Origin of the sequence: Pararhizobium sp. DWP1-1-3 (assembly GCF_049896125.1) — a bacterium.
Taxonomy (GTDB): domain Bacteria; phylum Pseudomonadota; class Alphaproteobacteria; order Rhizobiales; family Rhizobiaceae; genus Pararhizobium.
Genome location: NZ_JAFCTR010000002.1, coordinates 614110 through 669181, shown reverse-complemented (window position 1 = coordinate 669181; position 55072 = coordinate 614110). Strand labels below are relative to the sequence as shown.

Here is a 55072-nt window from a genome sequence, read left to right as displayed (position 1 = left end):
CCTCGGTCACGACCCCAGCGGGAAAGTCCACGTCATCCGAAAGGCTCTGGACAGGTATGGACATATCCCCGTCTTCCAGCGCGACCGAACGCTAACGGCTTGGGCCGGTGCCGATTGTGTCGAAAGCGAAACGCGCTCAGTCCGCATTGTCAAACATCGCCCATTCGCTGGTTCGGTGGGGGCGTTTCATGGGCGTTAGCGCAAGCCAACGCTCTGGATGCCGGGGCATGATAAACGCGCTCCTTGGTGAGGCTGGCGATCCCGTCGCTGGCTTCCCGCCAAGAACACCCTCGCAGTGCCGAGCTTTAGGTCTACCTCATATGTGTGTTTCGCTCGCCTGTCGGCCTATCGGTGTCTTTTGTCATCAGGGGTGGCGGCAGGGGTTGTCAGCTTCCTGAGCGGCACCGTGGGTATTGTGCAGTCGTCCAATTGTTCCACCGCGTTATACCGACGGATGATCTCCCTCAGTTCCTCACCGGGCTCCTCCTCATCGATCGGTATTGCCTTTCCTTCCCAACCACAGTCTGCGCAGGTCGGCCGCTCCCAGACCACTTCCGGCATCTCAAGGTTATGGCCTTCTTCTGGGTTGAGATTGGGGGAGCCACAGTCTGGGCAAGCCTCGGGCACCTCCCGCATCCACAAGATCAACAATGAGCTTGCCAGACCTATGATGTGTCCTGTGGTCGAGAGACAGGCTTCGGCATCTCGCCAAGTCGCAGACTTCGCGTGGGTCAGCCATGCCGCGAAATCCCAAGCTTCCTTCGACAAGGTCTTGAAGAGGCGGCGACGGTCTTTCTGGTCTCTTCCAGAGAGAAGAGTGTCGTAGATAAGCTCCGACCACCCCTTGAAATCGGCCCTCTTTGGCGTCTCCTTGCCGTCCTCGGGCGTGAACCAGTCCTGCGCTATGGCAATGAACGCGAGGAGGGTTTCGCGGCTGCGCATTCCCACAGCTTGATAGCCGGATATGTTTGTCGCCTGAGACAAAGCCAAGGTGGCGGCCTCGAGTTCGCTGAAGACAGTGCCGAACGGGAGAACTTTCCGATCACTAGGGTGTTGCTTTAGGTTCCTTGGTATCCTGAGACACAGGCCCATATGAAAGGTCACAGCATAATCGAGATTGGGAAACTGCTCCTGTGAGTAAAGGTTCGTTGGGTTCGTTATGACCCACCATCTGTCTTTGTCGGTGTGGACATCCCAGACATCATGGACGTGGTCCAGAAGATGCTCGGAGTAAATCTTCTGAATAAACGTGATTTCCAGATCAGGAGCTTGACCGTGGAAATAGTCGGAAACGGTCTCACGCTCCTCTTTAGTCTCGCTCAACATGCTCAGTCACTTTCCTCACTAGATCACGACAACATACACGATTTAGTTGAGGTGCGGCCGCTCTGCAATCCCCGAGGCGGGCGACAACTGGCGGGTCTTCCTCCACGCCTCAGTCAACACTAACAAAGGGTCCGCTCAACGAAATACCCCAGCGCCGCGTGAAGAATACCCTTGCCCAGTGCCGGATCTATGGGACCGACCGTGAGCGGCCCTTTGGCGATCTGAACCTCGATAACTGTCGTCGTCACCTCAACGAGGCCTACGACAAGCTCGGCGGAAATTACGCGGAGTTCACCCAGCCTTTCCACATCTTCCGTCACACTTATGCATCACTGCTGGCAATGCGGGGAATCGACGCGAAGAGGATTATGGACTGGATGGACAATACGAACATGTCGGTCACGCAGCGTGACATGGAGCTGTCACTCTCGGCCCCTGGATGATGTCGCTGCTGCTCTGGGGCCAGAGACGCCGAAGGTGCGGTTCGTCGGTTAGGTCTTTTGCCGAAACAGCGGTATCATGGGATCTGGCATTCGCCATCTGAAGAGCAACGGCCCCATTGCCCCCAACCCGAACTGGGATTGAGCGGGTCCGCAGTGCGCCGATAGCAGATGTCTTCTCCACTACTACCTGCACCAGAGAAAGTCTGGGAAAAACCTTTTGTCATTCTTCCTGGGCCCCAGACCGTCGTATTTGCCTCACAGTTTCCGGCACGACCTTGAGTAATCTGGGCTTGAGGTAAGACATCCCATCCGTTCATTACCACGGTAATGTCTGCAAGGGCGGCCCCGTGGAGGCTCAGGAACAGCGGTACCACGCCAAGTGTCTTGAGTAGACTTCTCATAATCACCCCTCCTTCATCAATAAGTGAAAGCTAATACACAATTGACAAAAATGCAAAACCTAAGATAGTTATTTCTGACAAAACAATTTCGCGCTGCACAACGGTTCTTCAGTGGATCGAGGTGATGAAACAATGGAGGACTAAGCGAATGTATAAAGGAATCCTAACGGCCACAGTGGCGATTGTCGCGCTCCTTCCCAATATGACTTCCGCTTTGGCGGATACCACCGTGCGATTTTGTATCGGAGAACTCGTAAACAAGTGCCCGGTACAGGTACAAGCGTTCTACACCTGCGGCACGAGCTACGAACAGGCGGCTGCCGACATTTGCACGGTCTACATCGATGGTACCAAAAAGGTTTCCCCGTTTAGACTGGTTAAACAGGGTACTCACGAAGGCAACCAGTGCGGCTATGGTTGGGCGCAAGTGACCTGCCTTGATTAACTCGACCAACTGTGATTTGCGAAAGCGCGTGAAAACTCTTGAAGGGCACAGGTATCTTATTTTTCGATTGGCTCGGACGGCGGGACTTGAACCCGCATGACCAAAGCCGCGACATTTGAAGTGCGGTCCTTCACGAAACCTCGGCATACCGCTAGGGGCACGTTACGGGCACCGGGAGCGGTCAAATCTACGAGTTCGATGCTCGGGACTACCACCGTGCAGTCCCGGCGACCGGCGATGGCTGGCGGTTCTTCTTCCGCGCTTCGGTCAACAAGCTGACTAAGGGTCCGCTGAACGAAATCCCCAAGCACGTTCAGGTGTATCTGCCCCACGAAGACCTGGGGTGGTGAATCTACTCGGCCAACACGTAGGTTACAAAGGAAGCGCAGACACCAAGCATGAATATTGCCTCGCGCTCCTCCACATCCGCTACCGCTGCTTCTTTCTTGGCGTGTCTTATCCCCGGCTCCTGTGAGGTGTAGTCGTAAAGCCGGTTGACGGCGATCTTGAAAGCGCCATTCATCGGTCGCCGCCCGTCCATTACCCCTACCGCCTTTGCGAAATTTGTCTCACCAGTGCTCGCTAAGGCTACTGATTCAACAGCGCTCATGCTTTCCCTTACGCTATTGGCATAATTTCCGCTTGATAGTTCTGCTGCCGCATCAAGGAGATGCTGCCTAGCTGCGGGCATTTGCGCCGTGTCGGTGGTACGGATAGCGTTCACCATGGCTGCCGCTTCTTCCGCAGATGCCACAGGCATAATTGTGTCGCCGCTAACCACCCGATACGCTGCACGTGTTCGGACCAGTACGTTAGAAACAGCTTGGCTTAATGACGGGCTCTGGAATGCTCTTAGCATCCACTGCACAAAGCCTAAGCAAACGTCATACTTCGTGACTTCGTGGAAGTAAGCTTTCCAATGGGCCTCCACTTTGTCAGGGCGCCCGTCAAACTCATCGATCATGCGGTGTTCGACTCTGACCCAGTGTCTTTCCACGACCCGAAGGAAAGGGACGTTTAGCTCGTATTGGAAGTTGGTAATATTGCGCTTTATCTGGCTGTGGAAAACGGCCCAAAGCTCAGCCCTGACTGATGCTGGTAGTTCACCTAGATGAAGCTGTGACGGCAGAGGTTCGTGTCCTTCCGCTTGCGAGAAACTGAGGCCCTGTCTGCGTTTGTACTCTGCATCATCCATAACCCACGACAGCATTTCTTCGTCCAAATATCAACATGTTCGGGCGTTGCATCCACTTCTTTGCATGGAGACTTAATGACAATCCACACCGCTGACTTCCAACGACAGGTCGAACTCGAAATCGACATGAGCAACCTTGGCGCAGCACGGTTAGCCTCCAGAATGAGCAAGGAGATCGAGCAGGATCGCGGTGGTGAAACCAAAGCGGTCACTTGGCTCATCAAGCGGGACATCAATGCGGTGTCCGAGGCGCTGCGGATGTTTATCGGTCGACCTGGGTCCCGAGGTCACACCCGGGTCAGCTGCAAAGAGAGGAGGGCAATCTCGGACGTATCAGTAGCAAGTGGTTCGTATGGTCGGCCCCATCGGCGTACTTGTGCAAGTTACGGGCCGGTTCTGGGTAGCGTTGCGGTTATAGTTATCAGCCGCCTTTTGGAGGCCGTTGCCGACATCGCGCAGTGCCGCTCGATTATCGTACCGGGTTGTCAACTCGCGTTGCTTCTCTTGATGCAAACAGGCATCCATTTCCGCGCTGTTCGGAGTCGCGCCTTGATCAATGCACCGCTGGATAAGCTTCTGAGCAAGTTGCTTGATTTCGGTATAGCTCATCTCTGATGGCAGTTTGGTTTCGCAACCTACCAGGCCGATCACCGCCACGCCAATAATCGCAATTCTCATTCCAGCTTTCCGGGAAAGTTGCATCTCAGTCGGCCTTTAAACCTTGCGCCTTGTTATCCGTCAATCCCCCCTTCTGCCGGAACGGACGCCTACATCCGGGTGGTTACTATCCGGGAGCCTTGGTACGTGGGTGCAGACGTCAGCGAGTGTCTTGATATGGACCTCCACGCTGGGACCAGCCAATGGCTCACCGGGCTCTTACCTGAAGAGAAGCGACGGTCGGGGCGTAAGGAACTCCCTGAGCTGTTCTCAGGTAGTCGCGCTCCCTCACTGAACCTTGTGTCTGATAGCGGGCTCTACAAACTGGTCATGCGCTCCGACAAGCCCGAGGCCAAGGAGTTCCAGAACTGGGTGACCAAGGTCGTCCTCCCCGCCATCCGCAACGACGGTGGCTACATCCACGTCGAGGAACATGTGGTTTCCGGGGCGATGACCGAGGATGAACTGGTGTCAGAGAAGGGTTTATCCACAGCAACATAATCGCTCCACTGCAGGAGTAATTTGTCAACCACAGGATTGAAACGTGTTGATTGCACTTGGTTGTTATTGACGGAAATCTCTCCACTGAAGGATAGATTACTCAGATGTACCTTTTAAATGTATTTTGTATTTGAAATTTCGGCGAATTTAGCTTTTCTTTTCAGGGTCATAACAAACTGGAGAGTGAACCATGACCATCAAAGCCGCCACACGAAGGAAATTCCGCCCGTTTCAAGACGTGGCCACTCCACCGGGATACGATACCGCGTTCTCATATTTCTCCTTACGACTACCTGAGGCATTCGATCTTCTCTATGATCCAGTCCTTGATGTGGAAGCCGACCTTGGTAAACTTACGCTGCGGACCCTGCTCAAAGGGAAGGAAATTAAGATTGTGCCAGCCCCCAGCGCCTTAAGGGAGCGTGGCATCCGCCAGACATTGGCATTCCCGCTGTTGATCATGGCCAGATACTACCTCTAGCTGGGTAAAGATGCTGGGAGACGCTTGAGCTTAGGGAGGCGTGGATCCGACGTGATCAATCCCCGCAAAGATTACGCCCCCCACAACTAGGCTTTGACGTCATATTTCGGGAGCTTGAGAATTTCACGATATAGCGCCTTCATCGTGTTCTCGCCGTAGTCAGAACTTGCGCTGCCATCTTCGTGACCTTGTATGGCGTCCATGTACCGAGGCGCAATATCGACATCTCGTGCGACCGTCTTGAAGCGGTGCCGCCACGCATGATTGGGCTGCACACGTGCATCAGTGACCTTTGCAACATCCCTGACCCAGTCGCTCACCTTACCCCGAACGCTTGCTGCTTGAGTGTGTCCCGGCTTTCGTTTGCGGTCGTTCGGAATGTAGAACAGGGGGCCCTCGGGCCTCGATTGGACGAGTTCTATCAATCCCAGTTCAACAAGATGCGGATGGATCGGCACCATCCGATACACCCCTGTCTTGGTCGAGCCCGCTTCTGGCGTGATTTTGAGGAACGGAATGTCGTACTCCTCTGAAAAATCCTCCCGCCTCAACTGTGTGATTTCCCCGCCTCTTGCTCCAGTATAGGCGCAAATCCAAGGAACCCAGCGACAAGCCAACTTGTTAAGCTCTGACATCTGACCGAGAGAGGATGGATCGCCTAAGGCAAACGTTAAAATGGTCGTCGCCTCTTGGTCTGTGAAGCCCTTGGATCTCTCTTTGATAGCCTTCGGGACAGAGATTTTAACGTTTGCTGTGGGGTCACTTTTGATACGAGATTTCGCGAGGCCAACTCGGAAGACAATACGGATAGCGGCTAGGTATTTACCGTTGACCGTCTTAGCAGACAGGCCCCGCTCATGGCGAAGCATGTCGCAATACTCCGATATGTTTAAACCCGTGATTGCCTCTGCGTCCTCATGCCCAAGGTGCCTTTTGAAGTCTTCGATCTTCTGCAGGAAGTCCGCTGGCGTTCCCAAAGCGCCTTTGTCAGCGAGGTGATCGCGCTCCCACAGCTTGAACAAATCTGTGAGCGTTACGGCTTTCGCTTTTGCACCCCATGGTTTCAAAGGGGGAAATCGATTGGCATTCGGGTCCGGAGTGTAGTCGCCTTCGGCTTTCTTGGATTGCTGCTCGGCTGCGAGGAGGAGCGTTTGATGTACCTGCCGGATAAGGCGCTGACGGCTCGCTTCATCGGTTACGGTGTCCTCGCTCAGAAGAAGCTCATCCACGCTCGAACCGTACCATTGCTCGAAATTTCCGCCAGCTGCTACTCGTTCAGCCAGCGCAGTAATCTCCCGCCACGTTTGCGGACTGCCGGGTTCTTCGTCAAACTGTTCGACAATTTTCCGATAGACCTTGCCGCTCAAAGCAACGATTTGCTTTTGAGTTAAAGGCTCTAGCTTGTTCCTGAGAGCTTTCCAGCGTTTCGTGACTTGTTGCTCCTTTGCGGAGAACAGCTCTTTGGCGGCAACTGGATCCTTGGTTCCCAGCGAGATTTTTATCTCACGTTTACCAACGACACCGACCAAATCGGCCGGGACGCGCATACGGAAATAGTAGACACCAGTCTTTGGGTGCTTGAACGGACGGGGCATGTGTAAAACCAATGTGGCCACCTCTGTGTACCACCGAGGCGTTCTCAAGGCCCTGGTAACAGCCATCTATTTGTAAATCAAACAGTGAAAATGGTGCTGCTAGAGAGATTTGAACTCTCGGCCTCTCCCTTACCAAGGGAGTGCTCTACCCCTGAGCTATAGCAGCATCGTGCGGTCGGATCAGTGTTTGTCCGGCGCGAGCGAGGGCCTATTGCCATAGCTTGTTGCGGAGCGCAAGCCGCAAATCGAAGTTTTCATCGGATGGCGCACGCGAAAAACCTGGCACCCTTCCGGAGCGCTTGGTTTTGCGGTATCTGAGCGGTCATGCAAGATAACAAAGATAAGACACGCAAAGATGCTGTAACCCCTGCTGCGGTTGGCAAGCTCGAACCGGGCCATCTCGAGCCGGGGCATCTCGAACCGGGGCACGAGGCCGAGCGGCAGGCCGAGGCGCGCCGCGAGCGGGCGGCGAAGACGCTGCGCGACAATCTTTTGCGGCGCAAGCAACAGGGACGGGCGCGGCGTGCCGGTGCCGCCGATGAAACATCTGGCCTGCCTGCCGCAAAAACGGACGAATCTGCGGAATAAACTGCGCCAACACCATCGACCGGATCCGGGGGCGGGTCACGATGGTCGGCAATGTCATTCCCGCAAGCTTGATGCCTCGGCTGATCGGATGAAATATCGGGACGAGCCCAGTCACTATCCATGTTGTTGCTGCATCCACGTGGATGCGCATTCGGCATCGGTTCAATTTGCTTCTCATTTCACGGCGCATCCTTTATGGAGGCGCCAATCTCTTAAAGTTCGGACTATCAGGAAAGGCGGGCGGCGCCCGTAAGGTACCCTATGGATCGCATCAGAATTATTGGCGGCAACGAGTTGCGCGGCATCATCCCGATTTCCGGCGCCAAGAATGCAGCGCTGCCGCTCATGATCGCGTCGCTTTTGACCGATGACACGCTGACGCTCGAAAACGTACCGCATCTGGCCGATGTCGAGCAGCTGATCCGCATCCTGGGCAATCATGGCGCCGACATTTCCGTCAATGGCCGCCGCGAGCGCCAGGGCGAAGGATATTCGCGTACCATTCATTTTACCTCGCGCAACATCGTCGATACGACCGCGCCTTACGAGCTGGTCTCGAAGATGCGCGCCAGCTTCTGGGTCATCGCGCCGCTTCTCGCCCGCGAAGGCAAGGCCCGCGTTTCGCTGCCGGGCGGCTGCGCCATCGGCACGCGGCCGGTCGATCTGTTCATCGAGGGCCTGACGGCGCTCGGCGCCAATATCGAGATCGATAGCGGCTATATCAATGCGACGGCGCCGAAGGGCGGCCTGGTCGGCGCGCGTTATGTCTTTCCGAAGGTTTCGGTTGGCGCCACCCATGTGATGATGATGGCGGCGACGCTCGCCAACGGCACGTCGGTGATCGGCAATGCCGCGCGCGAGCCGGAAGTCGTCGATCTCGCCAATTGCCTCAATGCCATGGGCGCCAAGGTTAGCGGTGCCGGCACCTCGACGATCACCATCGAAGGCGTCACGTCCCTTTCAGGCGCACGCCACCGCGTCCTGCCCGACCGGATCGAGACCGGCACCTATGCCATGGCCGTTGCCATGACCGGCGGCGACGTCGTGCTCGAAGGCACCAATGCCAAGCTGCTTGATACGGCGATCGAAGCCATCCGTCGCGCCGGCGCCGAAATCACCGAAACCGAAAGCGGCCTTCGCGTCGTGCGCAACGGCGGCGGCATCAAGCCGGTGGATGTGGTGACGGATCCTTTCCCAGGCTTCCCGACCGACCTGCAGGCACAGTTCATGGGCCTGATGACCAAGGCATCCGGCACGTCGCACATCACCGAGACGATCTTTGAAAACCGCTTCATGCACGTGCAGGAATTGGCCCGCCTCGGCGCCAAGATCACGCTGTCTGGCCAGACGGCAAAGATCGAGGGCGTCGAGCGCCTGAAGGGTGCACCGGTCATGGCAACCGACCTGCGCGCCTCCGTATCGCTGGTGATCGCCGGTCTGGTGGCGGAAGGCGAGACGATGGTGTCGCGCGTCTATCACCTCGATCGCGGTTTCGAGCGCCTGGAAGAAAAGCTCAACAATTGCGGCGCCCAGGTGGAACGCGTCAGCGACTGATCCAGCGCGTCGCATCCGGCCGGTAGTTGCGGATTCGATGCCGGCGTCCTATGTCCTGTGTGATGATGAGGGCAGCCACCGGCTGCGCAGGCAAGGGATGAATGGCATGGATGCTTTGAAGCTGATGGGGCTGGACCCTGAAGATCTGGAGATCGTGTCCGCCCATGTGCAGGACGCGGTCTTCAAGGTTTCCGGACTGGATTACGCACCGCGCTTGCAACAGCTGTCGCTGGTGATCAACCGCTTCGTCTGGGAAACCGCCGAAGGCCGCGGCAAGTCTTTCGAGCGCCGCCGCAGCCTGCTCGCCTTCAAGCGCGTAACCGCCGTCCGCTCGATCGGTTTCGACCGCAAGGACGACGAGACAGTGCTGTCGCTGCTGGCCATCCAGTTTGAACCGAACGGCGAAGGCCCGGATGGAACTGTCGAGTTCATCCTGTCCGGCGAAGCCTCGATCATGCTCGATGTGGAATGTATCGAGGTTCAGCTTGCAGATACCGGCGGCGCATGGGAAACCGGTTTCAAGCCGCGCCATCCCGCCGGCGCCTGATATCCTGATCGCGCTGGCCTCGAAAGGCCGTGCATCTCCGCCGACCACCCATAAGGACGTTTTCATTGGCTCTCCGTCTCGACTATCTGACCCCCGGCTTCGAAGCCGAGTTTGCAGCCTTTCTGACGACCAAGCGGGAAGTGTCCGAAGACGTCAATGCGGTGGTCAAGACGATCATCGACGATGTGCGCCTGCGCGGTGACGCGGCGCTTGCCGAATATACCAAGAAGTTCGACGGGCTCGATTTCGCCGTGACCGGCATGGCCGTGACGGCCGGCGAGATCGACGCGGCGATCAATGCCGTGCCGTCCGAGGTGCTGGGCGCGCTCAAGGTCGCTGCAGTGCGCATCGAGGCGCATCACACCCGCCAGCGGCCGAAGGACGATATCTACGAGGATTCGATGGGCGTCGGTCTCGGCTCGCGCTGGACGGCGATCGATGCCGTCGGTCTCTATGTGCCGGGTGGCACGGCGAGCTATCCTAGCTCGGTACTGATGAACGCGCTGCCGGCCAAGGTTGCCGGCGTCGAGCGCATCGTCATGGTGGTTCCAGCCAATGGCGGCGTCATCAATCCGGCGGTTCTGGCCGCCGCGCGCATGGCCGGCGTCGAGGAAATCTACCGCATCGGCGGCGCCCAGGCGATCGCGGCCCTTGCCTATGGCACGGCGTCGATCGCGCCGGTTGCCAAGATCATGGGGCCGGGCAATGCCTATGTCGCCGCCGCCAAGCGCCAGGTCTTCGGCACCGTTGGCATCGACATGATCGCGGGGCCTTCGGAGGTGTTGGTCATCGCCGATCGCGACAACGATCCGGACTGGATCGCCGCCGATCTCCTCGCCCAGGCCGAGCACGATGTCGGCGCGCAGTCGATCCTGATTACCGACGACGCGGCCTTTGCCGCTGCGGTCGAGGCCGCAGTCGAGCGTCAGCTGCGCACGCTTCCCCGGGCGGAAACGGCCAGCGCCAGCTGGCGCGATTTTGGCGCTATTATCCTGGTGCCTGATTTTGACGTGGCGGTGCCGCTCGCCAACCGCATCGCCGCCGAGCATCTGGAGCTCGCTCTTGCCGATGCCGATGCGATGATCCCGAAGATCCGCAATGCCGGCGCCATTTTCGTCGGCCGCCACACGCCGGAAGTGATCGGCGATTATGTCGGCGGCTCCAACCATGTGCTGCCGACGGCACGCTCGGCGCGGTTCTCGTCGGGCCTCGGCGTGCTCGACTATATGAAACGCACCTCGATCCTGCGCCTCGGCGCCGACCAGCTGCGCGATCTCGGACCGGCGGCCATCGCGCTTGCCAGGTCCGAAGGCCTTGAAGCCCATGCGCGCTCGGTTGCAATCCGCCTCAATCTCGGGGGCGAGGGATGACATCCAGCCACCGTCTCTGCGATGTCGTGCTGGATGAGACCATCGGCCGCTCGACACCCGATGTCGAGCACGAACGGGCGGTGGCGATCTTCGATCTGATCGAGGAGAATTTTTTCGAGCCCGCCGGCCACATCGGCGGCCCCTACCGGCTCAAGCTGTCGCTGGTCGATTCCAAGCTTGTCTTTGCCATCACCACCGAGACCGATGCCGGGGTTGCCACCCATATCCTGTCGCTGACGCCGTTCCGGCGGATCGTTAAGGATTACTTCCTGATCTGCGAAAGCTACTACGAGGCCATCCGTTTCTCGACCCCAAGCCAGATCGAGGCGATCGACATGGGGCGGCGCGGCATTCACAATGAGGGCTCGCAGACCCTGATGGACAGGCTGTCGGGTAAGATTAAGCTCGATTTCGATACGGCGCGGCGTCTGTTCACGCTGGTGTGCGTGCTCTACTGGCGGGGATGACGGTGACGGTCGCTGCTTCCCCCAACGAACCGCAGCGGAGCGCGAAATCGCCGGGGTCGGTGCTGTTCATGTGCGGGATGAACGCGATCCGTTCGCCGATGGCGGAGGTTCTGGCAAGGGCGATGCTGCCACCGGGCACCTATGTCGCTTCGGCCGGTGTCCGGCCAGGCGAGCGCGACCCTTTCGTCGATGTGGTGCTGGAAGAGATCGGTCTGACCGCCGGGCGGCATCAGCCGCATACGCTGGATGAACTGGAAGACGATTATTTCGACCTGATCGTCACGCTGGCGCCAGAGGCGCATCATGCGGCGCTGGAACTGACGCGGTCGATGGCGATCGACGTGGTCTACTGGCCGACACCTGACCCGACAGTCGCGACCGGCACGCGCGAACAGATCGTTTCGGCCTATCGCGAGGTCAGAAATCACATTGCCAGTCTGCTCAAGCATCGTTTGCTTGGACAAATGCCGGACAAGATGGCATAGGGCACATGCAAAACCGGAAAATGAGCTCGCTGCTGTTCACAAAACAGCGGCGATTGTGTAGTTTCCGCCAAATTTTTAAAAGGTGCGAGAAGCGCCTCTATCGAAGCACAGAAAGAAATACCCTACATGGCGAAAGAAGAAGTCCTCGAATTCCCGGGCGTCGTTACCGAATTGCTGCCCAATGCAACGTTCCGCGTCCAGCTCGAAAATCAGCATGAAATCATTGCCCATACGGCTGGCCGCATGCGCAAGAACCGCATCCGCGTTCTCGCCGGCGACAAGGTGCTTGTCGAAATGACGCCCTACGACCTGACCAAGGGCCGTATCACCTACCGCTTCAAGTAAGCGCGGCGGCGTGCGCGCCGCAAACTCGAGATCGATGGCGCTGTTGCGATGGCATTGACACATAAGCTGATCCTGGCCTCCGGTTCGCCGCGGCGCGTCGAACTGCTCGCACAGGCGGGTATCGAGCCTGCGCGCCTGATGCCGATGGATCTCGACGAGACGCCGAAGCGCACCGAGCATCCGCGCTCGCTCGCTTGGCGGCTGTCTGCCGAAAAGGCGAGAGCGGCACTGGCCGCCATCAAGGGCGAACACGGCTGGGAGGGAAGCTATATCCTTGCCGCCGATACCGTCGTTTCCGTCGGCCGCCGCATTCTGCCCAAGCCTGAACTGGTCAGCGAAGCTTCAAGCGCGCTGCATCTTCTGTCCGGCCGCAGCCACCGCGTCTATACCGGTATCTGCCTGATCACGCCGGACAAGACGGTGCGCCAGAAGGTCATCGACACCAAGGTCCGGTTCAAGCGTCTTTCCAGTCACGACATCGACAGCTATCTTGCTTCGGGCCAGTGGCGCGGCAAGGCGGGTGCCTACGGCATCCAGGGCATCGCCGGCAGCTTTGTCGTCAAACTGGTGGGTTCCTACACCAATGTCGTCGGCTTGCCGCTCTATGAGACCGTCAGCCTGCTTTCAGGCGAGGGTTACGACGTGCATGACAGCTGGATGAAGGGCTAAAAGGCCATGAGCTCAGACGAAACCAAGAGCGCCTCCAACGTGGCGCCGCTGCGCAAGACAGTGACCTGCCCCGAGTGCAAACGCCCGTCGCACCGCGAACATTACCCTTTCTGTTCGGACCGTTGCCGCAATGTCGATCTCAACAGATGGCTGACCGGTTCCTACGCGATTCCGGTGGCAGATGATGAATCGAAAGCCGACGGTGAGGACTGAGACCGGCTAAATTTTGCGGGATATCCGTTGTTTTTCAGGTATTTGCACCAAATGACATTTTCCTGTCGAAAAAACGTCATTTGGTGCTGGACACCGCCGAACAAGATGTTATAACCCCGCTCGCTTCCGGGGCGCAACCAACGCCCCACGGTTCCCAAAGCGGAACCATCGCCGCAAGGCAAGGATGCCCGGATAGCTCAGTTGGTAGAGCAGCGGATTGAAAATCCGCGTGTCGGTGGTTCAAATCCGCCTCCGGGCACCATTAATTTGGTCTTCAAAACTACTTTTTATCATGCAGCCGTACGAACGGCGTATTGCATGGCGATCTGGGTTCAGTCCATGCGTTGCCTGCCGGACATCGCGGCTACGATCCGCGCATGGCCGCGAAAATCCGGCCAAGTGGCGGGCAGCGTGCTCCATATTTGGTGGTGTTTTTGTCATATCTGCCGGTGGACCTGACTATTGCGGACGGGATCAGAGCGTAATCCGCTGGCCATGGTGTATCCGGCGTTTCGTCGGCGTGACGACTGCTATAAAATTATGATTTGAAAACAATAGTTTATACTGCGATTGGCGCCGTGCGAATGCAAAGGACGCGGGGGAACGCGGACAGATGTGACGCTGACGGCTTGCGTAAGCGTGGCTTGAATTACACTTGCCTCATTCATGCCGTATTCATTTTTGGAGCGCTCTAAAGTCAGAAGCCGCTTGGGCTTTATGGAGCAGAAAATGCAGAGAATGAAAATCGCCGTTGCCGCCGCAGCGGTTTTGTTGACGGCCAGTGTCTCCTATGCGGAAGATCTCGTCTTCACGCTGAAGAACGGCACGAAATCGGTACTCAACAATTTCCATGCTTCGCCTGTTGGCGTCGATAAGTGGGAAGATGATATCTTTGGTCGTCAGGCGCTTGGCCCGGGCGAAACCATGGAAATCACCATTGGCGACGGACGCGACGTCTGCAAGTACGACATGCGGTTCGAATTCCAGGGCGATGATCTCGACGTCACGACCGACACGCAGGATCTCTGCGAGCTGGGCGAATACACGATCGAGGAATAAGAGTTCCGAAGCCACCATCTACCCCGTCACCACACGCGGTGGCGGGGTGTGCGTTTCGTCACCGGTTTGGAAGCGGCACGGTGCCTGTAAACCGCGGACGGACCGGCGCTATCCGGCCAATAGCCGGTTTCTCCAGGCCCTCGCCGTTCGGCGGCGCTGTGGTCTTTTCCGCAGCCATGATGCCTGTTGGTATTCCCGTGCGGTCTGCTCTCAACAGCCTCCTCATTGTTCACATGCGGAAACTTGCCATTGGCAGTCAGAGATTTCGCTCTGCAGGCGACTGAGCGGTTTCCCGCCGCGAGAGCTTCCCCTTGATCGTAGCCATCCCCGGTTCACGGGAAGAAGCCCGATTCTGTGTGATTTCGGTGACGGGCAATCAGCATGTTGTGGGTGCATCGGCGGAGTGGCTGGGCTGCCTTTGAAATGTCCTAATAACAGGTGAACAGTTGAGTGTCTGTCATCTGCAACCGATCCTGGCTTGTCTTGCGTTCAATTCCCCATGTGGGATCGCTGCATTCGATGACTGTTGTAAATCTATCGGCTGAATGGCCGCGTGCGGAATGCGGCCCCGGTTTGAGAAGGAAAAATGATGAACAAAACCCTCGCTTTGGCGCTCACCACCGCGACCCTGGCTCTGACGGGCACACTTGCCGCACAGGCTGCCGATCTGGCAAACGGCGCGCCGGCTCCAAGCTATGAAGAGAGCGATGTGCGCGGCGGTGTGAAGATCGGCTATCTCGAATGCGAGGTCGGCGGTGGCGCCGGTTACGTTCTTGGCTCGGCCAAGGAAATTGATTGCACCTTCCATTCCTCGGTCGGGAACGAACGCACAGATCACTATACCGGCGCCGTCAGAAAGATGGGCGTTGACCTCGGCTTCACGACGCGCAGCAAACTCGTCTGGGCGGTGCTGGCACCGACGGCAGGTTACCATCGCGGATCGCTCAGCGGTCTTTATCAGGGCGCAAGTGTTGAAGCCACGGTCGGTGCCGGCGTCGGTGCAAACATCCTGGTCGGCGGCACCTCCGGCTCCATCCACCTGCAGACGATCAGCGTGACCGGCCAGCTCGGCCTCAATCTGGCTGCGGGCGGCACGTCGGTGACGCTGACAGCCGTCAACTGAATCGTCCAGCCTTTCCCCTTCGCGTGCCGGAGGGGAAAGGCGACAAGCCGTTTTCATCGACTCGCCGCGTCCGTTTAATCCGCCAGTTCGGGATTGTCCGTGCGAAGGCTTTTGGGCCGGAGCAAGCGGATGGCCTTGCCGGCCGGACTGCTCTGCAGCTGCAGGACGCGTGTAAAGAAGCGGTTACCGGAAGCCACCCTGCCGATATTCACGATAGCCGCATTGCCCAGTTCCTGCTCCATGAAAGTCAGAACCTGCTGGTAGGCATCGCGATCCAGCGTGTCGAGCGCCTCGTCAATGATGATCCAGCCCGGTTTGTGCAGTCCAAGCCGCGCAATGGCCAGCAGCCTGATCTCGACTTCGTTCAGCTTCAACCTTGTTCGCATGTCCTGATCAAAGCTGTTTTGCAACTTGCTCAGACCGACCCTGGACAAAACCGACACCAAGTCGGCCTTGTTGAACCGCCCTGGATTTTCAGGATAACTGAGGACTTCTTCCAGCGTTCCCGGCGGGAAATAGGGCGTGCGCGGCACAAAGGCGATGTCCACGCCTTCGGGTAGGGCAATCCGCCCATGTCCCCAGGGCCAAAGACCGGCCAGAGACCGGAAGAACGGCGCCTTTTCCACATCCGATTCGCTGGTCACCAGAACGCGGTCGCCCGTCCGGATTTCCACATGCTGATCGGCGAGCTTGATGCAACCGGACGGCAGGGCGATTTCCAGCCGGTCGATGGTCAGGCGGTCGCCCTCAGCCTTGGCAAATTCGATGCGCTTGTCGTTTTCGTGCCGTTCGTCGGTCATCAGGATCGCAGACCGGAAGGCGGCAACGCGTAGCAGCGTCGCGCGCCAGTCGGCGATGCTGTCGATATTGTCGACAAACCAGCGCAACGACGTATTCACCTGATTGAAGGCGCCCACGGCCATCATCAGGCCGCCGAAACTCAGGTCGCCGTTGAAATAGACCGGGGCTGCGATGACGATGGGGGCAACGACCGTCAGCCAGCCATAGCCGGAGGTGACCCATGTCAGCCGAGTCAGAGCCATCATCAGCTTGTTGCTGATTTCCAGAACCGAGGCGAGATCGCGCTGCAGGCGGCGCTTTTCATTGCCTTCGCCGGAAGACAGGGAAACCGCCTCTATATGTTCATTGACCCGCATCAGCGAGAAGCGCAGGGCGGCCTCGCGCGCATAGTGGTCGCCGTTGATCTTGACGAGGGGGCGGCCGACGAACCAGCTCACGGCAGCAGCGGTTCCGGCATAAAGAAAGGCTGCCCAGACCATGTAGCCGGGAATGTTGAGATCGTAGCCGCCGACATGAAAGATGAAACCGGCCGACAGCGACCATAGAACGCCGACGAAACTGGCAAGCAGAATACCCGACTGGAACAGCCCAATAGTGAGTCCTGCCGTCAGGTCGGCGAGATGGCGGGCATCCTCATGCACGCGCTGGTCGGGATTGATGCCGATGGAACCGGCATTGGCAAGGCGAAAGGCCCGCGCGGGCTTCATCCACTCGCCGATCAGATCGAGCGTCAGGCCTTCCCTCAGTTTGATTCGGATCCATTGATTAAGCCAGGTTTGCAGCACATTGAGGACCAAAAGCGTGCCGGCGATCTGGCCGAAAGTTATGAACTGCCTGAGAAACGCCGCGAGATCGCGCCGCTCCAGCGTGTCGTAGAACGGCTTGTACCATCGGTTCAGCAGGATCTGTCCGGCCGCAGTCGCCAATATGATGATGATGATCCCGATCGCGAGCCACGTGATGGTTTTTCGGACCGGCGAGGCGACAAAAGCCCGCTGCATCATGCGGAGCTGATCAAAAAAAGGCTGCTCGTCGTCTGTCTCTACGGGCTGGTTACTCTTACCATTCATGTCATGCGGCATCGGCGCGAATCTCTTCACCACGGTCTTCACCTCCGAAGTATAGCGCGTCCGAAGCGCTACCCCTAAGAAAGATTAGCAGGGGAGCATGGAGCGAGGCAGTCCAACGGGTTCAACTGGCGGCCATCATCGCAAATTGGCGGCGAGATTGCTGTTCACGTTTGGCGGAGCTTGCCGTGCACGAAAGCCTTGGCTTTGGCAACGGACGTGGAAAGCGGGTCGCCGGAGGCCAAGCGCGCGGCAATCGCACTGGCCAGCATGCAGCCGGTGCCGCGCATCGTGGCGGCAAGGCGAGGGGAGGCGAAGGATTGATCGGCATGGCCGACCCGAAACAGAATGTCGGTGGATTCCACCCCATCGCCGTGCCCGCCCTTGACCAAAACCGCCCTTGCCCCTGCCGTCAAAAGGCTGCGGGCCTGACTGGAAACGCTGCCCGGCGATGCTGCCAGCACCGAAAGCTCCGGCAGATTGGGCGTGACAAGCGTGCACGAAGAAACCAGTTCGAGCAGGGGAACCGTCGCGTCCGGGGCCAACAGGGCGCGGCCGGACGTCGAGACCAGAACGGGATCGAGCACCACGGGGATGCCGGGATGATCTGCAAGTACCGCTGCAACGGCGAAAATCGTCGCCGATGTCGCCAGCATGCCGATCTTGATCGCCGCAATCGGATTGGCGGACAGCGCCGCGCGCATCTGCTGCGCCACACGGTCCGGTGCCACGGGATCGGCATGTTCGACGCCAAGATGTGTCTGGACGGTGACGGCGGTGATCGCCACCGAAGCCTTGACGCCGAAGGCCGCCAGCGTCTCGATATCGCGGACGATCCCGGCACCGCCGGAGGAATCCGAACCTGCAACGGCAAGCACGTGCGGCATGAGGTTCATCGTGCTGCGCTCATCGGAAGCCCGCCGTACGCTCGATCCATTCCCGCACGCGTGCTTCCGGATCGATATTGAGGGTTATATCGGTGACGACGGCAGCGCTATCGGCGCCATGGGCAAGGACGCTACCGATCCGGTCGATATTCAGACCGCCGATTGCCACCAGCGGCAGCGAGCCGATGCGCGTCTTCCACTCGCGCAGCTTTTCCAGCCCCTGCGGCGCCCATTTCATCTCCTTCAGGATGGTCGGCCAGACCGGCCCGAGCGCCACGTAATCGGGCTTAGCAGCAAGCGCGATGGCAAGCTCCGCCTCGTCATGGGTCGAAAGCCCGAGCTTGAGCCCGGCGGCGCGGATGGCGGCAATATCTGCGGTGACCAGATCTTCCTGGCCGAGATGGACGAAATCGCAGCCTTCCGCGATTGCCATTTGCCAGTAGTCGTTGACGATCAGCTGGCAATCATGCGCCGCGCAGATCGCTTTTGCGCGGCGAATGGCAGTGCGCAGTTTGGCATCGGTGCTGTCCTTCATCCGCAACTGCACCAGCTTGACGCCGATCGGTACAAGACGCTCGATCCACTCGGCGCTATCGACGATCAGGTAGAAGGGATCGAGCTTCATGAAAACACCGCCTTGCCGATGACCGGCGTGGATGGCACCGCCATGTCGCGCGGTTCGAGCATTCCGGCCTGAAATGCCGTGCGACCCGCCTCTATGGCGCCGGTGAAAGCTGCGGCCATGGCGGCCGGGTCACCTGCGCCTGCAACGGCGGTATTCAGCAGAACGGCATCAAAGCCGAGTTCCATGACGGTGGCGGCATGCGATGGCCGCCCGATCCCGGCATCGATGATCAACGGAACATCCGGAAAACTTGCCCGCATGCTGCGCAACGCCGGCAGATTGACCGGACCCATGGCCGAGCCGATGGGGGCACACCAGGGCATCAGCACCTCACAGCCCGCTTCGAGCAGCCGTTCCGCCACGACGAGATCATCGGTGGTGTAGGGGAAGACTTTGAAACCTTCGCCGTTCAGGATGCGCGCCGCCTCGACAAGTGCAAAGACGTCCGGCTGCAGGGTGTCGTGGTTGCCGATCACCTCGATCTTGATCCAGTCGGTAGCAAAGACTTCACGCGCCATCTTCGCGGTCAGCACCGCTTCCGAGACGGTGTGGCAGCCGGCGGTATTGGGCAGGACCCGGACGCCCAGCGCACGGATCAGTTCGAAGAACGCGCCGCCGGTGCGGCTGCCTGCGGTCTCCCGGCGCAGCGACACGGTGACGATATCGGTTTTCGAGGTGCGGACCGCATCGGCCAGGATAGCGGGCGAGGGATAGCGCGCCGTGCCGAGCAGCAGCCGCGAGGAAACGGAGGTTCCGTAGAGTGTCAGCATCATCAGCCTCCCTGCATCGGCGACAGAATCTCGACGCGGTCGCGATCGCACAGTACAAAATCGCGCCGCTCTTCGCGGTGCACCAGCTCGCCATTGACGGCCGTTGCCAGCCAGTCGCCTTCGTATTCGAGCGAGGTCAGAAGCTCGGACAGAACGGAAATGTCGGTTTGATGATCCTCACCGTTGATTGTCAGTTTCATCGGCTTGCTCCAATCGGGTTTTCATATCTGCGAGGGTTCACAAGAATCGGATCAAAAGAGTTGGCCGGTCTTGCGGCGTTCGTTTTCGAAGAGGAGACGATGTGCGCCGCAACGTCCTGCGCGACGGATGGGGCCAGCAGAAACCCATGCCGGTACATTCCGTTTATGCGAATGATGCCGCCATCAGCCGAAAACCGCGGCAGATTGTCGGGATAGCTCGGGCGAACCCCGGCGCCGGTTTCGACCACGCGCGCCTCGCCGAAGGCCGGGTGAAGCGCATAGGCAGCGTTGAGCAGCTCCATCAGCGAGCGGGCGCTGATCGGGCCGCGATCATCGCTTTCGATCATCGTCGCGCCAACCATGAAGCGGCCGTCGCCGCGCGGCACGATATAGAGCGGAATGCGTGGATGCAGCAGGCGGACGGGGCGTAAGAGCGTCACGTCCGGCGTCTCCAGCATCAGCATTTCCCCCCGCACGCCGCGCAGGTCCACCGTCTGACCGATGCTGCTTGCCCCGGTGCAATCGACGATATGGTCGAACCCGGCTCCCGGAAAATCCGGGGCAGCGCCGAAATGGAAGACCACGCCCATTGCCGCCAGCCTGCCGGAAAGGCCGGTTATCGCGCGCCTGGGATCGAGATGGGCTTCGTTACGGAAGAAAAGCGCCTTGCGAAACCGGCCGGCGAGGTCCGGCTCCAAAGCCCCGGTCTCCTCGCCGTCCAGCCAGCCAAAGTTTGATGTCCGGGCTGCGAAACGGTTGAGCTCCGCAGTATCGCGCGGCGGCGCGACGACCAGCGTGCCCTTGCGGACAACGTGGCCGGGCAGTGCCGCTTCCCACCAGTCAGCCGATTTGCGCCCCAGCGTCAACACCGTTTCAGGCGCGCTTTCGCGCTCGCACCAGGGCGCCAGCATGCCGCCGGCAAACCAGGAGGCGCCGCCGCCAGGCCGCGATGACGTCTCCGTCACCTCGACCGCGATGCCTTTCCCCGCAAGTTCATGAGCAACCGTGAGGCCGGCAACGCCGGCCCCCCTGATCAGGACGCGCATGGTCACTCTCCGGCTGGCGGAATGGTGCCGTCCGGGCCGAGCGGCATATAGAGCGAGCCGCCCGCCTGGAACTTTGCCGCCATTGCCTCTAGCCCTTCCTTCTGCGCCTCGGCGCGGATGTCGTGGGAAATCCGCATCGAGCAGAATTTCGGCCCGCACATCGAGCAGAAATGCGCGACTTTATGGGCTTCCTTCGGCAGGGTCTCGTCATGGAAGGAGCGCGCCGTTTCCGGATCGAGCGACAGGTTGAACTGGTCTTCCCAGCGAAACTCGAAGCGGGCCCGCGACAAGGCGTCGTCGCGCAGCTGGGCGGCCGGGTGCCCCTTGGCAAGGTCGGCAGCATGGGCGGCGATCTTGTAGGTGATGACACCGACCTTGACGTCATTGCGGTCGGGCAGGCCGAGATGCTCCTTCGGCGTGACATAGCAGAGCATCGCCGTGCCGAACCAGCCGATCATCGCAGCGCCGATGCCCGACGTGATGTGGTCGTAGCCGGGGGCGATGTCGGTCGTCAGCGGCCCAAGCGTGTAGAAAGGTGCCTCGCCGCAGACTTCCAGCTGCTTGTCCATGTTTTCCTTGATCTTGTGCATCGGCACATGGCCGGGGCCTTCGATCATCACCTGGCAATCCTTGGCCCAGGCAATTTGCGTGAGTTCGCCGAGCGTTTCGAGTTCGGCAAACTGCGCGGCGTCATTGGCATCGGCGATCGAGCCGGGTCGCAGGCCGTCCCCCAGAGAGAAGGTCACGTCATAGGCGCGCGCAATGTCGCAGATTTCGTCGAAATGCTCGTAGAGGAAGCTTTCCTTGTGGTGATGAAGACACCACTTGGCCATGATCGAGCCGCCGCGCGAAACGATGCCGGTGACGCGGTTGACGGTGAGCGGGATATAGGCGAGCCGCACGCCGGCATGGATGGTGAAATAGTCGACGCCCTGCTCGGCCTGCTCGATCAGCGTATCGCGATAGACCTCCCAGTTCAGGTCCTCGGCAATGCCATTGACCTTTTCCAGCGCCTGATAGAGCGGCACGGTGCCAATCGGAACCGGCGAATTGCGGATGATCCACTCGCGGATATTGTGGATGTTGCGGCCGGTCGATAGGTCCATGACGGTATCGGCGCCCCAGCGCGTCGCCCAGACCATTTTTTCGACTTCCTCGGCCATCGACGAGGTGACGGCGGAATTGCCGATATTGGCATTGATCTTCACCAGAAAATTCCGGCCGATGATCATCGGCTCGGATTCCGGGTGGTTGATATTGGCCGGGATGACGGCTCGCCCACGGGCAATTTCCTGGCGGACGAATTCCGGCGTCACGTGATCGGGAATGCTGGCGCCGAAATTCTCGCCGTCGCGCACCAGCGCTCCGTTCGGCGGTTTGCGGCCGAGGTTTTCGCGGATGGCGATATATTCCATTTCCGGCGTGATGATGCCGGCACGGGCATAGGCGATTTGGGTCACAGCCTTGCCGTTCTTGGCGCGCAGGGGCTGGTTGCGGTGGGGAAATTCCGGCGTCAGCCGTTCGCCGGTGGCAAAGCCGTTGTCTTCGGGTTTGACGTGGCGGCCGTCATAGGTCTCGACATCGCCACGCGCGGTAGCCCAGGCCTGGCGCTGCCGGGACAGACCGGCGTCGATCGAGACGATGTGCGCCGGATCCGTGTAGGGGCCGGAGGGATCGTAAACGGTGACGGGCGGTTCGCCCGAGGTGGGATGCACGGAAATTTCGCGCATCGGCACGCGGATATCCGGGTAGAGTTCGCCCGGAATATGCACCTTGCGGGAGGCTGGCAACGGGCCCGTGGTAACTGTGGGTGTGATGTTTTTTGCGGCAATAGTCATGGTTGAGGCTCCAAAGTTGGAGACCCAGTCATCAGAGCCGGAATGATGAAAAGACGCCGACGCGAATCCGCAAACGGAATCCGAGTCTCAACAGCGCTTGCACCGTCCCTACGCCAGTATGAACTGGATCAGGTTCAACGGGTCACTGCGCTGCTTGAGGGCGGCAAAGCCACCGATCATGCCAGCAGAATCTCAGCCCCTTGTCGGGACCCCCCTGGTGAATGCGCCGATCTAGCCACAGTTTTGGACGGAGCGTCAAGGGCCGTTTGGCGCAGCACCCGGCGTGCGGCTCTCGTTGAGCGCCGGAAGACTGTGAAGATATCCAATGATTACAATCGCGCCCTCGACAGCGCCGCCCCGGCAAATTATCTATAAAACATGACCTCAGCGAGCGAAGACACGATTGCCAGCCGCATCAGCCGCATCCTTGCCGACAGGATCGTCACCGGGCAATTGGACCCGGGCACGAAGCTGCGCCAGGACCATATTGCCGAGGAGTTCGGAACCAGCCACGTGCCGGTGCGCGAGGCCTTCCGCCGGCTGGAAGCGCAGGGGCTTGCGGTCAGCGAACCGCGCCGGGGCGTGCGGGTTGCGTCCTTCGATCTGAAGGAAGTGCGCGAAGTGGCGCAAATGCGGGCAGCCCTTGAGGTTCTGGCCCTTCGGCATGCGGCGCCGCATCTGACGGCTGCCATTCTGGATCAAGCCGAAGAGGCCACCGTTGCGGGCGACAATTCCCATGATGTCCGCTCCTGGGAGGAGGCAAACCGCCGTTTTCACACGCTGATTCTGACTCCCTGCGGCATGCCGCGCCTCTTGGCCGCCATCAGCGATCTGCATGCGGCCAGTGCCCGTTTCCTGTTCGCCAGCTGGCGAACCGAATGGGAAGTGCGCACCGATCACGATCACCGCGCCATCCTGACATTTCTGCGTCAGGGCAATATCGAAAACGCCGCGCCTGTGCTTGAGCGGCACGTACAATGGATCGGCCAAAAACCCGTCCGCAACGCTTCCGGCGCAACCCGTGACGCTTTTGCCATCGTCGGCTGACGATTTTTTCACAGCTTATTTTCCCTGATTTTGCTCGCTCCCGGCGCGTGCCGCAGCATTACCACAGCACGTATTACGTGAATTTATCCGTTTTGCATCAAAAAGGCGGTTGCGGTTTTCTGTCCTTCGATAAATTATAGATAATTATTATTTTTAATCTATCGAATGGGTACCAGATGCTGAGAGATGAAAAACACGCTGATTTCCCTGTTGAAAAGAGCGTTATAGGCGAGATTTCTTATGGGGAAGATCCCCAAATAGCTCGCTTTTCTCCCGATGACGCAAAAATTATCTATAATTTTCCATTCAACGATTTGCTCTTTCAGGCGCACTCGGTTCACCGCGAAAATTTCGATCCCAACGCTGTGCAAATCAGCCGTTTGTTGTCGATCAAAACCGGTGGATGCGCCGAGGATTGCGGCTATTGCAGCCAGTCGGCACGCTCTCCGACGGGGCTGAAAGCCTCCAGGCTGATGATGGTCGAGAAGGTGCTCATTGAAGCGCGCAAGGCAAAGGCCGAAGGGGCCAGCCGCTATTGCATGGGGGCCGCCTGGCGCAGCCCCAAGGACCGCGACATGGACACGCTGGTGGACATGGTGGCAGGGGTCAAGGCGCTCGGTCTGGAAACCTGCATGACGCTCGGCATGCTATCGCCGCAGCAGGCAGGCACGCTGGCCGAAGCCGGGCTCGATTATTACAACCATAACATCGATACGTCGGAAGAATTCTATCCGCAGATCATCACCACGCGCACCTTCGCCGACAGGCTGGAGACGCTCGCCAATGTCCGCGATGCCGGCATGAAGGTCTGCGCCGGCGGTATTCTCGGCATGGGCGAAACGACCGATGATCGCATCTCCATGCTGGTGACACTCGCCAACCTGCCGGAACCGCCCGAAAGCGTGCCGATCAACATGCTGATCCCGATCCCCGGCTCGCGGCTTGCCAATGCCGAGCCGGTCGATCCGATCGAATTCGTCAGGACCATCGCGCTTGCCCGCATCCTGATGCCGCGCGCGCATGTGCGCCTCTCGGCCGGGCGCACGCAAATGAGCGACGAGATGCAGGCGCTCTGTTTCTTCGCCGGCGCCAATTCGATCTTTGCCGGCGACACGCTGCTGACAGCCGAAAACCCGGGCGAGGACCATGACGCCGCCTTGTTCCGCCGCCTTGGCCTGAAGCCGATGGACCTGGGACTTTCGCAATGATGACTCAAGGTCTTGCCCGCTACGAAACCACGCTGGCGGGCCTGGAGCGCAAGGGCAGGCGGCGCATTCTGGTTGACCGGGCCGGGGCCGATTTCAGTTCGAACGATTATCTGGCGCTGGCCGGATCGGCGCGGCTGGCGGCGGCGATTGCGTCAGCCCTTGATTGCGGCGTGCCGGCCGGTGCCGGCGGCTCGCGGCTGCTGCGCGGCAATCACCCGGAGCATGAGGCACTGGAGGCGGAGGCGGCGGCCTTTTTCGGAGCCGAGCGTGCGCTCTATTTCGGCAGCGGCTATGCCGCGAACACAGCGCTTTTCTCGACCCTGCCACAGCGGGGCGATCTCGTCGTCTATGATGCGCTGGTGCATGCCAGTGCGCATGAGGGCATTCAGGCGGGCAAGGCGCAGGCAGTGGCCGCCGCCCACAACGATGCCTCATCCTTCGCACAGGCGATCGAACATTGGCGCAGCCACGGCGGAACTGGCCATCCCTGGATTGCCGTAGAAAGTCTCTATTCGATGGACGGCGATCGCGCACCGCTGGCGGAGCTTGCAGCCCTTGCCGAAAAGCACGCCGGTTTCCTGGTGATCGACGAGGCGCATGCGACCGGTGTTTTCGGTCAAGATGGCCGCGGTTTTGCCGCTGATCTCGAAAACCGCGCCAATGTCATCGTGCTGCACACATGCGGCAAGGCGCTCGGCGTTTCCGGCGCGCTGCTGGGCGCCAGTGCTGTGCTGTGCGACTACCTCGTCAACCGGGCGCGGGGTTTCATCTATTCGACCGCGCCATCGCCGCTGATGGCGGCAGCGGTTCGCCAATCCCTTCACATGCTGGTGGACGAGCCGCAGCGCCGTGCAGATTTCGACGCATTGTGCAGCTTCGCCAATGCCGAGTTGAACGCAAAACTCGGCCTCGCAGGCAGCAGATCGCAGATCCTGCCGGTGCTGATCGGCGATAACGGCCGGGCTGTGCGGATTGCCGCGCGGATGCGAGCAGAAGGCTTCGATATCCGCGCCATCCGCCCGCCGACGGTGCCGGAAGGCACCGCAAGGCTGCGGATCGCCATTACGCTGAATGTTGATCAACCGACGATAGCCCGCATGTTCACCCGGCTGGCGGCCATTATCGCGGAGGAGAACCCATGATGCGCTTCGTGGTAACGGGCACCGATACCGGCATCGGCAAGACGGTGTTTTCGGCGGCACTGGCGGCGGCACTTGGCGGTTATTATTGGAAACCGGTGCAATCGGGACTGGACGAGGAAACCGACAGCCAGGTCGTCCACCGGCTGGGCCGTCTGCCGCCGGATCGTATCGTTCCAGAGGCCTACCGCTTGCGGACACCGGCTTCGCCGCATCTCGCCGCCCGGCTTGATCACGTCGAGATCGAACCCGAGCGGTTGATGCCGCCGGTAACTGATGCACCGCTGGTCATCGAGGGTGCTGGCGGTTTGCTGGTGCCGCTCACCGAAACGGCGGTGTTCGCCGATGTCTTTGCGCGCTGGCAAATCCCCGTCATTCTTTGCGCCCGCACCGGGCTCGGCACCATCAACCACACATTGCTGTCGCTCGAAGCTTTGCGCCACCGTTCTATTCCGGTCTTCGGCGTCGCCTTCATCGGCGATGAACAGACAGAAACCCAGCGGATCATCGCCGCGATGGGGCAGGTGCGCATTCTCGGCCGCTTGCCGCGGATCGATCCGTTGACGCCCGAAAGCCTGGGTCAGGCCTTCCAGAAAAACTTTCCTCTTTCCTCGTTCGAAGAGAAGACAGCATGACCTCACCTGTCTGGCACCCCTTCACCCAGCATGCGCTGGAACCCACTCTGAAGCGCATCGTTCAAACCGACGGCGCCTGCCTGATCGATGACAGCGGATCGCGCATCCTCGATGCCATCTCCTCCTGGTGGGTGATCACGCATGGCCACCGCCATCCGGCGATCATGGCGGCCATCCAGGCCGCATGCGCATGCTACGACCAGATCATTTTTGCCGAATACACCCATGAACCGGCGGAAGAACTGGCGCGGGGCCTGCTGCGGATCGCCCCGCCGGGGCTTGCGCATGTGTTTTATTCCGACAGCGGATCGACCTGCGTCGAGGTCGCGCTGAAAATGGCCCTCGGTTTCTTCCACAATTTGGGCAGCCCGCGCCGCCGCATCTGCGTTCTGGAACACGGCTATCACGGCGATACGATCGGCACGATGTCGGCGGGGGAACGCGGCGTCTTCAACGCGGCTTACGAGCCGATGCTGTTCGGCGTCGATCGCCTGCCGTTTCCGGCGCTCGGCCATGAGCAGGAGACGCTCGATGCCTTCGAGCGCTTCTGTGCAACGGGAGACGTGGCCGCGCTGCTGATCGAGCCGCTCATTCTCGGGGCTGGCGGCATGCTGACCTATTCCGCCTCGGTTTTGGCCGAGCTGAAACGGATCGCCGAACGGCATGGCACCCTGCTGATCGCCGACGAGGTGATGACCGGCTGGGGCCGCACCGGCAGTGTCTTTGCCTGCGAACAGGCAAGCGTGTCGCCTGATATCCTCTGCACATCCAAGGGCTTGACCGGCGGCGCCCTGCCGCTTGCCGCCACCCTCTGCACGGCCGAAATCTTCGAAGCACATCTGTCGACCGACCGCCGGAAGACATTCTTTCACTCCAGTTCCTACACCGCCAACCCGATTGCCTGCGCCGCCGCAGTCGCCAATCTGACTGTCTGGGAAAACGAGCCGGTGCGCGAGCGCATCAAGTCGCTGGAGGTTATGCAGACGGAAAGATTGGCACGCTTTGAGGGCGATCCGCGCTTCGCCAATATCCGCCAGATCGGCACGATCACCGCGCTCGATCTTACGGTCCCTGCCGGAGGATATCTGTCGGAGGTTGGTCCAAAGCTCAGGGCCTTCTTTCGCGAGCGAAAACTGCTGATCCGGCCGCTTGGCAACGTCATCTATCTGATGCCGCCCTATTGTGTAACGGCAGGAGAGCTTGACCGGGCCTATGATGCGATCGACGAGGCTGCTGCATGCTTTGTGGCGGGCCGGTTGTGAGCAGCGTCCGGTCATCCCGTCTTGCCGGCTTCGGTCATAGCGTGCCGGGGCGGCGTGTCGAAAACGCCGAAATAGAGGATAGCCTCGGTCTCGAGCCGGGCTGGATCGAACGCCGGACCGGGATCAGGACGCGCTATTGGGCCGAACCGGGCGATACGCTGTCCGGCCTAGCTGCAAGGGCAGGGGAGGCCGCCATTAAGGACGCTGGCATCGCCCGGGGGGACATTGTACTGACGCTGCTTGCCACTTCGACGCCCGATCATCTGTTGCCACCGTCGGCACCGCTGCTCGCCCATCACCTTGGATTGGCAAATTCCGGCGCCATCGATCTTGCCGGGGCCTGTTCCGGTTTCCTCTATGCGCTGACGCTCGCCGATGGTTTCGTTCGTACGCAAGGCCGGCCGGTGCTGGTGGTCGCCGCCAATATTCTCAGCCGCCGGATCAATCCTGCCGAACGCGCAAGCTCGGTGCTGTTTGCCGACGCAGCCGGCGCGGTCGTTCTGATGCCCTCGCAGGATGCAGACGCAGGATTGCTGGGCGTCGATCTTGCCTCGGACGGTAGCCGATACGACCTGATCTCGATCCCGGCCGGTGGCGGCAACCGTCCCTTTGCTGCCGACGTGGCGGCACAGGATTGCCTGATGACGATGCGGGACGGACGGGAAATGTTTACGCAAGCGGTCCGGATGATGAGCGATTGCGCACGCCGGGCACTGGACGATGCAGGGCTCGGCGCCATGGATATACAACGGTTCATTCCGCATCAGGCCAATGCCCGCATCTTCGATGCCGTCTGCAGCGATCTCGGTATCGCCCCTGGGAAAACCGTCCGCACGATCGATGGCTACGGAAACTCCTCCGCTGCCACCATTCCCCTTTCGCTGTCGCTCGCCCATCAGGCCGCTCCCTTCATGCCCGGAGAGAAATTGCTGCTGACAGCCGCAGGCGCTGGGCTGACGGGTGGGGCCTGTGTAATCAAAATGTAAGTATTTCCTTACATGGCTCTGCGCGGCGGAAACGCGATTGCGCAGGAAACAGGTGGCGACCAGCCGTTGAAATCGTCATTCAAGAGGCTTCGCTGTTGCAACGATGATCTTGGAGGCTCCGCCATGAATGCGCATACGACAACTCCGCCGGTTTCTGCCGCGCTGTCTGCCGAGGCGCGTGTCGCGCGGTACGACTGGACCCGTCTCGGCGAAGAACTCAACGGCTTCGGCTGCGCCGTCATCGACAGACTGTTGTCGCCCGAGGAATGCCGCGAGCTTGCCGGGCTCTATTCTGCCGAACACCACTTCCGCAGCCATATCCACATGGCCCGCCATGGTTTCGGCAAGGGCGAATATCGCTATTTCAAATATCCGCTGCCGGACCTCATCGGGCATTTGCGCACCGCGCTCTATCCGCGTCTTTCGGATGTCGCCACCGGGTGGAACGAGTGCATGGGCATGGATGACCGTTATCCGGCCGAACATTCCGCGTTCCTGAAGCGGTGTCACGATGCCGGTCAGAACCGGCCGACGCCGCTCATGCTGCAATATGTGCCCGGCGACTTCAATTGCCTGCATCAGGACCTCTACGGCGATCTCGCCTTCCCGATCCAGGTGGCGATCCTTCTCTCGCAGCCGGGAGAGGATTTTACCGGGGGCGAATTCGTCCTGACGGAACAACGGCCGCGCATGCAGAGCCGGGTCGAGGTCGTGCCGTTGCGCCAGGGCGATGCCGTTGCATTTGCGGTTCACAATCGGCCGGTCCAGGGAAACAAGGGCAATTACCGGGTCAATCTGCGCCACGGCGTCAGCCGCATTCGCTCCGGCATGCGCCACACGGCCGGGATCATTTTCCACGATGCCAGATAAGGCTGCATGCACGGCAAAACGCGGAGAAGCACCGGCTCCACGCAGTTTAAGGGCGAAGCATCAGTTGCGCGGCCCCATCATCTTTGGTAAATTTTGTTTAAAGATTGATGGAGCGATCAGCCATGTCGAGCGTCACGCATCGTTTCGAAAATTACATGAGAAACGGCATGGGCGGTTGGGCACGGTCGCGGCCGGTGGTCATCCGGGCACTGTTATTTCTACCCTGCCTGCTGGAATACCTGATCGTCTACGCCTTCTGTGCCGCCGTGATCGCCGTTCTAGTCTTTCTGATGGCGCTCGTGGCAGTGTTGCGCCTGGATGATCTGCGTCAGTCCGGCCTGCGCTGAGGGATACCTCAGCGTGCGGCCTTTAGCGGTTGTTCGATATAGTAGCTTTCGTAGTTCTTGCGATATTTTTCCGCTCCGCCGAAGTCGCTGTATTTTCCCAGCTCGTCCATATCGGTCTTGTTGAGCATGACGCCGAGAATCTTGGCGTTGAATTGTGGATCGGAATGCAGAACGTCGCGAACCAACCGGGCCGGGGTCTTGCCCCATTCGATGACCATCAGGAACCCGTCGGCAAAGGGCGAAAAAGCTTTGGCATCGATAACCGGCGCCAGCGGCGCAAGATCGACAATGATATAGTCGAAGTTTTTGCGGGCGTTGGCGATCAAGGTTTCCATGCCCTGCGAGGCCAGCAGTTCGTTGGTATGGTAGAGATGCTCGCGAGGCGCGATCGGCAGGATCGCAAGCCGGGTTTGCGGATCGACCCTCAGACCCACGGTCCATTCTTCTTCACCGAGCACTGCTTCCACCAATCCCGTTTTCGGTGCCGGCGAAATCATCCGGCTGATCGCCGGGTTGCGGATGTCGGCGTCGATCAGCAGCGTACGTTTGCCGCTGGCAGCAAGCAGCCCGGCAAAATTCGCCGCGATGGTGGATTTGCCTTCGCCGGGTAGCGCCGAGACGACCCCGATGACGCGATTGGGGCGGCCCTGCAGGATAACGTCGCTGGCAAGCTTGGCATTGCGCAGCGTTTCCGCAAATGCCGATCGCGGCGCATCGACAGCAATCCTCGTCATCCGGGTCAGCGGCATGTCGGCATCGGCCGGCATGTCGGCTTTGTCCACTTCGGGCTTGGCAAAGCGCTCCCGCGTCTTGCTCCACATGCTGACGGTTTTCTTGCCGACGAGCGGCAGGTAGCCCAGCGATTTGTGCCCGAGCACCGAGCGGATGTCTTCCTCCAGCCGGAAGAACCGTTCGCGAAACTCCTGCAAGCCGGCAATGACAGCACCCAGCATGAAGCCCAGCACGATGGAAAGTGCAAGAACCATCGTCCGTTTCGGGCTCGATGGCGCGGTGGGCACACCGGCATCGGAGATGATGCGGGCCTTTGCGATCGGGAATGAGCGTTGCTGAGCCGCTTCCTCGAAACGGCCGAGATAGGATTCGTAGAGCGTCTTCAGTGCGGTCGCCCGTTGTTCCAGTCCGCGCAACTGAACCAGCGATCGGTTGGCTTGCGAGTTGCTGCCGACCACACCTTCGATGCTCTTGCGCAGCGATGCCTCGCGGGATTTGGCGACTTCGAATTCGTTGCGGTAGCTGCCGGTGATTTGCTGCAGCTCCCGGAAAATCTGGCCTGCAAGTTCGGTCTTTTCGGCCCGCAGGCTGACGGCCTGGGGGTGATCGGCGCCGAAATTCTGGCTAACGGCCTGCTCGCGCTTGCTGACGGCAAGATAGCGCGTCCGCAAATCCTGAATGACCGAATTGTCGGTCTGGCTTGAGGAGATCGTTGCGTTGTTCACCGCATTTTCTGCGCCCTGGTCGATGATCGATTGGTACTGGTTATAGCGTGCGGACGCGCTGGCGCTGTCTGCCTGCGCCACAATCAACTGGCTGTTGAGATCGGACAGCTGCTGTTCCGACATCAGTTCGCCGCGCGTCGAGGTGAGGCCGTTTTCCGCCTTGAATTTTTCCGCCTCCAGGGACGCTGTCTGGGCGCGCTGTCCAAGGTCTGTCAGCCGTTCCTGCAGCCAGACGGACGCGCGTTCGGTGGCATCGAAATTCGCGTTCAACTGGTCCGTGAGATAGGCATTGGCATAGGCGCGGGTAATGGTGGCGGCAAGCTTCGGATCGGTTGACTTGTAGGACAGCGCGACAACCGAGCTTCGCGAGACCCGCTCGACCGTCAGCGCCTGCTGGATATAGGCCGCTGCCGTCTCCCGGTTGCCGTTGCGGGCCGCCGCTTCGGAAATCTTGGGCTGCGAACCAAAGATACCGGTGATGGATTTGATTGCCGATTTCACCGTCGACATCAGCGACTGTGGTGGATTGAGAACCGTATCGTTGTCTCCAAGGTTTTCGGCATCGGTGACGCGCAGTGCCAGTTCGCCTGACTTCAGGATTTCGACCGCGCTGGAAAGCTGCGTGTCGGCCAGCTGCGCGTTCTGCGGCGAGGGAGTTTCCTCAGCATATTTCGACAGGTTATCGTCGAGCAGAATCTGTGTCTGTGACGTGTAGATCGGTGTCGCAAACAGCAGATAGAGGGAGCCGACAAGGAAGCAGAGGATGACGCAGGCGGCCACGACCCTTGAACGGCGAAACGCGATTGCGGTCAGCCGGTTCAGATCGATGAACGAGTCTGATTCATCGCTTCGCAGCGATGGAACGGTGTTCAACGGAAGAGGTCTTTGATTCATGGGCCGTCTGGTCTCCGGTACATTTCATGGTCGGTTCTCACCCCAAAACGCGGCAGGGGTGAGACCAGATTTTCCAACAGCACCAAGCCACTGAAAAATCGGTATTTTCAGGCAGCCCGCATCGCCTGCTCGTGGGACAGGACCATCTCGCGAACGGATTCGAACACGAGATTGCCGATATCGGCCCGCGCCAGTGCGAAGGCGACGTTCGCTTCGATGAAGCCCTGCTTGGAGCCGCAATCGAAGGTCCGGCCTTCATAAGGATGGGCGTGGAACGATTGCTCTGCCGACAGCCGCAGCATGCCGTCGGTCAGCTGGATCTCGTTGCCGGCGCCGCGTTGCTGATGCGCAAGGATCGAGAAGATCTCCGGCTGCAAGATGTAGCGGCCGTTGAGATAGTAGGTGGACGGCGCCTCGGCAACCGGCGGCTTTTCGACCATCTGCGTCACCTCAAACCCATGCCGGGTTTTCTCGCCCATGCCGACGATGCCGTATTTCGACGTGTCCTCGAGAGCGCACTGCTCGACGGCGACGACATTGCCGCCGACATCGTTGTAGAGGTCCATCAGCCCGGCCATGCAGCCGCGCGCACCGTAAGAAATCATATCCGGCAAAAGCAGCGCGAACGGCTCATCGCCGATCAGGTCGCGGGCGCACCAGACCGCGTGGCCAAGACCAAGCGGCGCCTGTTGGCGGGTGAAGCTGACGGAGCCGGCCGTCGGCAGCATGCGCGCCAGTTCGGACAGCTGCGCATCCTTGCCCGAGCGCGTCAGCGACGAGATCAGCTCCGGCACGTCGTCAAAATGGTCCTCGATAGCCTGCTTGTTGCGGCCGGTGACGAACACGATGTGCTCGATGCCGGCCTGCATGGCTTCCTCGACGGCATATTGCACGACAGGACGATCGACGATGGTCAGCATTTCCTTCGGCATCACCTTGGTTGCGGGGAGAAACCGCGTGCCGTTTCCGGCGACGGGAATAACGGCTTTGCGAACGGGTCTGATAGGAGCCATTGAACTATCCTTTGTTCTTGTGCGGGCTGTTGCCCGGGGTGGTTCTATTCATCGTTTTCGGCGGGGGACCGAAAGGGCGAATTGCAGTGAACGGCGCCATCAGGCGCCGCAGCCTGACGGCAATGGGCATCCGCAGATGCCGGACTGCCGCCGGATTTCTCCACGCGGTTTTGACCGCGCCGGAAAGGGAACCTGCCTTGATCTGATCGACCAGGATGATGAAGGACCGCGCGTCTTCGATACTACGGTGACGCCGGTCCTGCGCCAGCATTGAAGCCTCATCCAGCCGGTGGTTTCTGAGAAACGTGGCATCGGCGGCGAGCATCGCATCCACCTGATGCAGTTTCAGCACCCGCGAGATCGACCCGCTGCGGATATAATAGGTGTAGCCGGCAATGGGCTCGACGGCGCAGCGGCCGCCCTTGGCCAGCGCCGATGCCAGAAGCAGATAATCCTCGCCGATCGGCAGGCTCTCGTCGAAGCGCAGGCCGTGCTCCTCGATGAACCGGCGCTCGAAGATCGGCTTCATGTAGCCGTAATTGTGCTCTGCCTGAAACAGCACGTTCGAGCCGATGAAGGCCGGAAGTGTCAGTGTTTCCAGTGCGGAAAGCTGGGTCTCCTGAAACATCCGCTTGATCTGGCCGTCCAGCGGAACCACATCGACATTGTCGACGACGATCTGAGCCTTGGTGGCCTTGGCCCGAGCGATCATGCGGGCGGTGCGATCCGGCGACACCGCATCGTCGGAATCCAGGATGACGATCCAGTCCCCGCCTGCGGTGGCAAGGCCTGCATTGCGGGCGCCGCCGGGACCACGGTTCTTGTCGAGCCGGATCAGCCTGACACGCGGATCGGTATAGGCATCGACGATTTCCGCCGTGTCATCCGGCGAACAATCATCGATCACGACAACCTCGACGCTGACGCCGGTTTGCGCCAGCGCGCTGTCGATGGCGCGCTCGATCGTTTCTGCGGCCTTGAAGGCGGCGACGATGAATGTGGCGTCGGGACGATGCTGTTCCATCAGGACGGCCTCGCCTCGGCTGCGCCGTATTGCTCGATTTCCCTGACGCCGAGAAGCCCCACGACGACCCCCGCATGCATCGAAGCACGCAGGGCGTAGCGGTTACGGTGAACAGGTGAGAAAAACAGGATGACGCCGGCCAGCGCGCAAAAGCCGCTTTTGGTTGCAGCAAGCGCAAGCGCACGGATTTTGCCCGCCGCACCGGTTCCGGCATCGATCAGCCGGCCATGGGTCTGGCCGAAGCGGAATTTTCGCTTGGCGAGCCAGGAGAAAGCGGCGCGCTTGGCTGGCACAGGTTCCTCAACCCAGGCCGCCGGTGCATAGGCAATCTTGCCGCCCATCCGGTGCATATGGGTAAAGAACTCCGTATCCTCGCCGCCGCTGCGGCCGAGCGCCAGGTTGAAGCGGCGCCCGGAAAGCGACGGTGCCGCAAGGCGCAAAAGGACATTGCAGGTGTAGCCGGTAATGATCTGCTCGCCGACCCAGACCGGGAATGTCGAATGAAAGTCGCCCCTTCGCATCCAGCCCGGCGCATCCTTGCCGTAGGTGGCCTTGACCGGGCCAAGCACCGCATCCGCAGCGGTTGCCTGTGCCGTCTCGATCAGTTTGGCGATCCAGTCCTGGCTGGCCGTCTCGTCATCGTCGATGAAGGCGAGGAAATCGCCTTCTGCCTTGTCAAGGCAGGCATTGCGGGCGATCGAGATATTGGAAGACGGGCAATGGACATAGACGATCTCGTGCGGCACGGAAGCGCGCAACGCGTCCACGCGCCCTTTGGCGCTCGGAGCGTCATCATTGTCAGCGACGATGATGCGGATTTCGGCATTGCCGGGTACCGTCAGCCTTGCCAGAGATGCAAGCGTCTGTTCAAGCTCAGGGCGGCGGTAGGTGCAGACGCCGATATCGATGCGGATGAGGTTCATGCCTGTGGTCATGAGGCGACCCGGCGGTTTCGGAAGTCGAGAAGCTCGCGCCAAAAGCCGGCCGACCAGGCAAAGTGCATCACCATGGCGGAAACGGCGGCGAGCGGGCCGTATGGGTTCTTTTGGCCGAGTGCCATCCACACACCGTAGCCAAGGCAAGCCACGGCCCAGAGGCCAAAGGGAATGACGGCGGCCCAGCTGATGATCGCCAGCAAGGCGCCGATGGCGACCGGAACGACGGCAAGCGGCAGCATCTGCCGAATGCTCGGCATGGCGCGGTGCTTGAGGAAATTCTTGGCCCGGCCGCGGCCATAGCCGAAATACTGCCGGAAAAGCGCCCTCGCAGTGCTGCGCGGGTGGTAGATCATGCTGGTCTTGTCGGTCATCCAGATCCGGTAACCCGCCTTGTTGAGGCGGTAGTCGAACTCGGCGTCCTCGTTATGGCTGAACATCTCGTCATAACCGCCGACCGCCCTGAACGCGGCAATCCGCATCAACGCATGATGGCCGTGATCGGCCCAATGGCCGACGGAGCCGGTGCGGTGCTTGGAACCACCATTGCCGAGCTTGGAATTCTGGGCGTAGGCCGTGGCCTTCTGGAAGGTGCTGAAGCCGACCGTCTGCATGGCGACGACGACGGAATCTGCGCCGGTCGCGACTGCGTCTTCCATCAGGCGCTGGCAATAGTCATCTGGATATTCGCCATGCGCATCGATGCGGATCATGTAGTCGTAGTCCGCACCGAGCGTGCCTACGGCAAGATTGATGGCGGCGCTCTGGATCTTCTTCGGATTGCCGAGCAGCTGGACCTTCGGATTGACCGCCGAAATCCGCTGGACGATGTCGAGGGTGCCGTCGGTACTGCCGCCATCGACCACGACCAGATCGGCGTTCAAGTCCTGCATCGCACCGGTAAGCTTGGTGATCAGTGCTTCGATATATTTGGCCTCGTTGAGGCAGGGGATAACAATCAGGCAGCGGCCGTGCTTCAGATCATCGGCGTTCATAACAGTCCACCCTTGTTGCTGTGTTTTTGCGAGAGCTCATGGATTGACGCGGTCTGGGCGTCACTGGCGCGCAGTGCTGCAAGCCGGTTGACCAGCCGCTGGCAATCGGCCCGATCGAAGACCCAGGTCGATGATCCCGTCGCTGCGACCTTGCCGAATTCGGCGAAATAGCGTTCCCGCGTCATGCCGGAAAAAAGATTGGCAAGTGCGGCACTTTCGGCTCGGTCGAGGACGAGGCCGATATGCTTGGCGCTGATGAACCGCGCCGTTTCCGTCCCGCGCATGGCAATTGGAACGGCGTTGTAGCGGCAGCCTTCGTAAAGCCGGTTGGGCAGCAGCCAGCTGGAATTCAAGCCTTCCTCGAAAAAGTCGATGCCCCAGGAAAACTGGACGTCATCGTAAATTCGCGCCAGATCCTCGGGATTCTGGTAGGCGCCGTGAAAGTGCATGAAGGGTTCGTTCTCGACGAAACCGTCGAAATCATCGAACTCCGAATAGGCCGGACGTCCGCGCAATACGACTTCGAACTTTCCATCCATGGCGCGGGTGAACTCTGCAAGCAGCTTTAGCGATTTGCGGCAGCGCAAGGCACCGAACCAGCCGATCTTCCAGGGTTCGCCGGGCTGTGGTGGACGCGGGCGCGCCGTCTGCATGCCAACGGTTTCTTCAAGCTCGATCACTTGGTTTTCCAGCAGCATGATCGGCGCTTTGAGACGCGAGACCGGCCGGAAATAATTTTCGATGAAGGCGGGTGAACTGGTAATCAGGAGGCTGACATTCCGCCCGAGATAATGTTCGGCAGCGCGCAACATCCGGCAGGCAAAATCCTTGCGTAGCAGAAGACGGTGAATGTCCAGGCATTCGTAGACGATTGGAACATTGCCGCCGAAAATGGCGTTTGCCCGATTGGCAAGCGCAAGCATTTCGAGATTGCGGGCAATGATGACACCGGGCCTTTTAGCCCCGCTCAGCTTGTGACGCAGAAGCATTGCCGCCTTGGCAACCGCAGCGACCCGCTGACCAAACCGCCCATCCTTGGTGACGCCGAGTTCGATGACACCATCGGCGGCAGGCGTAGCCGCGCCGCGCCGGAAGCCCGCCACCGTCACGTTCGCACCGCCTGCCTCAAGCGTCAGGGTTCTACGCCTGATCGCCGGGTCTGCCACATCATGTGCCAGGTATAGTATATCCAGCATGAAACTTCCCGTTCCCCGCTCAGCCAGCGCCGAGCTTAGTTCAGTTTTTTGTGCACCGCAACATTCATGTTGCGGATGCTAATAGGCATCAATCGAGCATGCAGGTGAGGGATTCGGGAAAGAGGCACTTTTCGCCGGGAGCGGTGTAAGCCACGCGGTCAACCTGCATCTTTGCCGGGCCTTTATAGTCAAATTTGCCCATCCAGTCGCTCAAGGTATCCGTTCCCCAGAGGCTGAAGAAAATTTTCTGTTCGTTGACCGGGATCTTCGTGGGATCCGTGACCTCCTGCACCAGCTTGCCGTTCAGGTAGTAGCGCAGCCGGTCTTTTTCCCAGACGAAGGCGTAGTCGTTGAAATCGGCATTGGCGCCGCCTGTGACATCGACCAGCTTCTCGTTGCCGCCCTTGGCCGAAATATACTGGTTGACCTGAACCTTGCCGGAATCCTTGCCCAGCACTTCGAAGTCGATCTCGTCATGCGGCTTTTTGTCGGTCGGTCCGATATAGGTAAAGAAAGCCGAGTTCAGCCCTGAGCCTTCGGCTGTTTTGATCCGCGCTTCATAGGTGCCGTAACTGTAGCGCTTGTTGGTCTGGATCTCGCCGCAGGCATAGTCGCGCTTGCCGGCCTTGCGCTGCTCGAAGGTGAGCTCAAGCACACCATTTTCAATGGCGACCTGATCTTTCGACCACGTGCAGTTCTGATGTGCGCCATTGTCCCAACCGTCCGAAACGTACCAGATCTTCCTATCGACAGTGTCGAAATTCTCGACGAAGGATGTGCCGGTCTTGGCGCCCTGGGCGAAGGCGGATGCTGGAATGGCGGCGGAAAACGCCGAAAGGACGATAAGCATTTTTGAGATCGATCGGGTCATCGTATCGCTTTTTCCTTTGGAGAAGAGGTGTCGGGCAAGCTTGGCTGGTTTGCTCCGTTTTCCGTCATGCGCTTTGCTGCAGCGGTGGAACGGCCCGCGCGGCTGCCGGTTAGAACGGCATGCAACCTGGGTATCAGGCGCTTCGCCACGTGGTGAGAGGCGACCAAAATCAGCAGGGCCAGAATGGGCGTTGCGAAGTAGAATAGCGGGTAGAGACCAGGATGTGCCGCGCGGTTCCAAAGCATCCAGAATGCGATGAGTAACGGGTAATGGGCGCAGAAAATCCAGAAGCTCAGACCTTCCGACCCGGAAAGCCGCTCGCCGAGCCGTGAGCGGATAAGGATCGCCGAGATTGCCCAGGAGCCGACGATGCCGCAGATCGCCGTCAGGCTGCGCAGCATATCGATCCACACCGGATAGTCCGGCCCTGTCCAATAGAGTGCAGTCGCCAGAATCACGGCTGCCGTCAGAAACAGCGCGGATATCAATGCGGCATGCCGATCGAGTGTCCGGATGTTGATGTGGTGAAGACTGGCGTAGATGCCGCAGCTGAAGCCGAACAGGATGGACTTCTTCAGGAAGATGCCGCTCGGGATCGGCAACACGGCGTAGGCGAAGAAGATTGCCAGCATCGTCAGCGGATAGCGCTTGATCAGGATGGCGAGAACGGGCGCAAGCAGGATGCACAGAAGCAGATCCCGCAGGAAGTAGAGCGGAACATTGATCGGCAGGCCCTCGATCGCGAAGGTCAGCGTCGCCAAATCGCGCGGCGCCGCGTTGATCGCATCGGGGAGATAACCAAAGCCGATACCGCCCTTCTGTCCAAGCACAACGAGCGCCAGAAAGGACAGGTTCCAGATCAGGAATGGCAGCAGAACCGTGCGCGCCTTGGAACGGACCGTCTTGCCGTAGTCGAAGGCGTCGAGCCCGCGGCGAAACATCAGGTAGCCGGAAATCGCGCTCAGGCAGGGCACGCCAACCCTGAACAGGCTGTCGCCGAGAAAGACCCTGACCCAATCGACGAAGCCATTGGCACCGAGGAACGGGCTGGTCTGCGGATCAAAGGGGACATGTACGAAGACAATTCCCGAGATGAGCAAGATGCGCATCAGATTGATCCGCGATGATATATTCGCGTCGATAACCAAGGCGACATCCCCTGTTGTGCCGCTCCCCCCAAAGCGGCGTTTCAACCAGAGCAGACTTCAACCTGCATCTCGAAGATAGGGCAGCGTGTCGCGAAAAATATGGCACTGCAGCAGAAAAAGTCATGCCGATGCTGCAATGCACGCGGTTTTGGAGGGCAGAAATCGGATGAAAAAAATGCCAATATTATATCTGGAAGCCTGGAAAAATGCGTGAGGTTAGTATGTTGCTGAATATCAGGAGTTTCTGATGTAATGTGCTTCGCGGAATTGGCCGGAGTGAGAAATTAGTTTCGAAAACGGGCAATTCCACACGTCAAGGTTTGTGAAATGCTTCTCAAGTCGGCACGCCTGTTCCGAAATAAGGCGCTCCTGCAACCCGTCCGGCGTGTTTCGCAACGGTACCCGCCGGAGTTTTTGGCCTGGCCTCAAGACCGCCTGTTTTTGACGAGCTGATAGATTTTCGCCAAAAGTGGGCGTTCCGACAGCAGGACGAACAGGACGTAGATCAGGCCGCCGATCGCAGCGCCGGCGAGGATCTGCAGGATCGGGTTCGGCACCAGGGAACCGAAGGTGTTGAGCAGATACCGAACCGCAAGCGCCATCACCAGCGCCATCAGCATGGGGCGGCTGCTGATATACAGACCCTTGAAGAACGGTGTTCCATCCGCCTTGAAGACCGCCCATGAGTAACCGATCAACGTTGCGGCATTGACGATGCAGAGCCAGATCATCGCATCGATGAGCTTGCCCGTGCTTGCCCCATAGGCAACGGCCGCGCAGGTGACGATGGCGCGAATGATGGCGGACCAGAACAGCGCCCGGCCATGGCCGACGCCTTTGAGATAGGGAATGAAAGTGCTGCACGGCGTGAGGATGCCCTTGGACAGCGCCAGCAATCCGAGCACCGGCCAGGCATAGGCCCATTGCGGGCCGAACAGCACGCGCATCGCCGGTTCCGCCAGCGCCCAGAGGCCGAACATCATCGGCGCCAGCAGCACCGTGGTCACCTGCGTGCTGAACATCAGCGCCTGCGAACGGCGGGCCTTGTCATCCATCATGCCGCTGAAGGCCGGGAACAGCACCCCCATGACGGCGGAAAGCACGACCTGATTGGGAATGCTGGCAAAGCGATTGGCAGCCGAATAGGCGCCGGCATCGGCAAGGCCGAGATAACGCGAGATGATCACCATCGGTGATTGGAAGGTGATGAAATTTGCGACTTCCGAGCCCATCATGCCCAGGCTGAAGCGGCTCAAGCCGATAACCCGCTTGGGATGAAAGACGAAACGCGGCATGTAGTGCGAGACCGCATAGAGGCCGCAGAGACGCACCAGCGCCGAGACGAAGAGCTGGGCCATCAGTGCCCAGACACCCCATCCGAAAAGCGCCAGCACGACGGCGACGATGGCGCCGAGCGATTCGGAAATCATGCTCCAGACCGCGTCCTTGCTGAAGTTCATCCGCCGTGCGAGCAGCGAATAGGCGACGTCGCCTCCAAGCTGGATAGGAATGAGGAAGCTCATGATCTTCAACAGGTAGGCGGCTTCCGGCGCGCCGAGAAGGGCTGCAAAGAAATCCGCCCAGATGAAAAGACCGAGCGCCATGAGACAGGAAATGGCAAGGTTGGCCCAGAAGACGGAATGGACTGTTTCCATCTCCTCCTCGCGCTGGATCACCAGTGCCGAGGTCAATCCGGCCCCGCCGATCATGGCCAGAAACTGCACCACCGTGAGCGCCACGGCGACCGCGCCGAACTCTTCCGGTGTCAGGATCCGGGCTAAAATCGGCACCGTGACAAACTTAAGCCCGAATGTACTTGTCTTGGATAAGATGCTCCAACCGACATTGCTTGTGACGGATTTGACGTTAACTGTAGGAGGCATGGCGTAAATCCTGTGTGGCGATGGGGAGGATCAAGGACAAAGGAGACGCGCTCGATAACGCAGTCGCAACCTGATGGAGGAACCAGGAAGCACCTTCTAGGAAAACCGCAGGGGCAAAAAGATGGCGAAGTTTACAGTTGTTATTCCGTACTACCAGAAACAGGCAGGAATTCTGAGCCGGGCCTTGGGCTCCGTCTTTGCGCAGACCTACCAGGATTTCGATGTCATCATTGTCGATGACCAGTCGCCTTTTCCGATCGAAACCGATCTGGAAACGCTGAACGTCGAGCAGCAGGCGCGCATCCGCGTCATCAAGCAGGCCAATGCCGGCCCCGGCGGCGCGCGCAACACGGGCCTCAACAACGTCACAGCGGAAACCGATTTTGTTGCCTTCCTGGATTCTGACGATCTGTGGACACCAGACCATCTTCAAAATGCTCAGCAGACGATGACCCGCTTTGGAGCCGACTGCTATTGGGCATCCATTACCGGCGGCGATGCCTTCTACTATCATTTCGATATGGCCGAACTGGAAAAGACCGAAAAAGTCACGCGGCTTTCCGAGACGCCGCTGGTTCTGGAAGTACCGGAGTTTTCGCAGGTCATGTTGCGCAACTGGAGCTTCCTGCATCTGTCCTGCATGGTGATCGGGCGAAAACTGTTTGAGGCCGTGCGCTTCGAAGCAGAGCTTCGGCTGGCGGCAGAGGACGTATTGTTCTTTTGCGATTGCGCCATTGCAGCCGATCGAATCGTCCTGTGCAACGAGTCCGGGGCTATACGGGGCGAGGGGGTCAACATCTTCCACAGCATCGATAGCGATTCTCCGCAGTTCCTGTCTCAGCAGTTCAACACCTGGGTTGCGCTCGACACATTGGAAGGACGCTTTTCCCGCAAGCCGGCGGAAATCGCTTCGATCCATTCCTACAAACACACTGCGCGCCGACAGGCTCTCTGGAGCCAGGCCCGGCTGATCAAGCGGCGGAAGATGCCGCAGTTCAATCTGTTGGCCCGCTGGGTGTGGCGTGATCCGAAGCTGTTGCAAAGCGCGCTTCAGCTTGCCGTCGGCAAGTTATCACGGTAGCCTTCGCAGGTGCAGCATTTTTTGCTGCCCTCATTGATGCGCGTGATTGCCATGGCATGTCACGCGCGAGCAGTTCCTTGCGCAACGCATGTAGGAGATGGTCATGGACCCTTATTATTGGGAATCCGAACACGGAAATTTCGGCGACGATCTCAATCTGTGGCTCTGGGATTTTCTGATCCCGGGATTCCGCGATGTTCGTCCAGAAACGCTTCTGGTCGGGGTCGGGACGGTGCTGAACCGGGCGCTCCTGCCGGAAGGCCGGCACAAGCTGGTGCTCGGCAGCGGTTTTGGTTACGGCACCTTGCCCGATATGAGCAACAGCCAGGAATGGGATATCCGCTGCGTTCGCGGCCCGTTGACGGCACAGAAAGTCGGTATCGATCCAAAGCTCGGCATCATCGACCCGGCGGTCATGGTTGCCGAAATGCCAGAGTTCAAAGGTCTGCCGAAGAAGTACAAGAAAAGCTTCGTCCCTCATTGGGAATCGGCAATTGCCGGCCTGTGGCCGGTTATCTGCCAGACAGTCGGTCTGCATTACATCGATCCGCGCGGTGACGCGAAGGATGTCATTCGCGAAATCGCCCAGTCGGAAGTGGTCATCGCCGAATCGATGCATGGTGCCATCCTCGCCGATGCTTTTCGCGTTCCGTGGGTGGCCGTGACGACCTCCAACGCCATTAACAGTTTCAAGTGGAACGATTGGGCCCACACCGTCGGCGTTGTCTACCGTCCGCGCCATGTGCCTGTTTCCAGCCGGGCGGAGGCCATTATCAAGGGTGCGAAGTTCTGGGGCGTCGATTTCGACGCGCATCAGCCGGCACTCGATGATCCGAACAAGCGTCAGATCGACGAAAGTGTCATAGTCGCCGCCCGCGCGCGCAAGCAGACCTCGTTGCGGGTTGCCGCCAAACAACTACTGGCGGCCCCTTCGGCCCTGTCTCTTTGGCAAGCAGCCCGCGTTACGCCGCAACTGAGCGCAGATCATGCCTTGGCAGAGTGCAAGGAGCGGTTTCTCGAGGTTATCGCTGGAGTGCGCCGCGACTATTTCTAAACCACCATCGCCTCATGGTCCGCCATCAAGCCTGCCCTATTGGGAAGCTGATGGCGGCTGCAGGAGATAACGCAAGCCCCCTGATCCGCCGAGCGCGACCGGTGCCGTATCTGGCTGCCGGCGGAAGCGTTCCGTCTTGTCGGCGAAGATCCCGCAGGCGATGGCCGGAATGGCGGCTGGGTTGCCAAGCGCGTGAAACAGCGCGGCTTTCGCGCCGGATTGCCGCTTGATGTCGAGGAATTCCCGAAGCTCGTATCGCCAGCGAATGTGATGTTCGTGCTGAGCAATCAACGCCCTTGATTGTGGTGACAGGTCCGTCTGCGCAAGAATTGCCCTGTCGGCCTCATAAAGCTTCTTCAGATCGACGGTGCGGTGACTGCTGCTGAGGGAATCGCCGCGGACGACGGCACCATAGCCGCAGCTGTGGATGATCTTGTAGCGTGCGTCCTTGGTCAGCGCGCGGGCATAAAGATCGTAGTCTTCGCCCAGCCGCAGGCTTTCCTGATAGCGCAGGCGGTGGGCATCGAGAAAGTCGCGCCGCATCAACGGTTTCAGAAACCCGATCTCTCCACGCCGGACACCGCGCTTGGAAATATTACCCGCGATGAATTCGCCGAGGGTGAGAATACGCGGGGCCGCCGGAAACGCCGTGAGGGCAAGATGCGCCTCTCCGGCCGTCTCTGCATCGACGAAAGCGATATTGTCGGCGATGAAATCCCAGTCCGTCTGCGACAGGAGATTGCTCAACCTGCCGGGAAAAAAGAAATCATCGGCGTCGAGCACCGCCAGTACCGGCGCGCTGGATATTGCAATGGCGTGGTTGCGGGCCGCAGCCGGGCCTCTGTTGACCTCGAACCGCGCAATTGTCAGCCGCCCGCTGCCATCGTCAGACTTCTGGGAGACTTCGCTGGTGCCATCGCTCGATCCGTCATCGACGACGATAACCTCGGCGGTTTCAGGCTCTCTCAGTGCCGAGATGATGGCCTGCCCGATCGTTTCGGCCGCGTTCTTCGCGGCGATGATGACGCAGACGTCTGCATTCGGTTTCATAATCGCATTCCTTCATCGCTGTCGCGCCGAACCTAAGTCGGCTTTGGACGGGCGGCAAGGCGCGATATTGCAGATGCGAAGTGATCAACCGGTATTGTGCGTTTGCGAAGGGTGTTCGGGATCGACGAGAGCCGTCTATCGCGATGGCGGCTCAGACACACGCTTCAGGAATTGAAGTGGCCTGGATTGTTCGACACGCGGATCGTTTTCGGCTCCTTGTCGTCACCAGCCGATGCAGTTATCGGCGACTGACGTTGCGCCGCGTTGCGGCGGTCGCGGCCTTCCTTGGCCACCAGAAACAGCACGGCGATAAAATATCCGGCCTGTACAAGCACCGCGCAGACCAGTGTCTGCCAGGCTGTCGTCCAGGCAGAGCCCGTCAGGAAGAAGGTCACGATGGCAAAAACGCTCAGCGCTCCGATCATGCTGATGAAAACACGCGGTGCTAACATCAGAACGTCCTCAATATTCTGTCTTGATATGCAGACATCATTGAAAAATCCACCTTATCCTCTTAGGCGATTATTAACATATCGAAGACCCACTGCGGTTTCAATCGCGCATAAGCATTCTATTTCATTACATTTGCGTTATTTACGGCACGAATTCTTAGCCTGCATTTAAAATCATCTGTCGATTGCGCAACAACGGCAAGATTTTTGACGGAAAGTCGTGCCAATTTCGCCGATTAGCGCCAGATTGTGATGCGGCACGAAGCGCCAACCGGTTTTGGCCACATTTAGGGATGCATCGCCCTACTGATGCAAGCAGAAGGCGTATTCCTCCGGTGATCGATCCACAGGTGGTGGAGAAGCTTCTTTCGCTGATCAACTTTTGTTACAAAATTAGAATATACTAATAGATTGAGGTGCAGTGCAAAAGGAATGCTGCATTGCAATATTTTTACCGGGAAGACAATATTTTTAGTAGTTTTCGACTAAAACAAGATTTCTTAAATATCGAATTCGCATCGCTTATGTTTATAATTTGGTTAATTCGGTGAAATAACTCGTATTTCTCAGCAAAGATTTCAGTTTTTAAGATTTTCTATTTCCAAAAATCGTCATTTATCGCTTGATGAACGCAGACTGCCGGGTGCATTTAATTTTTAACTTGGACGCATTTGCCTCGAATGGCAGCAATGGGGCAAAAGTTGCCTTTAAAAATCTAAATCTCCCTCTACACTCTCATCTGTAATTGATCCCAGTACCCTCTGGGAACCCGACCAATCGCCAACCCGAATGGAGTTTTCTCCCATGAAGTCTGCGACTCGATCGGCAAGTTCGCCGTATTTTACTACCATCGAATCCGGGGGACACCGGCCGATAGGGGGAATATCCAAAAGGGGTTTTGATATCTTCGCCGCGTCCTTGGCGCTCATTGTCTTCAGCCCGCTCTTTCTGCTGCTGATGGCGCTGGTCAAGTTTTCCGATGGCGGAAAGGTGTTTTATGGGCACCGCCGCGTTGGTCATAATGGCCGTTTCTTCCATTGCCTCAAGTTCCGGACAATGGCGCCGGATGCCGATAAGATTTTGCAGGACCATCTGCGGAAAAATCCCAAGGCTTACGAGGAATGGCAGGCGACCCGCAAGCTCCAGGACGATCCACGCGTCACGGCCGTAGGCAATGTGCTGCGCAAATTGAGCCTTGATGAACTACCGCAGCTGCTCAACATCATCCGTGGTGAAATGAGTGTCGTGGGTCCACGTCCCGTGGTCGAAGACGAGCTGGAGCTTTATGAGCATTCTGCCGTCTTTTATCTGAAGTCCCGTCCCGGTCTGACAGGGCTGTGGCAGGTAAGTGGCCGCAATGACGTCTCCTATGCCGCACGTATCGCCTACGATACGCATTACGTGACCAATTGGTCGCTGCTCAACGATGTGGTCATCGTTGCCAAGACAATTCCTGCTGTCTGCCTGTCCCGGGGCAGTTACTGATCACAGTCATCAGCGTGAATACGCCGCTTCCGTCATAGCGCCGGGATCGGCTTTGTTTGTTAAGTTAGGAAATTTCATGAACAGAAGTCTTTACAAGGGACTTCCAGCCCTCGGCCGAAAAGTCCGGGGTGCTGCGCGTCTTTCCGCGCTCGCCATCGCCATCAGCGTCTCGGGGATCCATGCAGCATTTGCCGGTGATTACACACTGGGCGCCATGGACAAGCTGAGAATACGCGTTGCGGAATGGCAGACGGCGGAAGGAACCGTCCGGGACTGGTCTGCTATCAGTGGCGACTATACCGTCGGCGCATCCGGCGGCATTTCCCTGCCTTTCCTCGGAACTGTGCCCGCATCGGGCAAGACCACGTCGGAGATTGCCGATGAAGTCGGTATTCAGTTGCAGAAGCTGTTCGGCCTGCCCGATCGCCCCTCTGCGTCCGTCGAACTTGCGCAATACCGGCCAATCTACCTTGCCGGCGAGGTCCAGACGCCCGGCGAATTTCCCTTCGCACCGGATATGACGGTGCTGAAAGCTGTCAGCCTGGGCGGCGGTCTGCGCCGTGCCGAAAACGGCCAACGCTTTGCACGGGATTTCATCAATGCGCATGGAGAATCGTCGGTGCAGATCACCGAGCGAAACCGGCTTCTGGTTCGCCGCGCACGGTTGCAGGCAGAGATTGCCGAGAAGACTGATATTGTCATGCCCGCCGAGTTGAAGGGCGTCGCAGATGCCCCCGGTCTTCTTGAAAGCGAAAAGGCGCTGATGGTCTCCCGGGACAAGCGGCAGAAGCTGCAGTTGATCGCGCTGGCCGAACTCAAATCGCTTCTGCAAAGCGAAATCGAAGCGCTCGGCAAGAAGTCGGTGACGCAGAAGCGGCAGCTGGACCTCGTCATCGAGGACAAGGGCCGCGTCGATGTTCTGGCGGAAAAGGGGTTGGCACTCAGCGCCCGTAAGCTGGCCGTCGAGCAGCGGGCCGCCGATCTGCAGGCCGCACTGCTCGATATCGATACCGCTTCGCTGAAGGCCAAGCAGGATGTCAGCAAGGCCAGCCAGGACGAAACCAACCTGCGCAACGACTGGGACGCGCAGCTTGCCCAGGAACTGCAGAACACCGAAGCCGAGCTGGATACGCTCTCCTTGAAGCTGATCACCAGCCGCGACCTGATGACGGAAGCGCTGGTCCAATCGGCGGATGCCTCGTTGACCCCGAAGCCGGGCAGAACCATCGATATCAACTATTCCATCATCCGCCAGAAGGACGGAAAGTCCACGACGATCGCTGCGGACGAAGGAACCCCGATACAGCCCGGCGACGTCGTGAAGGTCGAACCCACGCTCAACACGCAGTGAGGCTGGGCGGATGAAGATCGCCAAGGCCAGTCTGGTAATGCCGGGCGAAAATCTCGTTTACGGGGTTTTCGCCCTCGTGGTCTCCTATTTCGTCTTCGCCTATTCCGGACGGTTCGGCCAGGTGTCGATCCTGCTCTATTATGCCGTCTGGCTGCCTCTGGTGCTGATTGATTACCGCCGGGTGCTTGGAAACTACAAAAAATACCTCTGGATTTTTGCTTTTTCGGTTTTTGCGCTGATCTCCGTCTTCTGGTCTGCAGCGCCGGGCACCACGACAAGGGCGGGAATTCAATATCTTTCCCATGTCATTTGCGCGTTGATTGCCATGCGGGCGCTGGATGTGAAAACGTTGACGCTGGGCTCGGTCGCAGGTGCCGGCGTCGTGTTGCTCTATTCTCTGCTGTTCGGCGTTTATCATTTCGATCCGCTGGATGGGACGATCAGTTTCGTCGGGGCTTTCGATTCCAAGAACCAGCTTGGCTTTTATGCATCGCTTGCCGTCTTCTTCTGTTTTTCCGCAGTCGTCCTTTTGAAGCAGCGTGGGTTCTGGCTTCCCGTGTGCGGGGTGATCGGCCTTCTTGCAGCCTATTGTCTCTATGCATCCCAGTCCGCGACTTCGGTTCTCACGACCGTCGCTGTCCTTGGGATCACCGTCGGTATGCAGGTGTTTTCCCTGCTGCCGCCCAAAAGTCGCAAGCTGCTGTTCATCGCCGCCACTATCTTCGGCACCATAACCGTGATCGGGGCTATCTACGGTGGCGCTATCGACAGCGTTCTCGGGGCTTTCGGCAAGGATTCGACCCTCACAGGCCGGACGTATCTGTGGCAACAGGGAATCGAGGCCGCACGTGCATCTCCGGTGATCGGTATCGGCTACCAGGCCTACTGGGTGCAGGGTTTTTCCGAACCGGAGCGGTTGTGGGAAGAATTCTTCATCGGCTCCCGCGGCGGTTTTCATTTCCACAATACCTATATCGAAACGATGGTGGAAACCGGTGGGATAGGGCTGCTTCTTTTGACCACGCTGTTTCTTGCAGGCCTGTTCGGTCACCTCAAAAGGGTACTGGCGGAGAGAAGGGGTTTCGAACCGTTGGTGCTGTTTGGAATTTCAGCCTTGTTGTTCGTGCGCTCTTTCGCAGAAATCGACGTCATTTTTCCCTATCAGATCGGCTCGTTCCTGCTCTATATCGCCGCTGGAAAATTGACTATGCCGGCGCCGCAAAGCGAGCCGTTGCGATCCCCGGCGTTTACCGGTGACGCAGCGCAGTCGATGGCGCATCCGCTTGGCCCCGATAACGCCTATCTATACAGGTAGGCAGACGTCCTTCAGAACGCAAAGACATCGATCGGTTCGCTGAGGCCTCGCAACTGGTGGGAGCCGACACTTTCCATCTTTGCTTCGCATCCGGCCATCTCCACGAATGCACGCGACAGCAGGACCGGCCGCTTGATCTCCTTGGTCAGGCTTTCAAGCCGCGATGCAACATTGACAGTCGGTCCTATGACGGTGAAATCGAGGCGGCTGCGCGACCCGATATTGCCGTACATCACGTCACCGACGTGAACGCCAATGCCGTAGCCGAGAGGTTGGTGCCCCTTTTCGACATTCTCCTCGTTCAGCGCCGCCATCGCGGTCTGCGCCTCGCGGATCGCGGCAAGAAGATCCCCGCAGGCATGGGCGTTGCTGAGTGGGAAAATTGCCAGCAGGCCGTCGCCCATGAACTTGAGGATTTCGCCACCATGCCGTTCGATCGGCTCGGCCATGGCATCGAAATAGCCGTTCAGCAATTCGATGACGTCGTCGCGCGGCCACATGTCCGAAATGCCGGTAAAGTCGCGCAGGTCACAGATCAGAATGGCAGCGCCGACCGTAACCCCGCTGCCGCGCGTCGTGGCGCCGGCCAGGATCTGTTCGCTTGCATGCGGGCCGACATAGGTTTCGAGCAGCGTCCGGGCAAAACGGTTCTTCAGGCGGATTTCACTGACCAGCGCAAAGGCCGGCAACAAATCGGCCAGGGCAGCGAGATCTTCATCGCTGAAGCCGCCCGGTCTGTCGCTGCCAAAGGTGATGATGTGGTGCTTGCCCAACGTGTGCTTCAGCGGCCAGGCGACGTAATCGGTATGTCCTTCGGCGCGCAACTCGTCATAGAGCGGATAGGGTGGAGCGTTGGCGGAAGCTGCCGGTTCGAGCCGCTGGCGAACCACGCCCGCACCGGTGTTGAGTTCGTATATCGGGCTGTTCCGGTACTGGGCGGTATCTTCCACACCATAACCAAACGTCTGGATATCGGCCTCTTTCATGCCCTTCCGCCACAGGATCCGTGCGCCCAGCCATTGCGGATGAAGGATACGGAAGTGCAGCGTGCCACGGGAGACCGGAATGCCTGCCTGATTGAGCCTGTCACACATATCGACAAAGATATTGTCGATGAACCGTTGGTCGCTGGTGTCCGTCATCAGCCATTCGATGATGCCGCTGCTGTCGCTCGGTGACGTGCCGGCGCTTTCGCGGTGCAAGCTTGGAGTGGCGATGGATGGAACTTGCATGAATACACCCCGTCAGGATCATCAGATGCTCTGAGCCTCACACTTAGTAACAGTGCGGCGGGAATACCAGTGCGGAAACGTGCCTATTGTAGCGGAGACAAACGGAATTAACCCTGAGGGATGGCGGCGATTGGAGCCGCTTCAAAAAACGGCCGTGCCAATACATTCATGGCGCCGGCCCAAATGGGCGGCGCCATGAATAAGCGTATCGAAGGAGCTGCCTGATCTTAGGCGGCGACTGAAACGCTGCCAGCAGTTGGAACTTCGGCAATCGTCTTCAGGATCTGCGAAGCGATCTGGTAAGGGCAGCCCTGCGAGTTCGGGCGGCGGTCTTCCAGGTAACCCTTGTAGCCATTGTTGACGAAGGAATGCGGAACGCGGATCGATGCGCCGCGGTCAGCAACGCCGTAGGAGAACTTGTTCCACGGTGCCGTTTCGTGCTTGCCGGTCAGGCGCTTGTCGTTGTCCGGCCCGTAAACGGCGATATGGTCCAGAAGGTTCTTTTCGAAAGCCGCCATCAGCGCTTCGAAATATTCCTTGCCGCCGACTTCGCGCATGTACTTGGTGGAGAAGTTCGCATGCATGCCCGAACCGTTCCAATCGGTATCGCCGAGCGGCTTGCAATGGAATTCGATGTCGATACCGTATTTTTCCGTCAGGCGCTGCAGGAGGTAACGAGCCATCCAGATCTCGTCGGCAGCACGCTTTGAGCCCTTGCCGAAAATCTGGAATTCCCACTGGCCTTTTGCCACTTCGGCATTGATGCCTTCATGGTTGATGCCGGCTGCGAGGCAGAGATCGAGATGCTCTTCAACGATCTTGCGGGCGATGTCGCCAACGCTCGAATAGCCGACGCCGGTGTAATATGGACCCTGCGGAGCCGGGTAGCCGGTTTCCGGGAAACCGAGCGGGCGGCCGTTCTTGTAGAAGAAATATTCCTGCTCGAAGCCGAACCATGTGCCTTCGTCGTCAAGAATGGTGGCGCGGCTGTTGGACGCATGTGGGGTGACGCCATCGGGCATCATCACTTCGCACATGACGAGCGCGCCGTTGGTGCGGGCTGGGTCCGGATAGATGGCAACCGGCTTCAGCACGCAATCCGACGAGCGGCCTTCGGCCTGCAGCGTCGAGGAGCCATCGAAGCCCCAGAGCGGCAGCTGCTCGAGCGCCGGAAATGCGTCAAATTCCTTGACCTGTGTCTTACCGCGAAGGTTCGGGACCGGGGTATATCCGTCGAGCCAGATATACTCGAGCTTAAATTTCGTCATTTCTAACCTCTCATGGGTTGATGATGCACAACATTAGGAAAGTCCAATCATGCTGCGCCGCCAACGGCTGACGACTTATATGCACGGGGCATGCCAGTTGGAGGCGAATGCCAAGCCGCAGTCCGATTTTCTGCGACAGGGTGCAAAACAGTAGGACCGCGCGGCCCCGAGCTGTGGCCGGCGCGAAAAGTAGAAGTCACTGGCTAAATTGATCTTTTTGGCGCCGATTTCGATCTTTTCTCGGTGTCCCACCGCCAGTTTTGGACGGCGATGGCGGGGTTTGTCCAAAAAACGCGCAGAACTTGCGACAATTTGCCTTGAGTGCACACGCCCAAAATTTATCGCGAAAATCCTCTGAAAAACAGCATGCCTAAAAAATAGCCTATTATTTAGGCGGATTGATTTTTTTTTAATCAATCCGCGCAAATTGCGTCCAAGTCTGCTATATCTCTACGAATAGCCTTGCTGAGGGCTGTGAAAAGGGAAAAGGCACTATGGCAATGATGTCGCCGGCCGCAACGGCCAAGATTTATGAATTCCCCGCCGGTGGGCGGAAGTTGGGTGGCCGCCGGTTCGAGCAGTCTGCGACCATTGCGGATATTCGCCCGAAGCAGGTGCTTACTATCGACTACAGCAGTTGGTATCACGACGAAGCCGTCCGTGAGGAACAAAAGCCAAAATCTTGAACTGGCCGATCGGCTGAGAATCCCGATAGCCGCGCTACGCGGACATCGCGCGCCTTTGCGGCGCCAACCTCGCGCGTTGATTGTTGTCCGCGCCTGACGGGTGAATGGCTGCAAGTCACCACCAAGCTATTTTTCCAGAGATCGCGTTCGTATCGTCTCTACAAGGGATGCCGCCGGCTCCTATCCACGCCATAGCTGCGTGGCCGTGCGTTCTGCCGATCATGGTTAACAAATTTGATGAGCCACGATCAATATGACGTTATTTTAATCTTTTCGGCATAAGTTTGGGCAGAATCGCTCTTCGAGTGCACCTTGATCGTTCGCAGTAGGGTGGTTGACGGGGGATTTGGCGCAATCGGTGGAATGGTTCTGCCGGGGGCGGGCAAAGATTGCCGCGAGCGTGGCGCCACGTGGTCTCACGCAGTCCTGCGGATCAGAGGAGGCTCGACATGACCGATCATATCATGAAGACGCTCTTGAACATCATGGCCGCGCTGTCGTTCGGCGCCCTCATGGTCCTGTTCATCGTCCTTTAACAGCAGCGGAAACGCTGCTCACGGATAGAGATAATGGGCGTCCCACTCGTCATGCGGGATGAGATCGCCGATCTTGTAGTTGAACGACAGCACCTCGATATGGTCTGGTCCCGTGCTGCATTTGTATTTCAGCTTGTACCACTCGCCCTTGCTCCGGAATACAGCACCTGGCGCCTTTAGATTGTCGGCATCGAAGACCGGGTCGCCGAACGTATAGGCAATCACCTTGTCAGGCTTGAACGATGTCTGGTCGGCGCTGATCTTCCACATCGCCTCCGTGTCGCATCGCTGTTCCAGGCGGGTCTGCGGGTCGAGTTTTTCGAATTGCCTGACCAGCGACTGATCCATGGCTGCCGCCGGCGCCGCAATCGCTGCGGCCAGCAGGGGCAAACAAACAAGCCTGTTCATTGCGGGTTGAACTCCTTCGTCACACCGGAAACATTGGCGTCATGCCGGAAACGTGACCGGCAAATAGCGAACTTCAGGGCGAAGGCATGCCGGTTCCAAGGATTAACTTCAAGGAAACATTTGTGTTCATTCAAAGGCAGGCGCTTAAATCTCGGACACGTCGATCCATTCGGCTGACGCGAGTTCCGCCATTCGTTCAGGGTTGATCCGCACCGCAGCGTGCGGCGCCCCAGCGGCGGGAACGACCTCGTCATATGCTTTCAGAGAAATGTCGCAGTAAACCTTGTGCGGCTTGGCAAGGCCGAAGGGGCAGACGCCGCCGATGGGATGGCCGGTCTCCTGCTCGACTTCATCGAACCCGAGCATGCGGGCCTTGGTCGCAAACCGGGCTTTGTATTTCTTGTTGTCGAGCCGGGCATCGCCGCGCGTGACGATCAGGATCACCGCGTCCGCCACCCGCAGCGCAAGCGTCTTGGCAATCTGCGCCGGTTCTACGCCATGTCCCTCTGCCGCGAGCGCGACTGTTGCAGTGCTCCGCTCAAGCTCGATGACGGCAATGTCCGGGGCGTGTTCGGCAAAGAAGGTTTTGACGGAAGCGATGCTCATCGATGGCGTGACTTTTCTGATGGATGCCGCCCGGATGATCGGGGCGGTGGCGATCTCTTCAGTCGTCGTTCGACGCGTCAAGATTTTCCGGGCGCGTGCCTTCCTGATCATGTGGCAGGTAGCCGTGGCTGGTGAACCAGTTGATCAGGATCGCGGCGATTGCCTCGTCGCGGGTGTGCATGCCGGGATGATCGGAAATGAAGGATTGAATCGCCTGTTCGATCCTGGAATCGTAGATATCAGACATGATGTCTCCAGAAATAGATCGTGGATGTGCCGGTTGCCTGGCGGCAAACCGGCACGAGGCCATGATGCGTCAAGCTTGCTTGACGATACGGATCAACACGAGAAGGATGACGGCACCGATCGTTGAATGGATGATGGCAGCAAGAATGCCGCTGCCGATGCTGACGCCGAGATAAGGGAATAATACGCCGGCGATGAAGGCGCCGATAATGCCGATGACCATATTCCCGATCAGGCCGAAGCCGAAACCCGAAACGATCAAGCCTGCAAGCCAGCCGGCAATGGCGCCGACGATAAGAAAGACAACAATGCTCTCGATACCCATGGATGGTTCCTTTCCGTTGTATCTGCAAGGAACAAGATAGAGCGAAAAGTATTTTGCGTTAGAGGCAAAATGCGCTCTTCGCCGATTTTTTGCCGTGAAAAGGCGGGAGCGGACAATGAAAGTGTCCTGTCGTGCCAAAAGGCATGAAATGCATGCCCTGAAACAGAAAAAGGCCCGAGGGGGCGGGCCTTTCTGATGATCTACGTTTCTTAGACGATGCCGCCGCCGCCGCTCTTCGACGCCGGCCGTTCGCCGGAAACCTTGGCGCGATAGCCGCTGGCGCGATAGGCGGCGACCGGCGAAATGGCGCCGCCGGCCTCGTAGCGCGACATGGCAAGAATCGGTTCGACATGGGTGCGGAATGCGGCC

60 protein-coding genes, 2 tRNA genes and 1 riboswitch (2 of these 63 running past the window's edge) are annotated in these 55072 nt (G+C 59.0%); of the genes, 31 read left to right on the top strand and 31 right to left on the bottom strand.

The genetic code is table 11. The annotated features are described in order from the left end of the window. On the bottom strand, nucleotides 1-64 hold the start of the coding sequence (locus ACP7BS_RS07830) for a hypothetical protein (protein ID WP_426237395.1). 329 nt of this gene lie to the left of the window's left edge; 64 of the gene's 393 nt are visible here — the first part of the coding sequence; its start codon is at nucleotides 62-64; the stop codon falls past the left edge of the window. Between the two features lie 281 nt (nucleotides 65-345). After that, entirely contained in the window at nucleotides 346-1326 is a 981-nt protein-coding gene (locus ACP7BS_RS07825) for a hypothetical protein (RefSeq protein WP_426237392.1), read from the bottom strand. 158 nt (nucleotides 1327-1484) lie between these two features. On the opposite strand from ACP7BS_RS07825, the gene ACP7BS_RS07820 reads away from it, so the two are divergent. Then, on the top strand, nucleotides 1485-1769 hold the full coding sequence (locus ACP7BS_RS07820) for a hypothetical protein (protein ID WP_426237390.1): 285 nt from the start codon (nucleotides 1485-1487) through the stop codon (nucleotides 1767-1769). Between the two features lie 549 nt (nucleotides 1770-2318). After that, nucleotides 2319-2615 carry a hypothetical protein gene (locus ACP7BS_RS07815; RefSeq protein WP_426237388.1) on the top strand — a complete coding sequence of 99 codons (297 nt, stop codon included), beginning with the start codon at nucleotides 2319-2321 and terminating at the stop codon, nucleotides 2613-2615. A 352-nt stretch (nucleotides 2616-2967) separates the two neighbouring features. Here ACP7BS_RS07815 and ACP7BS_RS07810 read toward each other — a convergent pair whose 3' ends face one another. Further along, on the bottom strand, nucleotides 2968-3825 hold the full coding sequence (locus ACP7BS_RS07810; RefSeq protein ID WP_426237386.1) for a hypothetical protein: 858 nt from the start codon (nucleotides 3823-3825) through the stop codon (nucleotides 2968-2970). A 318-nt stretch (nucleotides 3826-4143) separates the two neighbouring features. Further along, nucleotides 4144-4488 carry a hypothetical protein gene (locus tag ACP7BS_RS07805; RefSeq protein WP_426237384.1) on the bottom strand — a complete coding sequence of 115 codons (345 nt, stop codon included), beginning with the start codon at nucleotides 4486-4488 and terminating at the stop codon, nucleotides 4144-4146. Nucleotides 4489-4587: 99 nt separating this feature from the next. Between ACP7BS_RS07805 and ACP7BS_RS07800 the strand changes: the two genes are divergently transcribed. Next, complete coding sequence (locus tag ACP7BS_RS07800) at nucleotides 4588-4968, top strand: BRO-N domain-containing protein (protein ID WP_426237382.1); 381 nt, start codon at nucleotides 4588-4590, stop codon at nucleotides 4966-4968. Between the two features lie 190 nt (nucleotides 4969-5158). Further along, nucleotides 5159-5449 (top strand): hypothetical protein, encoded by a 291-nt coding sequence (locus ACP7BS_RS07795; RefSeq protein ID WP_426237380.1) that lies wholly within the window; start codon nucleotides 5159-5161, stop codon nucleotides 5447-5449. Nucleotides 5450-5535: 86 nt separating this feature from the next. Here the strand turns inward: ACP7BS_RS07795 and ACP7BS_RS07790 are convergent, their stop codons facing one another. Beyond that, a complete protein-coding gene (locus tag ACP7BS_RS07790; protein ID WP_426237378.1) occupies nucleotides 5536-7044 on the bottom strand; it encodes a DUF6538 domain-containing protein in 1509 nt (502 codons plus the stop codon). Between the two features lie 91 nt (nucleotides 7045-7135). Then, nucleotides 7136-7210: transfer RNA gene (locus ACP7BS_RS07785), tRNA-Thr, on the bottom strand. Nucleotides 7211-7368: 158 nt separating this feature from the next. Between ACP7BS_RS07785 and ACP7BS_RS07780 the strand changes: the two genes are divergently transcribed. From ACP7BS_RS07780 to ACP7BS_RS07725, 12 genes are all read left to right on the top strand, one after another. After that, nucleotides 7369-7632, top strand: coding sequence for a hypothetical protein (locus tag ACP7BS_RS07780; protein ID WP_426237376.1), 264 nt, complete (start codon nucleotides 7369-7371; stop codon nucleotides 7630-7632). Nucleotides 7633-7893: 261 nt separating this feature from the next. Next, a complete protein-coding gene (gene murA / locus ACP7BS_RS07775) occupies nucleotides 7894-9186 on the top strand; it encodes a UDP-N-acetylglucosamine 1-carboxyvinyltransferase (RefSeq protein ID WP_426237374.1) in 1293 nt (430 codons plus the stop codon). Nucleotides 9187-9292: 106 nt separating this feature from the next. Further along, a complete protein-coding gene (locus ACP7BS_RS07770) occupies nucleotides 9293-9733 on the top strand; it encodes a DUF2948 family protein (protein ID WP_426229166.1) in 441 nt (146 codons plus the stop codon). A 65-nt stretch (nucleotides 9734-9798) separates the two neighbouring features. Then, entirely contained in the window at nucleotides 9799-11103 is a 1305-nt protein-coding gene (gene hisD, locus ACP7BS_RS07765) for a histidinol dehydrogenase (protein WP_426237372.1), read from the top strand. Beyond that, the gene (locus tag ACP7BS_RS07760; RefSeq protein WP_426237370.1) at nucleotides 11100-11570 is read left to right on the top strand and encodes a UPF0262 family protein; all 471 of its coding nucleotides are present in this window, start codon (nucleotides 11100-11102) and stop codon (nucleotides 11568-11570) included. The genes hisD and ACP7BS_RS07760 overlap by 4 nt, the downstream gene beginning before the upstream one ends. Beyond that, nucleotides 11567-12055 (top strand): low molecular weight phosphatase family protein, encoded by a 489-nt coding sequence (locus tag ACP7BS_RS07755; RefSeq protein WP_426237368.1) that lies wholly within the window; start codon nucleotides 11567-11569, stop codon nucleotides 12053-12055. The genes ACP7BS_RS07760 and ACP7BS_RS07755 overlap by 4 nt, the downstream gene beginning before the upstream one ends. 126 nt (nucleotides 12056-12181) lie before the next feature. Next, on the top strand, nucleotides 12182-12400 hold the full coding sequence (infA, locus tag ACP7BS_RS07750; protein WP_037105236.1) for a translation initiation factor IF-1: 219 nt from the start codon (nucleotides 12182-12184) through the stop codon (nucleotides 12398-12400). Nucleotides 12401-12448: 48 nt separating this feature from the next. Continuing rightward, on the top strand, nucleotides 12449-13069 hold the full coding sequence (locus ACP7BS_RS07745) for a Maf-like protein (protein ID WP_426229162.1): 621 nt from the start codon (nucleotides 12449-12451) through the stop codon (nucleotides 13067-13069). A gap of 6 nt (nucleotides 13070-13075) precedes the next feature. Continuing rightward, nucleotides 13076-13282 carry a DNA gyrase inhibitor YacG gene (gene yacG / locus ACP7BS_RS07740; protein ID WP_426229161.1) on the top strand — a complete coding sequence of 69 codons (207 nt, stop codon included), beginning with the start codon at nucleotides 13076-13078 and terminating at the stop codon, nucleotides 13280-13282. Between the two features lie 186 nt (nucleotides 13283-13468). Then, a tRNA-Phe gene (locus ACP7BS_RS07735) sits at nucleotides 13469-13544 on the top strand. 476 nt (nucleotides 13545-14020) lie between these two features. Then, nucleotides 14021-14341 (top strand): hypothetical protein, encoded by a 321-nt coding sequence (locus ACP7BS_RS07730; RefSeq protein WP_426237482.1) that lies wholly within the window; start codon nucleotides 14021-14023, stop codon nucleotides 14339-14341. A gap of 589 nt (nucleotides 14342-14930) precedes the next feature. Then, nucleotides 14931-15464 carry a DUF992 domain-containing protein gene (locus ACP7BS_RS07725; RefSeq protein WP_426229160.1) on the top strand — a complete coding sequence of 178 codons (534 nt, stop codon included), beginning with the start codon at nucleotides 14931-14933 and terminating at the stop codon, nucleotides 15462-15464. A 74-nt stretch (nucleotides 15465-15538) separates the two neighbouring features. Here ACP7BS_RS07725 and ACP7BS_RS07720 read toward each other — a convergent pair whose 3' ends face one another. The 7 genes from ACP7BS_RS07720 to thiC all read right to left on the bottom strand — a co-directional run bounded on the left by ACP7BS_RS07720 (nucleotide 15539) and on the right by thiC (nucleotide 22698). Beyond that, nucleotides 15539-17368: an ABC transporter ATP-binding protein/permease gene (locus tag ACP7BS_RS07720; RefSeq protein WP_426237366.1), complete on the bottom strand. Its 1830-nt coding sequence runs from the start codon at nucleotides 17366-17368 to the stop codon at nucleotides 15539-15541. Nucleotides 17369-17499: 131 nt separating this feature from the next. After that, entirely contained in the window at nucleotides 17500-18228 is a 729-nt protein-coding gene (locus ACP7BS_RS07715) for a hydroxymethylpyrimidine/phosphomethylpyrimidine kinase (RefSeq protein ID WP_426237364.1), read from the bottom strand. A 10-nt stretch (nucleotides 18229-18238) separates the two neighbouring features. Then, nucleotides 18239-18844 carry a thiamine phosphate synthase gene (locus ACP7BS_RS07710; protein WP_426237362.1) on the bottom strand — a complete coding sequence of 202 codons (606 nt, stop codon included), beginning with the start codon at nucleotides 18842-18844 and terminating at the stop codon, nucleotides 18239-18241. Further along, nucleotides 18841-19614 carry a thiazole synthase gene (locus ACP7BS_RS07705; protein WP_426237360.1) on the bottom strand — a complete coding sequence of 258 codons (774 nt, stop codon included), beginning with the start codon at nucleotides 19612-19614 and terminating at the stop codon, nucleotides 18841-18843. Before ACP7BS_RS07705 ends, ACP7BS_RS07710 begins: the two co-directional genes overlap by 4 nt. Before the next feature lie 2 nt (nucleotides 19615-19616). Beyond that, a complete protein-coding gene (gene thiS, locus ACP7BS_RS07700; protein WP_426229155.1) occupies nucleotides 19617-19814 on the bottom strand; it encodes a sulfur carrier protein ThiS in 198 nt (65 codons plus the stop codon). Beyond that, on the bottom strand, nucleotides 19811-20860 hold the full coding sequence (gene thiO / locus ACP7BS_RS07695; protein ID WP_426237358.1) for a glycine oxidase ThiO: 1050 nt from the start codon (nucleotides 20858-20860) through the stop codon (nucleotides 19811-19813). Before thiO ends, thiS begins: the two co-directional genes overlap by 4 nt. 2 nt (nucleotides 20861-20862) lie before the next feature. After that, entirely contained in the window at nucleotides 20863-22698 is a 1836-nt protein-coding gene (thiC, locus tag ACP7BS_RS07690) for a phosphomethylpyrimidine synthase ThiC (protein WP_426237356.1), read from the bottom strand. Nucleotides 22699-22785: 87 nt separating this feature from the next. Further along, a riboswitch (TPP riboswitch) is annotated at nucleotides 22786-22924 on the bottom strand. Nucleotides 22925-23076: 152 nt separating this feature from the next. Here thiC and ACP7BS_RS07685 point away from each other — a divergent pair. The 8 genes from ACP7BS_RS07685 (at nucleotide 23077) to ACP7BS_RS07650 (ending at nucleotide 30192) form a co-directional block, all read left to right on the top strand. Next, nucleotides 23077-23745, top strand: coding sequence for a GntR family transcriptional regulator (locus tag ACP7BS_RS07685; protein WP_426123840.1), 669 nt, complete (start codon nucleotides 23077-23079; stop codon nucleotides 23743-23745). A gap of 233 nt (nucleotides 23746-23978) precedes the next feature. Beyond that, a complete protein-coding gene (bioB, locus tag ACP7BS_RS07680) occupies nucleotides 23979-24953 on the top strand; it encodes a biotin synthase BioB (protein ID WP_426237480.1) in 975 nt (324 codons plus the stop codon). After that, nucleotides 24950-26095, top strand: coding sequence for an 8-amino-7-oxononanoate synthase (locus tag ACP7BS_RS07675; RefSeq protein ID WP_426237354.1), 1146 nt, complete (start codon nucleotides 24950-24952; stop codon nucleotides 26093-26095). Before bioB ends, ACP7BS_RS07675 begins: the two co-directional genes overlap by 4 nt. Continuing rightward, nucleotides 26092-26727 carry a dethiobiotin synthase gene (gene bioD / locus ACP7BS_RS07670; RefSeq protein WP_426237352.1) on the top strand — a complete coding sequence of 212 codons (636 nt, stop codon included), beginning with the start codon at nucleotides 26092-26094 and terminating at the stop codon, nucleotides 26725-26727. The genes ACP7BS_RS07675 and bioD overlap by 4 nt, the downstream gene beginning before the upstream one ends. Next, entirely contained in the window at nucleotides 26724-27989 is a 1266-nt protein-coding gene (locus tag ACP7BS_RS07665) for an adenosylmethionine--8-amino-7-oxononanoate transaminase (protein WP_426237350.1), read from the top strand. Before bioD ends, ACP7BS_RS07665 begins: the two co-directional genes overlap by 4 nt. Further along, nucleotides 27986-28975 carry a beta-ketoacyl-ACP synthase III gene (locus ACP7BS_RS07660; protein ID WP_426237348.1) on the top strand — a complete coding sequence of 330 codons (990 nt, stop codon included), beginning with the start codon at nucleotides 27986-27988 and terminating at the stop codon, nucleotides 28973-28975. Before ACP7BS_RS07665 ends, ACP7BS_RS07660 begins: the two co-directional genes overlap by 4 nt. A 123-nt stretch (nucleotides 28976-29098) precedes the next feature. Continuing rightward, a complete protein-coding gene (locus ACP7BS_RS07655; protein ID WP_426237346.1) occupies nucleotides 29099-29845 on the top strand; it encodes a 2OG-Fe(II) oxygenase in 747 nt (248 codons plus the stop codon). Nucleotides 29846-29967: 122 nt separating this feature from the next. Next, entirely contained in the window at nucleotides 29968-30192 is a 225-nt protein-coding gene (locus ACP7BS_RS07650) for a hypothetical protein (RefSeq protein WP_426237345.1), read from the top strand. Nucleotides 30193-30200: 8 nt separating this feature from the next. Here ACP7BS_RS07650 and ACP7BS_RS07645 read toward each other — a convergent pair whose 3' ends face one another. The 9 genes from ACP7BS_RS07645 to ACP7BS_RS07605 form a co-directional block, all read right to left on the bottom strand. Further along, nucleotides 30201-32543: a polysaccharide biosynthesis tyrosine autokinase gene (locus tag ACP7BS_RS07645; RefSeq protein WP_426237343.1), complete on the bottom strand. Its 2343-nt coding sequence runs from the start codon at nucleotides 32541-32543 to the stop codon at nucleotides 30201-30203. 107 nt (nucleotides 32544-32650) lie between these two features. Then, entirely contained in the window at nucleotides 32651-33556 is a 906-nt protein-coding gene (locus tag ACP7BS_RS07640; RefSeq protein WP_426229143.1) for a UTP--glucose-1-phosphate uridylyltransferase, read from the bottom strand. 4 nt (nucleotides 33557-33560) lie between these two features. Then, complete coding sequence (locus ACP7BS_RS07635) at nucleotides 33561-34580, bottom strand: glycosyltransferase family 2 protein (protein WP_426237341.1); 1020 nt, start codon at nucleotides 34578-34580, stop codon at nucleotides 33561-33563. Continuing rightward, nucleotides 34580-35515 carry a glycosyltransferase gene (locus ACP7BS_RS07630; RefSeq protein ID WP_426237339.1) on the bottom strand — a complete coding sequence of 312 codons (936 nt, stop codon included), beginning with the start codon at nucleotides 35513-35515 and terminating at the stop codon, nucleotides 34580-34582. The genes ACP7BS_RS07635 and ACP7BS_RS07630 overlap by 1 nt, the downstream gene beginning before the upstream one ends. Further along, on the bottom strand, nucleotides 35512-36510 hold the full coding sequence (locus ACP7BS_RS07625; protein WP_426237337.1) for a glycosyltransferase family 2 protein: 999 nt from the start codon (nucleotides 36508-36510) through the stop codon (nucleotides 35512-35514). The genes ACP7BS_RS07630 and ACP7BS_RS07625 overlap by 4 nt, the downstream gene beginning before the upstream one ends. Further along, on the bottom strand, nucleotides 36507-37706 hold the full coding sequence (locus tag ACP7BS_RS07620; RefSeq protein ID WP_426237335.1) for a glycosyl transferase family 1: 1200 nt from the start codon (nucleotides 37704-37706) through the stop codon (nucleotides 36507-36509). Before ACP7BS_RS07620 ends, ACP7BS_RS07625 begins: the two co-directional genes overlap by 4 nt. A gap of 88 nt (nucleotides 37707-37794) precedes the next feature. After that, nucleotides 37795-38577 (bottom strand): glycoside hydrolase family 16 protein, encoded by a 783-nt coding sequence (locus ACP7BS_RS07615; RefSeq protein ID WP_426237333.1) that lies wholly within the window; start codon nucleotides 38575-38577, stop codon nucleotides 37795-37797. Then, entirely contained in the window at nucleotides 38574-39686 is a 1113-nt protein-coding gene (locus ACP7BS_RS07610; RefSeq protein WP_426237331.1) for an acyltransferase family protein, read from the bottom strand. Before ACP7BS_RS07610 ends, ACP7BS_RS07615 begins: the two co-directional genes overlap by 4 nt. Before the next feature lie 464 nt (nucleotides 39687-40150). Then, the gene (locus ACP7BS_RS07605) at nucleotides 40151-41608 is read right to left on the bottom strand and encodes a lipopolysaccharide biosynthesis protein (RefSeq protein WP_426237329.1); all 1458 of its coding nucleotides are present in this window, start codon (nucleotides 41606-41608) and stop codon (nucleotides 40151-40153) included. 121 nt (nucleotides 41609-41729) lie between these two features. On the opposite strand from ACP7BS_RS07605, the gene ACP7BS_RS07600 reads away from it, so the two are divergent. After that, nucleotides 41730-42689, top strand: coding sequence for a glycosyltransferase family 2 protein (locus tag ACP7BS_RS07600; RefSeq protein WP_426237327.1), 960 nt, complete (start codon nucleotides 41730-41732; stop codon nucleotides 42687-42689). 103 nt (nucleotides 42690-42792) lie between these two features. Then, entirely contained in the window at nucleotides 42793-43743 is a 951-nt protein-coding gene (locus ACP7BS_RS07595) for a polysaccharide pyruvyl transferase family protein (protein WP_426237325.1), read from the top strand. Between the two features lie 36 nt (nucleotides 43744-43779). On the opposite strand, the gene ACP7BS_RS07590 is transcribed toward ACP7BS_RS07595, so the two are convergent. Both ACP7BS_RS07590 and ACP7BS_RS07585 read right to left on the bottom strand, forming a co-directional pair. Continuing rightward, nucleotides 43780-44793, bottom strand: coding sequence for a glycosyltransferase family 2 protein (locus ACP7BS_RS07590; RefSeq protein WP_426237323.1), 1014 nt, complete (start codon nucleotides 44791-44793; stop codon nucleotides 43780-43782). Nucleotides 44794-44957: 164 nt separating this feature from the next. Beyond that, nucleotides 44958-45245: an exopolysaccharide production repressor protein gene (locus ACP7BS_RS07585; RefSeq protein WP_426229132.1), complete on the bottom strand. Its 288-nt coding sequence runs from the start codon at nucleotides 45243-45245 to the stop codon at nucleotides 44958-44960. A gap of 804 nt (nucleotides 45246-46049) precedes the next feature. Between ACP7BS_RS07585 and ACP7BS_RS07580 the strand changes: the two genes are divergently transcribed. From ACP7BS_RS07580 to ACP7BS_RS07570, 3 genes are all read left to right on the top strand, one after another. Then, nucleotides 46050-46730 (top strand): sugar transferase, encoded by a 681-nt coding sequence (locus ACP7BS_RS07580; protein WP_426229131.1) that lies wholly within the window; start codon nucleotides 46050-46052, stop codon nucleotides 46728-46730. 76 nt (nucleotides 46731-46806) lie between these two features. Further along, nucleotides 46807-48081, top strand: a complete 1275-nt coding sequence (locus ACP7BS_RS07575; RefSeq protein ID WP_426229130.1) for a polysaccharide biosynthesis/export family protein — start codon at nucleotides 46807-46809, stop codon at nucleotides 48079-48081. A gap of 10 nt (nucleotides 48082-48091) precedes the next feature. Continuing rightward, nucleotides 48092-49396, top strand: a complete 1305-nt coding sequence (locus ACP7BS_RS07570; protein ID WP_426237321.1) for an O-antigen ligase family protein — start codon at nucleotides 48092-48094, stop codon at nucleotides 49394-49396. Between the two features lie 11 nt (nucleotides 49397-49407). Here ACP7BS_RS07570 and ACP7BS_RS07565 read toward each other — a convergent pair whose 3' ends face one another. Together ACP7BS_RS07565 and ACP7BS_RS07560 are read right to left on the bottom strand one after the other, a co-directional pair. Beyond that, entirely contained in the window at nucleotides 49408-50628 is a 1221-nt protein-coding gene (locus ACP7BS_RS07565; RefSeq protein ID WP_426237319.1) for an adenylate/guanylate cyclase domain-containing protein, read from the bottom strand. A 227-nt stretch (nucleotides 50629-50855) separates the two neighbouring features. Next, nucleotides 50856-51896 carry a glutamine synthetase beta-grasp domain-containing protein gene (locus tag ACP7BS_RS07560; RefSeq protein ID WP_426229127.1) on the bottom strand — a complete coding sequence of 347 codons (1041 nt, stop codon included), beginning with the start codon at nucleotides 51894-51896 and terminating at the stop codon, nucleotides 50856-50858. Between the two features lie 494 nt (nucleotides 51897-52390). On the opposite strand from ACP7BS_RS07560, the gene ACP7BS_RS07555 reads away from it, so the two are divergent. Next, a complete protein-coding gene (locus ACP7BS_RS07555; protein WP_426237317.1) occupies nucleotides 52391-52582 on the top strand; it encodes a DUF2735 domain-containing protein in 192 nt (63 codons plus the stop codon). Nucleotides 52583-52992: 410 nt separating this feature from the next. Then, complete coding sequence (locus ACP7BS_RS07550; RefSeq protein WP_426229125.1) at nucleotides 52993-53118, top strand: hypothetical protein; 126 nt, start codon at nucleotides 52993-52995, stop codon at nucleotides 53116-53118. A gap of 18 nt (nucleotides 53119-53136) precedes the next feature. On the opposite strand, the gene ACP7BS_RS07545 is transcribed toward ACP7BS_RS07550, so the two are convergent. The 5 genes from ACP7BS_RS07545 to rhaI form a co-directional block, all read right to left on the bottom strand. After that, nucleotides 53137-53526, bottom strand: coding sequence for a DUF930 domain-containing protein (locus ACP7BS_RS07545; protein ID WP_426229124.1), 390 nt, complete (start codon nucleotides 53524-53526; stop codon nucleotides 53137-53139). A gap of 144 nt (nucleotides 53527-53670) precedes the next feature. Next, the gene (locus tag ACP7BS_RS07540; RefSeq protein WP_426237478.1) at nucleotides 53671-54132 is read right to left on the bottom strand and encodes a YbaK/EbsC family protein; all 462 of its coding nucleotides are present in this window, start codon (nucleotides 54130-54132) and stop codon (nucleotides 53671-53673) included. A 58-nt stretch (nucleotides 54133-54190) separates the two neighbouring features. Further along, nucleotides 54191-54379, bottom strand: coding sequence for a hypothetical protein (locus ACP7BS_RS07535; RefSeq protein WP_426229123.1), 189 nt, complete (start codon nucleotides 54377-54379; stop codon nucleotides 54191-54193). A gap of 69 nt (nucleotides 54380-54448) precedes the next feature. After that, a complete protein-coding gene (locus ACP7BS_RS07530; RefSeq protein WP_113315410.1) occupies nucleotides 54449-54703 on the bottom strand; it encodes a GlsB/YeaQ/YmgE family stress response membrane protein in 255 nt (84 codons plus the stop codon). Nucleotides 54704-54912: 209 nt separating this feature from the next. Next, on the bottom strand, nucleotides 54913-55072 hold the 3' portion of the coding sequence (gene rhaI / locus ACP7BS_RS07525; RefSeq protein ID WP_426237315.1) for an L-rhamnose catabolism isomerase. 1133 nt of this gene lie beyond the right edge of the window; 160 of the gene's 1293 nt are visible here — the last part of the coding sequence; its start codon lies beyond the right edge, outside the window; its stop codon occupies nucleotides 54913-54915.

Bases quoted from the DNA above. Each gene is read 5' to 3' on its own strand.
- yacG (WP_426229161.1), top strand. From the start codon at position 13,076: ATGAGCTCAGACGAAACCAAGAGCGCCTCCAACGTGGCGCCGCTGCGC.
- thiO (WP_426237358.1), bottom strand. From the start codon at position 20,860: ATGCGCGTCCTGATCAGGGGGGCCGGCGTTGCCGGCCTCACGGTTGCT.
- ACP7BS_RS07685 (WP_426123840.1), top strand. From the start codon at position 23,077: ATGACCTCAGCGAGCGAAGACACGATTGCCAGCCGCATCAGCCGCATC.
- ACP7BS_RS07665 (WP_426237350.1), top strand. From the start codon at position 26,724: ATGACCTCACCTGTCTGGCACCCCTTCACCCAGCATGCGCTGGAACCC.
- ACP7BS_RS07570 (WP_426237321.1), top strand. From the start codon at position 48,092: ATGAAGATCGCCAAGGCCAGTCTGGTAATGCCGGGCGAAAATCTCGTT.
- ACP7BS_RS07610 (WP_426237331.1), bottom strand. From the start codon at position 39,686: ATGCGCATCTTGCTCATCTCGGGAATTGTCTTCGTACATGTCCCCTTT.
- ACP7BS_RS07705 (WP_426237360.1), bottom strand. From the start codon at position 19,614: ATGCTGACACTCTACGGAACCTCCGTTTCCTCGCGGCTGCTGCTCGGC.
- ACP7BS_RS07805 (WP_426237384.1), bottom strand. From the start codon at position 4,488: ATGAGAATTGCGATTATTGGCGTGGCGGTGATCGGCCTGGTAGGTTGC.
- ACP7BS_RS07540 (WP_426237478.1), bottom strand. From the start codon at position 54,132: ATGAGCATCGCTTCCGTCAAAACCTTCTTTGCCGAACACGCCCCGGAC.
- infA (WP_037105236.1), top strand. From the start codon at position 12,182: ATGGCGAAAGAAGAAGTCCTCGAATTCCCGGGCGTCGTTACCGAATTG.
- ACP7BS_RS07565 (WP_426237319.1), bottom strand. From the start codon at position 50,628: ATGCAAGTTCCATCCATCGCCACTCCAAGCTTGCACCGCGAAAGCGCC.
- ACP7BS_RS07580 (WP_426229131.1), top strand. From the start codon at position 46,050: ATGAAGTCTGCGACTCGATCGGCAAGTTCGCCGTATTTTACTACCATC.
- ACP7BS_RS07760 (WP_426237370.1), top strand. From the start codon at position 11,100: ATGACATCCAGCCACCGTCTCTGCGATGTCGTGCTGGATGAGACCATC.
- ACP7BS_RS07795 (WP_426237380.1), top strand. From the start codon at position 5,159: ATGACCATCAAAGCCGCCACACGAAGGAAATTCCGCCCGTTTCAAGAC.
- ACP7BS_RS07655 (WP_426237346.1), top strand. From the start codon at position 29,099: ATGAATGCGCATACGACAACTCCGCCGGTTTCTGCCGCGCTGTCTGCC.
- ACP7BS_RS07645 (WP_426237343.1), bottom strand. From the start codon at position 32,543: ATGAATCAAAGACCTCTTCCGTTGAACACCGTTCCATCGCTGCGAAGC.
- ACP7BS_RS07650 (WP_426237345.1), top strand. From the start codon at position 29,968: ATGTCGAGCGTCACGCATCGTTTCGAAAATTACATGAGAAACGGCATG.
- ACP7BS_RS07780 (WP_426237376.1), top strand. From the start codon at position 7,369: ATGCAAGATAACAAAGATAAGACACGCAAAGATGCTGTAACCCCTGCT.
- ACP7BS_RS07815 (WP_426237388.1), top strand. From the start codon at position 2,319: ATGTATAAAGGAATCCTAACGGCCACAGTGGCGATTGTCGCGCTCCTT.
- ACP7BS_RS07640 (WP_426229143.1), bottom strand. From the start codon at position 33,556: ATGGCTCCTATCAGACCCGTTCGCAAAGCCGTTATTCCCGTCGCCGGA.
- ACP7BS_RS07535 (WP_426229123.1), bottom strand. From the start codon at position 54,379: ATGTCTGATATCTACGATTCCAGGATCGAACAGGCGATTCAATCCTTC.
- murA (WP_426237374.1), top strand. From the start codon at position 7,894: ATGGATCGCATCAGAATTATTGGCGGCAACGAGTTGCGCGGCATCATC.
- ACP7BS_RS07630 (WP_426237339.1), bottom strand. From the start codon at position 35,515: ATGACCACAGGCATGAACCTCATCCGCATCGATATCGGCGTCTGCACC.
- ACP7BS_RS07615 (WP_426237333.1), bottom strand. From the start codon at position 38,577: ATGACCCGATCGATCTCAAAAATGCTTATCGTCCTTTCGGCGTTTTCC.
- ACP7BS_RS07595 (WP_426237325.1), top strand. From the start codon at position 42,793: ATGGACCCTTATTATTGGGAATCCGAACACGGAAATTTCGGCGACGAT.
- ACP7BS_RS07725 (WP_426229160.1), top strand. From the start codon at position 14,931: ATGAACAAAACCCTCGCTTTGGCGCTCACCACCGCGACCCTGGCTCTG.
- ACP7BS_RS07770 (WP_426229166.1), top strand. From the start codon at position 9,293: ATGGATGCTTTGAAGCTGATGGGGCTGGACCCTGAAGATCTGGAGATC.
- ACP7BS_RS07790 (WP_426237378.1), bottom strand. From the start codon at position 7,044: ATGCCCCGTCCGTTCAAGCACCCAAAGACTGGTGTCTACTATTTCCGT.
- ACP7BS_RS07590 (WP_426237323.1), bottom strand. From the start codon at position 44,793: ATGAAACCGAATGCAGACGTCTGCGTCATCATCGCCGCGAAGAACGCG.
- ACP7BS_RS07575 (WP_426229130.1), top strand. From the start codon at position 46,807: ATGAACAGAAGTCTTTACAAGGGACTTCCAGCCCTCGGCCGAAAAGTC.
- thiC (WP_426237356.1), bottom strand. From the start codon at position 22,698: ATGACTATTGCCGCAAAAAACATCACACCCACAGTTACCACGGGCCCG.
- ACP7BS_RS07810 (WP_426237386.1), bottom strand. From the start codon at position 3,825: ATGCTGTCGTGGGTTATGGATGATGCAGAGTACAAACGCAGACAGGGC.
- ACP7BS_RS07825 (WP_426237392.1), bottom strand. From the start codon at position 1,326: ATGTTGAGCGAGACTAAAGAGGAGCGTGAGACCGTTTCCGACTATTTC.
- ACP7BS_RS07620 (WP_426237335.1), bottom strand. From the start codon at position 37,706: ATGCTGGATATACTATACCTGGCACATGATGTGGCAGACCCGGCGATC.
- thiS (WP_426229155.1), bottom strand. From the start codon at position 19,814: ATGAAACTGACAATCAACGGTGAGGATCATCAAACCGACATTTCCGTT.
- bioD (WP_426237352.1), top strand. From the start codon at position 26,092: ATGATGCGCTTCGTGGTAACGGGCACCGATACCGGCATCGGCAAGACG.
- ACP7BS_RS07555 (WP_426237317.1), top strand. From the start codon at position 52,391: ATGGCAATGATGTCGCCGGCCGCAACGGCCAAGATTTATGAATTCCCC.
- ACP7BS_RS07585 (WP_426229132.1), bottom strand. From the start codon at position 45,245: ATGTTAGCACCGCGTGTTTTCATCAGCATGATCGGAGCGCTGAGCGTT.
- ACP7BS_RS07715 (WP_426237364.1), bottom strand. From the start codon at position 18,228: ATGAACCTCATGCCGCACGTGCTTGCCGTTGCAGGTTCGGATTCCTCC.
- ACP7BS_RS07730 (WP_426237482.1), top strand. From the start codon at position 14,021: ATGAAAATCGCCGTTGCCGCCGCAGCGGTTTTGTTGACGGCCAGTGTC.
- ACP7BS_RS07710 (WP_426237362.1), bottom strand. From the start codon at position 18,844: ATGAAGCTCGATCCCTTCTACCTGATCGTCGATAGCGCCGAGTGGATC.
- ACP7BS_RS07600 (WP_426237327.1), top strand. From the start codon at position 41,730: ATGGCGAAGTTTACAGTTGTTATTCCGTACTACCAGAAACAGGCAGGA.
- ACP7BS_RS07675 (WP_426237354.1), top strand. From the start codon at position 24,950: ATGATGACTCAAGGTCTTGCCCGCTACGAAACCACGCTGGCGGGCCTG.
- ACP7BS_RS07755 (WP_426237368.1), top strand. From the start codon at position 11,567: ATGACGGTGACGGTCGCTGCTTCCCCCAACGAACCGCAGCGGAGCGCG.
- ACP7BS_RS07745 (WP_426229162.1), top strand. From the start codon at position 12,449: ATGGCATTGACACATAAGCTGATCCTGGCCTCCGGTTCGCCGCGGCGC.
- ACP7BS_RS07625 (WP_426237337.1), bottom strand. From the start codon at position 36,510: ATGAACGCCGATGATCTGAAGCACGGCCGCTGCCTGATTGTTATCCCC.
- ACP7BS_RS07530 (WP_113315410.1), bottom strand. From the start codon at position 54,703: ATGGGTATCGAGAGCATTGTTGTCTTTCTTATCGTCGGCGCCATTGCC.
- ACP7BS_RS07545 (WP_426229124.1), bottom strand. From the start codon at position 53,526: ATGAACAGGCTTGTTTGTTTGCCCCTGCTGGCCGCAGCGATTGCGGCG.
- ACP7BS_RS07635 (WP_426237341.1), bottom strand. From the start codon at position 34,580: ATGGAACAGCATCGTCCCGACGCCACATTCATCGTCGCCGCCTTCAAG.
- ACP7BS_RS07560 (WP_426229127.1), bottom strand. From the start codon at position 51,896: ATGACGAAATTTAAGCTCGAGTATATCTGGCTCGACGGATATACCCCG.
- ACP7BS_RS07605 (WP_426237329.1), bottom strand. From the start codon at position 41,608: ATGCCTCCTACAGTTAACGTCAAATCCGTCACAAGCAATGTCGGTTGG.